Consider the following 57671-nt stretch of genomic DNA (forward strand, 5'->3'; position numbering starts at 1 on the left):
CGCCTACTGCCAACCATCCAAAACGAGCTCTGACCAGACATATCAGTTTCATACATCATTATCATCAACTATTAAAAAAAGGACGGGCATCTAAACCCGTCCTCAATTGAGTGCTCTTCTATCCTATGAAGATCCTTCCAATGAATTCGTCAACCCCCGCAGGGTTGACACATTGTATGTAATCTCTAAGTCATCTATTTCATCAGCACCATCTTCTTGGTGTCATGGAATTCACCTGCTGTCGCGCGGTAGAAGTAAATACCGGTCGCCAGATTGTCAGCCTTGAAGGTCACGGTAACCACACCGCCATCGGAGTAACCCTCGAAAGTCTCGACCAGCTGACCATTGACATTGAATATCTCAATCGTCCAGTCGGAAGGTTCCGGGAGTGAGAGCTTGATCTCGGTTTCCGGATTGAACGGGTTCGGGAAGTTCTGATGGAGTTCGTAGTTATCCGGAATCGCACGGGTAACCAGGTTTACATTGAGATCGTTGCCGAAATAATCGGCGATATCGGTTTTAATCAGGTCGATCTCACCATCGACTTCAATATTAGCCAGGTTGATCTCGCCGGCCGGTATACCTTCAGAACCCAGGCTGTATATAAAGACCCTCATCAGGTCACCATCGACACTGTAATCCAGCTTCATGTTGCTGATATCAGCCGACTTCTCGATGTACGGCACCGATTCAGCGCGTGAGAGATCGAAGACAAGCTGAGCCGCCCCTATATTGACTTCCGAGTTGGCGGTGATACCCAGCTCACCGTAACGCTGTTGCATGATCAGGTCGGTGCTGTTAGCAAAAGCGTTCAGCTTGGCCGGAGGCGCTAATTCACCGGTGATTACCCTGACCAGGAAGATCAGGTCACCGACAGTCAGCGCGCGACCATCGCCGTTGACGTCAGACGCCGCGACCTGTCCATCGTAATTGATATCGAACACCGCCGGGCCATAGATAAAATAGTTGGTATACAGCACAGCGTCGGCAATCTCATAAGGTACCGCGTTCATGTTCAGGTCACCGCGGTCATCGATCGAATCAGGATGAATGATACAGATCGAACCGTTATGCATGAGCAGACACCTGACCGGGTTGAGCTTATCACCAACCAGGCAGGAATCATCCGCGCCAACATTCGGGTAACGATCTTCATTCGGGTAATTGACATCATCGAGCTCATCCCAGAACACACCATACGGATTGTAAATGATTTTATCGATGAAGAGAGAATCTCCCTTCTTGTTCGAGAAGACGTTATCACCGCAATCGAACCAGTAGAAATCTACCGGGTATGTCATACCGCCGAAATTCTGATCCGAGGTGATATAGAAGTTCATGACCGCGATAGTGCCGTTGATATCAAAGGCTTCGGCCGGCGGATGAGGCGCGCCATTGTTCTGGTCGGCGATAGAGATGATCCTCACCAGACCATCAGGGCAGACACCGGTACAGCCACCGACATTGCCGGTAACGTAGGTGAAGTATTCCCAGTCTTCTGTGGCATCACCGCGTGTGACATCGATCAGGGAGAACGCAGTCGGATCGAATTTTATCAAGAGATCGAAACCGCCCATCGGAGTTTCAACAGCGGTTGTAATTTCGACATTGACATAATTATTGGTCGGGACACATTCGGTCTCTTCGATCCAGATTTCGGCACAGGAGCCGGTATCGCAGTTTTCGTTGATATGGACATAATACCAGGCCGTGTCGAGATCATAGGCTTCACAGCTATCGGAGACCTTGTAGACAAACATGATCGTGTCATTCAGAAGCGGCACGTTGAAACAGGTCTGCCATGACCCGGAATCAAAGCTTCCCGGACCCTCGACTTTTTCTACCGTGAGTTCATTGATTTCATCATCAGGATCGGAAATGGTGATACCGTCGAAACAGACCTCCACTTCACCGCCACCTGTACCGCAGTACTCATAATACATGCTGTCAGGGTCTACGGTAATAGTCGGAGGCTGGTTCAGGACAAGGTTGATATCGACAGTTTTTTCATCGTAATCACCGCAATGATCAGTCACACGCACCGTGATTGTAAAACTGCCGGCTCCTGAAGGTGTGTAGCATACCTGGCCATTTTGATCGATAGTAGCACCCTGGGGAGCGTTGGTCAGGCTGTATGTCAACGTATCTGCGGGCAGATCGATATCGGTCGCGGAGACATCGAAACAGATCTCTCCCGGTTCGCACATATTCATGGTGATATCATCCGGGACAGTAAGCTCCGGGGCGTGATTGCCGGCCAGTACCAGGCAGGCCTCGGCTTCACTGTAATCACCGCAGACATCAGTAGCGCGCAATTTGATACAGTAAATTCCAAATGAATCGATCGGTATACAAGCCTGTCCGTTCTGGATAGTTCCCGAGCCGATTACGAAAGTGACTTCGGGCTCACCACCATCCGGATCGGAGGTGGTGAAATCGAAACAGTACTGATCCGGAAGATCGCAGACTTTCATGCTGGTATCGGACGGAAGACTGATCGTCGGGGGCAGGTTATAATGTATATTGACATTGATAGTATCTTCAGCAGTCGCCTGGCAATCATCGGTTGCCCGCACTATCACCTGGAAGGTCGTATCCTCTGAGGCTTCGGCCGAGAAACAGACCTGGCCGTCATCATAACTGCCGTTCGGAAGCACTTCAACCGTGAACTGGTTGTCCGGATCGGAGATATCGGCCATGAAACAGACCTGTCCCCCTGAGACACACAACGTATCGAAAATATCATCCGGAAGCTCAACTTCAGGTGGCATATTGACCTGGACAGTAACCACGACATCAGCAGTATCAGCAAGCTCGCACTCATCGACAACCCTGAAGCTCAGGTCGTAATCGCCGGGCTGATCCGGAAGGAAGCAGAAGAGTCCGGTCTGTGGATCGTAATTGCCATCCATTCCGTCGATTTGCTCGAAAATAAGTTCTTCATCATCTGGATCGGAATAGCCGACCTCGATACAAACTGAATCGCCCAGCTCGCAGAAGGATGCGGTATCGAAAGGCTCGGCCGAAATAGTCGGCGGGCTGTTGAGTTCGATCGCGATCATGATAGTATCCTGATCGATTTTACCGCACAGGTCGCGAACCCTGATAATAAATTCATAATTACCAGCCTCGAGCGGGGTGAAGCAGACTTCACCGGTCTGCGGATCGACCGCGCCAAAACCGGCTACCTTGATAAAGGTCAGGGTATCGCCGGGAAGGTCGGGATCGCCGAAATCGGTCGGACTGAAACAGACTTCCTCGAGGTCGCACAGGCTGAGTGAGTAATCAGCGGGAAGCTCGATATATGGATCATGATTCAGGCTGATTGACATAACCACCGTATCGATATCAGCCACAACGCATTCATCTTCTACTTTGACCACGAACTGATAAGATCCTTCATCCTGCGGGAAGAAGCATACCTGGCCGGTTTCAGAATCGATCGTTCCGGGACCTTCCAGGAGCGTGAAGGTATGATTATCTGCAGAATCGGGATCATCGACTTCAGCTGTAAAACAGACAGTATCCGGATCAGAGCAGAAGTAGTAACTTGTATCCTGCGGAAGAGTCAGCTCCGGAGCGCTGTTCAGATCGACAGTAACGGAAACCGTATCGACCGCCTGCGATCCGCAGATCTGGTCAGTGGCAGTGATAACGATATCGTAAGTACCATCCTGGTCAGCCATCAGGCAGACTTCTCCGGTCTGCTCATCATACGTAGCCGGGGGCGTCACATCTATCGTGACATCATCGCCCTCGTTGGCGTCAGTGGCGGAAACCGGGAAGCAAATCTCGGTCGGCTCGCAAATCAATGTATCGAAATCAGGCACAGTCACCAGCTCGGGCGGGAAATTGACCGTCACGCCGATCGTGATCGAGTCACGCGGACAGGGTGGCGGAACCAAACCCGGACGCGCACCTTCGGTCAGAGCGCAACAGGAATCAGTCACCTTCAGGACAAAAGTGTAACTGCCGTTTTCAACATAATCCGGCAGGAAGCAGAATGACTGTGTGGCCGGATTGAAGGAACCGTCGCCCTGTAAAAATTCGATATCGAGAGGATCGCCGTCAGGATCGAATATATCTATCGGTACACAGATCGAGTCGTAATCGCACAGGAGCGTATCGAAATCATCTGGCAAATCGATCGTGGGACGATCATTAATTTCATAATTTATATATACTGTGTCTATGTCGAATGCGCCGGAAAGGTCAGTAGCTTTGAACACAAACATGTAAGTCGAATCAAGACCCCAGGGTAAGAAGCAGTGCTCGGTAAAGATATAGTTGTATTCATCGACCGGCTGGAAAACGCCTGTGCCCTCCAGCATTTCGACAGTAATCATCTCAGCATCACCATTGGGATCATAAGCTTCGATCGGGATGCAGACGGAGTCTTCGTAACAGACATTTATATTGATCTCACCGGGGACTAACAAAACAGGAGGCGCGTTTTCGAAACGTACCCTGATGATATGATCATTGAAGTCACCGTCACCGCCATCCTTTAGATCTTCAAACGCAATGATATATTCATGTAATTGAGCTGTCGCGAAAATTTTTGCATGGTCGTACTCATCGACATTGGCTGACAACTGCGTATACCATGACTCAGGACCTATCAGGTTGGGGGTTATATAGAACCCGATCGAATCGCTCGCGGTGATGGTAAAAGTGACCGAGTCGCCGGGAGCGCTCGAAGATGAAAACAACTCTGTTTTCATGGTCGTATCGGACGCGTCGTACCAGCCGGATACAGCCGAAGAAAACGAACCCGAAACCTTTTCCAGCACCATGGAAACATTGGTTCCGTTTACAGCCGGGAAAGATTCCCATCCCAGCTCATCAGTTGCTACATTAATAGTATAACCGAGACTGTCCAGAATTTCCTGCAGTGTCGGCTCGCCAGGGGCGAGAGAAATTAGCGAATCGCGAATATCGAGATCGCCGGGTCCTGCCATAGTAGAGGGAGCCAATAGAAGTAAACATGCAAGTGGCAGGAAAAATAGGGTAAGAAAACTACATTTCCGGCACATAGATTTGCCTCCTTAAAGTTACTGTTTCCCGGGTGGAATACAGCAATTCATATACCTGAAAAAATGAAAATCGTTTACAACATTAAAACAATTACGACAAGTACTTGATATCAGAAGAGTTAACGAGCTTCCCCCTCAGGATTGCTCTTAGGACACCCCTTCCAGACATAATAGGATATGTAAGTCAACTATATGTTTTTCTACACACACAAAAATATACCGCACCGCTTTAATATAAAGCCAAACTCGAGATTGTCAAGCAATATCACATACATATCAACGTCTTAACACAATTTTAACTCGCAGGATTTGCGCCTTTGAGAGCCGATTTGCAGCGCGATGTGCAGAATCTGAACAGATTTTAGTTTAGCTGTTTTAATGCAGTCTGTTTGACACTTCCTGCACGAGATTGCATACTTGTGCGGGACTTCTCAGTAGTCGTCGCGTGGTTTCAGCTTCGAGGGATAAAAACGGGGCTTGCCTTCTTCTAAAACTATATGTTCCAGCAGCTCATCTCTTATCTCAGGCGCGAGCTTATCCCCTTTCAGGAGGCTGTTGAGCTTTATGCCGTGGACTACCATAACTTCATCAGACAGACCGTGAGTTTTAATGTATTGCAGGAATTCCTCTTTCTCCTTCTCGTTTTTTGAAACCGTATAACGGGCCTTGTAAGTCGGTTCGCTCTTGATCCTGATTTTGTAGTCACTGCCCCGCAGGACGGTAGCATTCATCTGCAGGGCGTATAGTTCCAGTTCTTGTTGAAGATGGTCCTTCTCGATTTTCAGCTCTGAAAGAGCCTGCTTTACTTCGATATAGCGGTTGACCAGCCGGACACCATCCTCCTGTCTAAACTCCCGCGGAGGCAATTCCTCGGTCTTATGTAAATGGACTTTCGCCGGGCAGATCGGATAATAGTCACACCAGTCACAGAGCGCGGATTCATTGGGAGGAAGATCATCCCGGTCGACTGCTGATTCTATTTTTTTTATCAAATCCACGGTTTCGACCTTGAGCTCTTCGAGCTGATCCGGCTTTCTGCTGGAATGGATCTCTTTATCGAAAGTCAGGTAATGCCAGATCAGGTCGACAGACTCAACATCGGTATACATCTGGCTGATCCCGATCTGATACAACGCCAGCTGGCGATCCTGGTCAAAATACTTTTGCCCCATCAAAGTACCGGCGGTTTTGTAGTCATGGATCCTGTAATGGCCATCCTCGATTTCCGAAAGCCTGTCGATGTAACCCTGAAGCTTATAATCGCCGGACTTATCCAGATCGACTACAATCCGTAACTCAAGAGCCAGGGTTTTATCTAACTCGAAAGGAGCATAGCGCCGGTAATAATCCGTGAGTGATTTTTTACCGCGCTCGAAGTAATTTTCGTATGTTCGACCGGCTTTTACTATATATATATCATCGGTAAAGTTCTGTTCCCAGCGCCGGGCGAAATCATCCAGAAGTTCCTCTTCCGTCAAAAGCCTGCGATCGATCAAGAGCTTGTACAATTTCTCGAGAGATTCATGACAGCGCGATCCCAGAAAAGCCTCGATCGAGGTTCTCCTGACGATATCCGGTTTTTCGATATATTTGTACTTGAATTGAAGCGGGCAGTTTTCAAATGTAGATAAACGGGAATGTGAGTAAATCGTCATTTTCGTCCTGATCGCATTATATTAAAAATCAGCCAAACGGCCAGTCCGCCTGCCAGAAGATAACCAAGAAGTGACAGTACAGGCAAGCCAAAAAGTGAAACTCCCAGCCCGGTGCTGTTGATCAGCGAGGCCGAGATCAGAACCGCCGCGATAATTAAAGCCAGAGACAGCCGTTTAGATGACTGGTACAATTCCTCGGTCAGGTTCTCGAGCCCGCGATGCTGGAACTGCATCACGATCTTTCCCTGCCGAAGCTTTGTAGTAATCCGGCGTGCTTCAAATGGCAATGTCGTTAAAAGCTGGCGCAGGTCGCCCAATGCGGTCACCGCGTCCTTGCGAAGGGAACGGACACCCATCTGCTTTTTGGCCATGCTCTTGATAAACGGCTCAGCCTCAGTTATCAGGTTTATCTCCGGGTCGACCATACGACCGACCTCCTCGGCGGTAATCATAGCTTTGAGAAGCAACATGAACGAGGCCGGCAGGTGGATATTGTGTCGATAGAAGATGTCCATCGCGTCCATGCTCAAAGCTCGCATATCCATCTGCCAGAGAGGTATGCGGTGGTAGCGATAGATGAACTCGGTAATTTCGCTCTCCAAAGTCAGCCGGTCGACATCCTCCGGCACCAGGTTGAAATCCAGAAGCGTTTTAATGATTTTGCGGGCATCGTAATCTGAAATAGCTGATATCAAGTCAATCAAGAACTCCACCACCGATTCCGAAAGCTGACCGACCATACCGAAATCCAGAAGCGCGATCCGGTTTTTAGGCAGTACGAAAATATTTCCCGGATGAGGATCGCCGTGGAAAAAACGATCGATAAATATCATCTTGAGAATCGCGCGAAGCCCGTTACGAGCAACGATTTTATTGTCGAGACCAAGTTGCTTGAGCTTATCCAGCGATGAAATCTTCGTGCCGTCGATATATTCACAGGTCAATACGCGCGAAGTAGTGAACTTCCAGCTTATCTGTGGAATGATGATATCTTCACTGTCCTGGAAATTATACTGGAAGATTTCCATGTTGCGTCCCTCGTTGAGGAAATCGGTCTCCCGGCGCGAGACCTTGGCGAGTTCATCGACCTGACCGCTGGGATCGAACCGTCGTGATTCAGGCACGAACTCCTCGAACAGCCGGGCCATATCACGCAGGATATCCATGTCGACTTTCATGGTCTTGTTGACATTGGGGCGCTGTACTTTGACCGCTACCCGCTGGCCATCTTTTAAAGTGGCGACATGGACCTGTGACAGGGAGGCCGATGCTACCGGTTCGTGTTCGAAAGTTTCGAACACGCTGTCGAGGGAAGCCTTCAACTCGGTCTCTATGATATTTCGCACTTTGCGAAACTCGAAAGGCGGGACTTCATCCTGGAGCTTGGAAAGTTCGATCACGAGATCGAGCGGTATCAGAAACGGACGGGTCGAAAGTACCTGTCCAAACTTGATGAAGGTCGGTCCTAGTTCCTCAAGCGCCAGCCTGATCCGGACTGCATAGTTCATCTTGGTCAGCTTCTCGTCTTTTTCAGACAGTCTCCCCCGTCCGAGTTTAAGGCGAGCGGCGATATTCAATCGTCCCAGAACCTCCCCAAAACCGTATTTAGCCAGAACCTGCACGATCTGGCGATAGCGCTTGAAAAGTTCGAGGCGATGTTTGAGGCTGTACTGTTTGAACATAGACTGAGTCCCGGTTTATCTATTACTTCGGACGAAAACCGCAGGTTCATTACTGATACGCACAGAGATCATCATTGTTCTGTGAACAGTTTTAAAATGCGTCCTGCCGGATTGTAAAGCAAACAAAAAAAAGAGAGAGGCAAGCGCCTCTCTCTTTTTTATCGTTATGTCAACCAGATTACTTCATCAGGACCATTTTGTGGACCTTGGTATACTGACCCACAGTGGCTTTGTAGAAGTAGATACCGGAAGCCATACCCGTAGCATCCCAGGTCACAGTGACAGTACCAGCATCGTTGTGGCCGGAGAAGCTCTTGACCAGCTGACCACTGACATTGTAGATGTCAATCGACCAGTTGGCAGACTCGGGCAGATCGAGCTGTATGTCGGTAGACGGGTTGAACGGGTTCGGATAGTTCGGCTTGGCCGCGAATTCGGTCGGGAGAGCCTTCATGCTGGCGTTGACGTTCAGGTCGGAACCATTGTAGTCAACGATTTCAGCATGAGTAAGCTGGATGTCGCCATTGACGGCAACATTGAACAGCTTGTTCTCACCTGACGGAACGTAACCGCTACCGTAATCATAGACCAGCACACGGAGTTCGCCGTTTTCGTAGTTCGACATAATATCCATGCCGGAAGCCGAGAGAGTCGGCTCGCCAAGCACGTTATCAGCCTGGAACACGAACAGGGCGGCACCGATATCGGTACCGGAGCTGGTGTTGACGCTGACGCCATTGATGCTGTTAACAACTCTGACATCAACATTGTTGGCAAACGGAGCCAGCTTCGGAATCGCGATCTCATCGCCATTGATGACACGAATCAGGTAAACCAGGTCACCCACGGTCAGGACCTTGCCGTCGTTGTTGACGTCAGAGGCCGCAACCTGTCCGGCAGCATTGATATCGAAGACGGACGGGCCGAAGATGAAGTAGTTGGAATACAGAACCGCGTCGGCGATTTCATGGGCGATACCGTTAAGGTTCAAGTCGCCACGATCGTCGATGTCTTCGGCGCAAGCAATATCCACACCACCGGCATAGAAGTCGATGAACGACTCAGGGCCAGGTTTGCCAGGATCAGCCTGATTCTCACAATCGATTCCACCCGGAATCGACTGCCAGCCGGCTATAAACGGATTATCGGCAGGGTCAAGGAGAAGGAACTGATCGTCGGGCTCACTGAACCAGAAGACCTGTCTGCTCAGGAACAGGTCATAACCGGAAGCGTCAGAGATAGTATTGTCGGTACAATCCAGCCAATAGAAGTTGATCGGAACGTACTGGCATTCGTAAGTCCTGTCATCAGTCACGTAGAATGTGAGATTAGCAACAGTTACGGAATCGTAATCCCACTGTGAAGCACACGGATCAGGATGGTCCTGACCGTTGTTAACGTCATTTATACCAATAAGTCTCACCAATCCACTCGGACATTCACCGCCACAATTGCCGAAGGGGCCTTTACGGAAAGTAAAGTATTCCCAACCGCAGTTGTCCAGTGTCTCACCCAGAGAAGCCTCAGTAAATGTCAGCGCCGCGGCGTCGTACTGAATCAGAAGTTCAAAACCACCCACGGTAGTACCATCCGCAAAGACGGTAATCGGAACATTTACGTACTCACCCTGCAAGACAAAATCGAGACCATCAATGTCCTCAGGAACTTTACTGATCTTGACCTCAAGACCAAGTACTTGAATCTCGAAATCACAGTATACGGTGTCAGCCTGATCGGTCAGACCGATCGTGACCGGGTGTATACCAGTGAATTCGGGTTCGTCATCGGTATCCCATGACCAGAATGCGATAGCACCGGAATCCGGGACTTCGACGACCGAATCGATAACGAGCGCGCTACCCAGAATATCCGGGCCGTCGCTAACGAAATAGTCGAGAGGGCCGGGGCAGGTCGGATCATCTGGATCCCAACCCTGAACCTGGCCTTCAGCCGTCTCACCAAAGCTGACTGAAACTACGCTAATACCGTCGTAATCGGCGGTATATTCAGGCGGACAGTAAGTTACCTCCGGCTCCATGTTCAGGATCACCACGACAAAGTCGCACTGAGCTTCCTGACCATAGGTATCGGTCACTTTGACGGAAACGTTATGCGCGCCAACTTGACCAACGGAGTTCCAGGTCCACTCACCGGTTGTACCGTTGATAGAGCCCGGACCACTGACCATCGAGAAGGTAAGCTCCTCGTTACAATAACCGAGATCGATATCGTCAGCCTCAAAATCGTAGTTCGCAGGTTCGTTACACTGGAAGAGCAGATCTTCTGTGGGGCAGTTGGTGAACTCAGGCGGATTGTCAACGACTTCATAAGTACCCATGACACCGGTAACAGCTTCTTCAGCACAATCAGCCAGGAACATGGTAGTGGCAGAAGTATAGGCATCGATATCCCAAGTCAGACCAGTCGGTGTAATAGTGAAGATGCCCTCACGGCAATCCACATCAACCGTTAAAGTGACAGCAACTGTTTCACCCGCATTAAGGATCGGATCACAGGCGCCCAGGTTCATTCCCCAGAAACGGAACAGGTCATCGGTCGGACCATCGACCAGCGAAAGGTCGGAGCCGCCGCTACCAGCCGCGAGGTTGAAACTGACGTCCGTGACAGTAGCGAAGGAACCGCCATCGGCGACCTCGGCCACAACATCGAACATATTGATCGGGCTATCTGCAGTAACTTTCATCTCAATGGTCTGGTCGGTGCGGCCAACTGAAAAGGTGTTGTCAATAAACTCCACCGTAACGTCAGCCAACGCAGAGCCAGCAAAGATAAGAAGCATTAACGAGGTCAGCAAAGAAAGAATTGTAAGATTTTTTTGCTTCATTACAATGCTCCTTTAAGGTTTAATTCAAACTACCAACTTGATTCCTCGGATAATATCCTCGGCTTCCCCCCTCTGGGACGGAAGTTGGCAGCTCAATTTACAAGCACCAAATGTCTAAATATGTATGGGCAAATTTATACTGGGGATAAAGCAGATAATAATAAAGATATTATCGCAACATGTTTATTCTTATCACTTAGGTAGAAGCAATAAAAGGTTTTGTAGATAGCTTTAAAATACTTTTTTCCCTAGACACCCCTAAAATAGGACTATTCCCCGCTTTGTCAAGTAATTTTTAAGAAAAAAACAGGATTTTTTCACTTATTTAGCCACCTCCTTAAATACTTATACAAAGCCCGTACAAACCCCGCATCACATGCCTCATCCATTAATTATCAATCAGGCAACTGTGTCCGGACGCCAGCAGATCATTCTCGATCGTAAATAATAATCCCAAACGCGCCAATTATGTATATGCGCATATGCGCATTACTGTATCACCGACCAAAAAAGAACAGCCGGTCGAAACCGGCTGTCACAATTCCGCTTAAATCAAAACCACTGACTGACTACATCGATACCTGCTCGGTCGTGGCATAAGCATCGAAAATAAGCAGGACTTCATCATCCAAAGTAAGAAGATCTTCGGTCGGTATCACGATTCCGAAGGCGGAGAGCTTGATATTCAATTCGGCGTTGATATGCAGGACATCGCCGGTAAGCTCCAGGTTCTTCTCGGTCAACGGTTTGGCCGCGATATAAGTCATAAACATGCGGATATTGCCGACCGGAACGGTCTGACCATGAAGTGTTAACTGTCCTGAACCGACTAAACTGATCTCGGTATTGTCCTCAAGCTGGTAGGAAGACGGTGACTCGATCCTCGTAAGTTTAAATGTCGCCGTCGGATAGTTGGCGATATCGAGATAGCTTTCCGACATCAGAAGCGAATCGCGCTGAGCGTTGCCGGTATACAGCGTCGAAAGCGGGATTTCCAGGTTCATAGAAGGCATCTGGTATCCGGCCGGGGGCTCGATTACCGGAGTCGTATCAACCGCCTCAGGCTCTTCAGCTTCCTCTTCAGCACCGGGAAGAGTTTCGGTCAGCGTTTCATCCTGAGCCTCATCCAGGATTGAATCGACCGGAGTTTCCTGCGGTTCTTCCTCGACCTGTTCCGACTCGGTCTCAACCGGTTCCGGTTCCTCTTCCTCGACCTGTTCGACCAGCATGATCGAATCCAGCCAGACTTCAACCTCACCGGTTACTCCGCTTACAAATCCGCCCAGCATTCCCATCGGCGCACGGGTATCGAAACGGACCATCCCCTGAACCATCAGCATATCGCCCTCAAGGTTTTGGCCGAAATAGAATTTAGTAACTTCAGGATCGGCCGGAACCTGCTCTTCCTCCTGGGCAATCAAGAGCGGTGAAATCAGCAAGAGGATTGCCAGTATAGCCAGACAAGCTCTCATTACTTCTCCCTTCTGAAATATAAAAATACCTAATTTCTTACAATTTAATATAAACTTCATCTTAAGTCGCTCCAATTTATACAAATCGGGCGCTTTTGCCAAGCACAATTCTGCTATTTTTTCATTTATTTATAAGTGACTGCGCAACTCAAAAAATGTGCATAAAATACTGTAAAAACTTGCTCTATGAATACCGATTATATATATCAATATGCACATACAATAATATATGGAGGTTTTATGGCTTCACCTGACAGTATTCCGGTCGGTAAATTTAAGGCCCTGGCAGATCCGACCAGGCTTCAGATTTTACTATTATTAGACGGCAGTCCCCGTTCGGTGAGTGAGATAGTCGATTTCTTCAACCTGTCGCAACCGACTATTTCGCGCCATTTAGCAAGCCTGGCCGGTTCCGGCCTGGTTAAAACCACCCGGCGTGAACAGCAGAGGATTTACAGCCTCGACGAAAAGGGACTAAAATCGATTATGACGGATTATTTCGCGCGCTTTTCCTTGCTTAAAAAGCTGGTGAACATTTAGTATTACAGTATGCGCATTAATGTATATTGATTCAAGCGACTACGGATTCGGCCGGATGATTCCCTGGTCGGTGATTATGGCGCTGACCAGTTTATGGGGGGTGACATCAAAGGCCGGCGAATATGTTTTTACACCTTCCGGTGCGGTACGGATTCCGCCCCATTCGGTTATCTCTTTAGAATCTCTCATCTCGATCTCGATCTCTTTTCCACTTGGACAGTCCGAATCATAGGTAGACACAGGAATAGCGACATAAAATGGGACATTGTGGTAGCTGGCTGAAACAGCCAGGCCATAGGTTCCGATCTTGTTGGCCACATCGTAGTTTTTGGCGACCCTGTCGGCTCCGGTAATGACGCAGTCGATTTCACCCTGTTGCATCAAGTAGGCCGCCATGCTGTCGGTGTTCAAAGTCACATCGACACCCTCCTGGGCCAGTTCCCAGGCAGTCAGGCGCGCGCCCTGAAGAAGCGGCCTGGTTTCATCGGCATAGACTTTGATTCTTTTGCCCTGCTTATGAGCGGTGTAGATTACAGCCAGGGCGGTCCCGATCCCGGCTGTGGCCAGAGCACCGGCGTTGCAATGAGTCATGATCGTCATTCCGTCTTTTATCAGTTCGGCCCCGTTCTGTCCAATTCTTGCACACATGCGGACATCGTCCTCATGAATTTCCCGCGCCAGTTCGAGAAGCTTTGGCTTGAGTTCTGCCGGAGACAATTCCGGATTCGTATCTGCCAGAGCTTCCGCCTGACGAATCGCCCAGGCGAGGTTGACCGCGGTCGGACGCGCGTCTTTTATCTCGCCCAGCATTTTCAGCAGTTCCTGACGATTGCCGGCCTGGTTTGCGGCCAGAACCGAAGCGTAGGCGGCCGCCACACCGATCGCGGGGGCTCCGCGCACACTGAGACGCTTGATCGCCTCAATCACTTCAACATAATCAGTCAATTGGAGATATTTCGTTTCTCCCGGGAGCAGGGTCTGGTCCAGAAGCATCAAATTGTCGTCTTTGTAGTCCAGAGTATAGAAATTCATATCATTCCCCCATCACCGTAATGACCAGTTCACGATCGCGCGAGCGGTTATCGAAACACAAAAAAACAATCTGTTGCCAAGTGCCATGACGGGTTTTCCCGGCCACCACCGGCAGGGTCAGGGAGGGACCGATCATAGCCGAGCGCAGGTGAGAAAAGCCGTTACCGTCGCCCCAGGTTTTGTCATGTTCATATGATTTATTGGATGGTATCAGCTTTTCCATCAATTCAGGCAGGTCTTTCTGCAGGCCGGGTTCATATTCGAGAGTGGTCAGCCCGCCGGTTGAACCGGGGCAGAATATATTAACCATACCGTTGGAAACACCACTTTTCGAGACCGACTCCTCTACCGGACCGGTGATATCGTGGATATCACAAAAACCTTTGGTAGAGAGTTTTATGCTGTAATTTGAGACCATAAATCCTCCTCTGATTTTACCTGATCGCTACAGTATATACGATAACAGACAGGTGGCAAATTAAAAAGCCATCCCGAAGGATGGCTTTATACTGGAAAGACCGATAATTTGAGTTAGTTTAATCGGTAAGGTCGATTTTAACTTTCTTGGTGATGTAGATACCGCCGTAAGTATCATCCATATCTTTGATTGTCACGAAATCATTTCCGATTCCGGGGGGTGCTGTATACGTAAAAAACGCTTCGCCCCAGGCGTTGGTGTAGGCCGATGCCGGCTGGATCGTGCCGAGGTTGGCCTCGTGTTCGATCCTGTGACCACCCAGCGGATTACCGGAGCGGTCCCTGATGACCACATCAAGGGGAACCGTCGAGCCGGGCGAGACAGTACCTTCGATCTTGACATCGGATTGATCTGTGTTCGCAAGGCTGGTCAGGAGCGTAATCTGGATCAGAGACGACGGACCGTTGATACCACCGGCCTGAATCGAGCCAGTGACCACACGCCCGATACCGTTGTCAGGAACGCTGTATTCGTGGTCGCGGTTCAATGTTCCGGCCTTGTAGCGGAGGCGGACCTTGGAACCGTAACAGCCATCCTGAAGACTTCCATTAAGAGTGGTTCCATCACTGAAAAGCACTTCCACTTCAGTGCCTTCCACCACAAAATTATTGTTTATATCCCTGGCATCAATAAGGATATCAGAATAATCCTCACCATTGGCATAGAGCGTGTCTGCATAACTGAGAACATTTACATTGGTCGGCACGCCCGACACGGTCAATAAGGATGTATACGAGCTCAAGGTGCCGCCCTCAGTTTCAGCATTGATCAATACGATACCATCATCCCAGGGTGCGGTGGTATAATATGTCACGCCGGCAATACCATTTTTGGTAACACCGGTGGCCTCGATCATGCCCTCATCGACATAGAAATAGATCACTGTCGAATCCGCCACAGGGTTCGTGAAGGTGTCCGAGACAATCGCCACGACATCTGCTTCGCAGTTGATGATATGCCAGCAGGGCAGGTTGCACGGATCGACACCGACGTTCAGGTATTTAGGCGGGCCGGCATTTATGTTCACGAAGGTCTTGTTCGACCAGGTCGTATCTCCGCTGGAAGGATAATAAGCCTGGATCTTCGCGGTACCTGAAACTGTACCAGAGAAGAAATCGACTATCGCCTGACCGATTACATTGGTCGTAGCCGTCGCCACAATCGTTGTATCATAGGGATATTGTGATTCGATTATCGTGTCTAAAACCTTGCTGGAGAGGAACTCTCCGCCATCGGGAGATTCCAGAATTTTAAATTCAACCGGCAGGTCCTGCTGAACGAGGTTGCCGTAGATATCATAACCGGTCGCGATCAATTCGGTAAATTCTATACCGCCGGTATGGCGCACCTGAACTTCCGGCTGATTGGTATGCAGGGTTAGATTGGCAATTTCCGAGGACGGCCTCAGGGCCAGCGGAAACTCTCCGTAGACCGGCGATGACAATGAATCATCGATGACTGTGGCACGTACATAGAACAATCCCGCCATAGTACCGGCCTGGAAACTGATTGTCACACTCCCGCCGGAGGTCACAGCTGAATTTGTATAAGTACCGGCCTTATCCCAAATCTCATTTTCATTGATATCATTTGTGACTTCGTCGACGTTCTCGGTAAAGTAACCATCGTTGTTGATATCGGTGAAGCGTTCACCGACCTCGAAATGAATCTCTTTTCCATCGGCAACCGGTGATCCGGAAGCGTCGTTAATATTTACAGTTATATTGGAATTATCCGCGCCGTTGGCCAGAATCAGGCTCTGTGAAACCTCGAATTTGAAGTCCCAGTCTCCGGTTGTGAAACCACCTGATTGTGGAGCTACGGTCTTGCTGACACTTGTCGCTTGCGAGACGGAGGATATTTCCACCCTGATTGTGACCTCGCCTGTATCCAGGGGAATGAATGTGGTTGAAAATTCACCCGTGCCCGAGGTCGTGTCAACAGCCGGTGTAAAATAACCTGCTGAAATCGGATCGACCGAAAATATTATCTGAAGGCCTTCCACACCTGTATACGAGCTGTCATCGACAACCATACCGGAAACTGTTGTCTCAGTAGCCTTGGTTAATTCCGTCGGGTTGGTGGAAAAATTACTGAAGACGTAGGACGAAGTGCCCGAGCCTCCCGAGCCCCCGCTTCCTCCATCGATAACATCATCGCCACAGCCGACAAACAGCGCGGCAACGATCAGGAATACTGGTATTGCTAAGAATTGCTGTAACTTACGCTTAAACATCTTACTCCCCTTGCCATGCAAAACCGGCTGTTATTAATTTATTGTTCATGACCGAGACGACCGGGAACAGCCGCCAGGTCGGCGCCGACGACCGTCGGGGTGACGAAGATCACCAGGTCGCGGTTTTCAACTCTCTTTTTGGTGTATCCGAACAGGTGTCCCAGAAGCGGGATATCCTTTAACACCGGCACGCCGATATGATTTTTGACGACATCCTGCGTGGTCAGTCCGCCGATCACGACCGTCTGTCCGTTTTCGACCACGACATTTGTCTCGGCGTTATTGGTATTGATGATCACACCGTTAGGATCGAACTCGTATGTCGAACGTTCCGGCTTGAGATGGAGCAGGATCCTGTTTTCAGATGTTATATGTGGCGTAACCCGCAGAATCGTACCGACTTCTTCAAAAGTGATGACCACGTTTCCGGAGGGGTCGAAAGTTTTGATCGGGATTTTCTGACCGCTCTGGATCGTGGCTTCCTTGTTGTCGACCGTGATCACTTCCGGGTGGGCAACGATTTTACCGTTACCGTCAGAAACCAGCGCCCGCAGGGCGGCATCCAGCTCCCAGCCGGGCTGGGCTGTGCTGAAGATAAATTCGCCCACGGGATCGGAGACATCATCGGCATTGACACCGGTGGTGTGATCGTAGTCGGCTTCGTAACCCGAGGACTTGCGAACCTCCTTGGAACCGCGCACCGACCAGTCGATGCCGATTTCGCTTAAAGCCTGCGAGGAAACCTCTACCAGCTGGGCCGAGATCTTGATCTGCGCAGTCTCCTGGTCGAGTTCGCGCACGAACTCCTTTATCAGGTCGATATTCTCAGGTATCTCGTTGACAATTAGAGAATTGGAACGTTTGTCAACTTCCACCTTGCCACGTTCTGTCAAAATCGTCTGGATCGGGTCGACCAGATCATAAGCGGAAGCGTTGTCGACTGAAATGATTTCAGTTTCAAGAGCGACGATTTTGGCCTGCTCTGAACGATGGCGCTGGACCATGGAAGTCTCTTCGAGGTACTCCTTGGTCGGGACAACCCGGATATAACCGCGTTCCTGCACGGCGGTCAGGCCGTAGGTTTTCATCAGGATATCCAGGGCTAACTGCCAGGTGACATTCTTCAGTGTGATTGAGACATTGCCCTCGACCGTAGGAGATGTCACGATATTGACATCGCCGTACTCAGCCAGAAAATTCATGACTGAACGGATATCGGCATCCTGGAAATTTAGAACCTTAATAGGTTTGTTGGGATCTCCCTGTGCAAAGGTTGACGCCTGCATTATCAGAAGGGTCAGGACGATCCCGGCTAACAATCTGGTCAGCGGAAATTTTTTCATAATACCTGCCTCTTATTCTTCGCTATCAATGGACAGAGCCACCGAACGGCTCCAGCCGTACTCGTGGATCTGGAACAGAATTTTATTTTGATATATTTGTACAACGTATCCGTTTTTGACTTTGTCACCGTCCTGGACGATATATCCGTAACCTTCCATATCTTCCAGAAGCGCCAGCGAACCGCGATCGCCCTTCAGGATGCCTACAAGCCTCAAAGTTTCGACATCCGGCAGGCCTCCTGACTGGAAACCTGAGGCGGACTTTGAGACCAGTGGCATGAACGGGTCACGCCGGCCGAATGAGCGGTACTTGACGATCTCACGTGTCGGCAGGGCGGCCGCCAGAGTTCCCTTGGTCTTGGGCGGGCGGTCGGGATTTTTGCGCATATCCTTGCTGTCGGATTTCTGTTTGTCACCTTCTTCGGGCTGTTCCTCGCTCTCATTTTTTGCTGGGGGCTGTTTGACAGGCGAGGTTGGCTTCCGGAATTTATTTTTTCCCGGCAGTACGGGACTGACCGGCTGGCTGTCAGAGAGCTCCTGTTTTTCCAAAGCTTCGCTGTCGGTTTTCTTTTCATCGACCTTCTTCGAGGGTGAAGCCTGCCTGGCTTTCTCCTGTTTTTTCTGAACTGTTTTTTGGGTCTCGCTTTTAACTGTCGGAGCCTGTTTTTTATCAGCTTTTGCGGAAGCGTCAGCATATGTTTTTGGCTGAGTTTTCTTCTCGCTCACTGTTGTTTTCTCTGAATCCTGTTTGTCTTTCTCGTCGGAGTTTTTAAGCTGAGCCAGTTTTTCTTTCAGGCTGTTTCGCTCCTGAGCGGACAGACCGACTTCGGATGTCCGGCCGGATTTAGTTTCCGTGTCCGCGGTCACTTCTTTGACTTCACGAGGCTTGAACCCTTTGGCCTTGTCCTCAGTGGCCTTGATCTCACCTGTTTTCGGAGGCTTGAAACCTTTGGCCGGTGCCTGGCTGTCGTTATCCGCAAGCACCTCATCCGGATCCACTCCTGGTTCGATTTTCTCTTTGCCCTCCGGTTCGGCCAGGGCCAGTTTAATCTTTTCCGACTCCGTAAGAGGCTGGGCACACCAGAACTGAAATTCCTTTTCATCGGGGACGGCGAACACCAGTGTAACCCTTTTCTGCGACTGGCGAACCATATATGTTACCGGGCGGTTGACATCCGCCACGATCCTGACCACCTTTTCGGGGTTGACCTGGAACTGGCTGGTACGCACCGCGTCGATCGTCTCGGTCGGCAGTTCACGGTAGTTGAACTGCGGCAGTTTGTGGAGACAGTCCTTGAGGTCCAGAATAACCCTAAACGGTTTGCCCGCTTTGGCTTCTACGATTGAATGTGAATATACAAAGGGACCGTCGGTGTAAACGGTCAGCTCGACAAACTCGCCCTGTTTTTTGAGGCTTATATTCTCGACATGAGATTCAGCCTGGGCCGAGAAAGATAACGCGACAGTCAATGCCAGCGCGCATATAATAACTGAACCAATTCTCATAGCACCCTACCTATGGTTGTAACCCCACCAGCCTGTCACTCTCTTTGACGTAATATGTAGAGAGTTTGAAATCGGCTTCCAGGGTAAGCACATCGAAATCCGACATCTTATCATTTTTGAGAGAGCTGGGATCCAGCCCCCGCACCGAGATATCCGCGACATTGGTGATAAACGGGAAGTTTGCCACCGATGCCAGGAACTCTCCGAATTCATGAAAAGTCCCGGTGAACTTGATATCATAGTCGTCGATTTTGTAAAAGTCTTTGCTGCGGCTCGCTACCGGTCTGATCTCGACCACACGCGACTGAGTGCGGATCGAGGCTGTATGCAACTGCATCAGAAAACGGGCCACCTGCTTCTTATCCGGCAAGAGCATTTCGACTTTGTCATAGCGCGCCAGAAGTTCCTGGTACTCCTCCTGCAGTCCCTTGAGCGACTTGGCCTTCAACTCGACCTGTTTGAGTTCGGTCAGAATCCGTTCGTGCTCGTTTTGTTTTTGCGTGAGTTCTTCCTGGTAATTAGAATAGAACCGCGAGTGCCAGAACAAAACCAGTACAATCATGACCAGCGCGACTATTGCGATTTTATGCAGCCGGGGATCCTTAATGTCCATTCTTCCTCCGCATCCTTATTTGTCAGCCAGCGGACTGGTAAATGTCTTTTCCGGCTGATAGTTCTCCCTCAGCCAGGCATCCCGATTTATCTTACATTCTATCTTGAAGTTATAGGCGGATATCTCCCCGACATTCTCCTGTCTGGCATAGGCCAGGCTGACATCCTCGAGGTAATCCGATTTCATCATAGACACTATAAAAGAGGCTATGCTGTTGAGCGTGTAGGCGAAGCCCTCGATACGGGTGATCTTCTCAACAGGTTTGGCCGGCAGAGAATCCTGAGCGGTGTTGATTCCCCCGCGCGGTTTGCGCTTCTTGGATTTATCTTCCTTGGGCGCTTCCTCGGCAAACCCGGTCAGCCACATCATCTCCGGCACCCGTGAGGCCAAATCCTCCAGTATCGAGACCCACATACCGCGGTTGCCGTCGAGTTCCTCGATCGCGTTCATACGTGTCAGAAGCTTCTGCTTGAGTTCCGTCAAACCATCGATCAGCTTGATATCCTCATTGAGCGCCATGCGCTGTTTGCGTACCGAGGTGATCTTCTTGTCGAGTTCGGTAATCTGGTGCTTCTTCTGATAAGTCAGTCCTACGAGAATCAAAAAGACAATGCAGACAGCACCGCCGACATACATCCATTTGCGGTCCAGATGAAATGGTGTCGCCCGCTTGCGATATTCCCTTGGAAGTAGATTTACCTCTATCATCCTATTTCACCTTTCTGGCTGCCAGCCCTATAGCCACCGACAGAAGCGGTGCGATCTTTTCCGGCTGAATGGAGCTGAACATATCCGGATCGTATTCAATGTTCCGAAGCGGGTTAGCAATCTCGATCGGGATATTGAGCTTGGTTTGCACGAATTCCGGCAGATACGGAATCAGGGCACCTCCGCCGGAAAGGATGATCCAGTCGATATTGGGCACCTTTGTAACCGATTTAAAATACGAGAAACCGAGTTCGAGTCCGGTCAGAAGTTCTTCGGTGGATGTGATAATCGTAGCCTTGAGCATATCCTGGTCGATCGAGGCCTCCATCTCACCGCGAATAGCCTTGTGGGTTAGTTCCTGGTTGAGCCTGAATTCCTTCTGGATAGCATCGAAAACCAGTCGTCCGCCCGCGGCGATATCGCGGGTGCTGTGGTACTTGCCGTCCTTAATGAAAGTGATATTGGTAGTATCGTAGCCTATATTCACGAGTGCGGTAACACGGTCGGGATCGATTTCATAGTTGAGTTCGTAGGAGTTCAGAATCGCGAAGGCGTCGGTGTCAACAATAACCGGTTTAAGCCCGGCGTCATTGATGATCTCCAGGATGTTGTTCAGAAACTCGTTGCGGGCCGCCACCAAAAGGACATCCATCTTGTTGGTTTCCTCGTTGACGTCGATGACATAATAATCCAGGGTAACATCTTCGACATCAAACGGCGAACGCTGTTCGGCTTCGAACAGGATTGCCTGTTCCGCCTCGGCCCCGGTTTTGCGTTCGATGGTAATTCGATCCGTGATCACACCATGGCCCGAAATCGAGATCACCACATGCTTGGCCTTTGCATCGGTCTGTTCGATCAAAGACTGCAGATTGAAGACAATTGAATCACGATCCTTGATCTCTTCGGCGACCAGAGCTTCAACCGGCAGGTCACGCACACCCATGGCTTTCACGGCATAGTTTCCGGCCCGGGACTCAAGCTTTATCATCTTGATTGAAGAAGCTCCGATATCGAGGCCGGTGACTACGGCATTCTTGGATGGGAACAGCATAAATCCTATCCCATTTAAGTGTTTATTTCATTCTGTTAAGTCGTTATGGGGGGCTATCCCCATAGGTGTAAAACCATACTCTAAACTAACTCTTTCTCAGGCTACAGTTTTATTATCGTCTCACTTTTGAAAAAATTAATTTTTTTATTGAGCTTTTCGAAAAAAAACACCCCCCATGAAACGGGGGGCGTTTCTGCATCGAGAGCAAAGGAGGGAAAGCTGAATTGAAACTGAGCTAATACACTAATGAATCGAGCCTTACACGGCCTGTCGCGGCCAGAACCGAAATCTGCATGGAGGCCTGCAACCCGTCCCAGTAAGCCGAACCGGTGACATTGCCCGAGGACGACGCGCGTCCATCCGGGAAGAAAAAGATGTTGTCATCGGTAAAAGTCGTCATCAGAGACTGCATACCCTGCACCAATGTGTCCTGGAAAATGACGGAATCACCGGCATCGAATGTGAAATTGCCCGGTGAAACCTCATCCCGGAAGACGGTCATGACATTGCCGGTGGCATCTATATTGACGCCATGCTGAATCTTTTTGGCGACAGCGTTGGAACGGGCCATTCGAAGACCGGCTAAGACCGTATTAGAGGCCGATTTGAATCGCACCTTCTTGACCGCGTTATCGAAATTTGGCATCGCCAGAGCGGCGATTATGCCGATCATGACCATCACCGTCAGCATCTCGATTAATGTAAACCCGTTTTTTCGATGTACTTTCTTCATAGGCATCTGTCCGTTTTGAATTGTTTACCCGAGTTTATCGCAAAGTCTGTGCCAGAATTATAGCTTTCCACTAATTACATACCTCAAGATATTGCAGTTCATGCGATTATATGGTTAACCAGAAGTTTGACAGATATTCAAAACCTTGCCAAATCCGGCTGTTTTTTCGATTTTTCACAACAAGGTATGGGAGAAATCCCATAGCTGAAATCTATTGACAAATCAGTGTAAAATACTATTTTATGGCTATACTTACCGCTTCCCCTGAAAGGAGTTGAAGGGCATGAAAATTAATTCTTTTGTAATTATCGCGACAATTTTTATCACCTTTTGTGGCAATCTGGCTGGAGCTGATTACAGGCTTCCGGATAAATTCATTCTGGATAAAGAGACTCCGGTTCTGTCCGTTCGGGCCGAAAATTACCTGACCCGGAAAGCGGATGATGGTGAAGTCAAAATCTGGGTTTATTTTACCGATAAGGGAATTTTTAACGAAAACCAACTGGCACAAGCGGCGGATCGTCAGGTGCAGGCGATGACCGATAAAGCCCTCCAGCGCAGGGCCAAAAACGACGTTATGGAGATCCGCTTAAATGACCTTTCGGTGGAGCAGTCCTACATCGAGCAGGTCGAAGCGATAGGGCCGAAACTGCGCCGTGTTTCCAGATGGATCAACGCCGCCAGCTTCACCACCACGCCCGACAAACTGGAACAGGTGGCTGAACTTCCGTTCGTGCGCAAGATCGATCCGGTGGCTACTTATGTGCGCCCCAATCCGGTCGAACAGCCTGTACCATCACAGGATATGAGCGGTTCGGAACAGGGCCAGAGAAGCTACAATTACGGCGATTCTTACGATCAACTCGAACAGATCAACACGATTGAAGCCCATGACAGCGGTTACACCGGTCTCCAGGTCTGGGTGGCGATGTTCGATACGGGATTCCGCAAGAGCCACAATGTCTTCAGTTTCATCATGCTGACCGGCAGGCTGGAGGCAGAATGGGATTTCGTCTTCGATGACGGCGAAACCTCCAATGAACCGGAAGACAATTCCTCGGCCTGGGATCATGGTACCTACACCTGGTCGACTCTCGGTGGCGGCCTGAGCAACAACCATTACGGCCCGGCGTTTAATGCCCGCTTCGTGCTCTGCAAAACCGAGGATGTGCGTTCGGAGACAGAGGTCGAAGAGGATAACTGGGTTGCGGCAATCGAATGGGTGGACTCGATCGGTGTCGATATTGTCTCTTCCTCTTTGGGCTACACCGACTGGTACCAGCAGTCCGATTTCGACGGCAACACCTGTGTGACGACTATTGCAGCTGACTACGCCGCCTCGGTGGGGATCCTGGTGGTCAATGCCGCCGGCAACGAGGGATCCGGCAGTTCGACCTTGATCGCTCCTGCTGATGCCGACAGCATCCTGACTGTCGGGGCGGTCAATTCCTCGGGCAGTATAGCCTATTTCTCATCACGCGGACCGACCGCCGATGGCCGGATTAAACCGGAAGTTTGCGCCCGGGGGGTCTCGACCCATTGTGCCGGAAGTTACAGTGATTCATATTTCACATCTGTCAACGGCACCTCGCTGTCGACACCTCTGGTAGGCGGAGCGGCGGCCCAGGTGATGCAGGCTCATCCGGACTGGACTGTGATGCAGGTGCGGGAGGCCTTGATGATGACTGCAGATAATGCCGATACCCCGAACAACACTTATGGCTGGGGCATCATTGATGTCACCGCGGCGATCGAGTACACATTCGAACCACCGCCGGATTATATGCAGGGAGACGCCAACTACGACTCGTTATTCAATGTCACTGATGCTGTCTATATTATCAACTATACTTTAGCGAGCGGTCCCGCGCCGGAACCTGTGGTTGACGCAGGTGATGCCAACGATGACGGTGCAGTGGATATATCCGACGCGGCTTACCTGATTAACTGGATTTTCGTGCCCGGTTCTCCCCCGCCTCCGGGTTATGTAGAATAGCTTGGTACGTAATTAAAAACTTAAGGCGGCTTTTCAGCCGCCTTTTTTCTGCCAATAAAAAAATCAGGCGGATTTCACAATCGACCTGATTCTACTCATAGCCTGAAAACTTCTTTAGTTGGGAAGTTAATCCCTATATTTCCTTATTCGGATCGATCTTGTATTTCTTTATCTTTTCGAATAAAGTTGTGTAATCAATCTTTAACGCTTCCGATGCTTTGCGCTTGTTTCCACGGGTTTGCGAAAGCACCCTGATTATAAGCGCGCGTTCAGCTTGCATTTGCGCATGCTGCCCCACCTCGCGCAGACCGGCACCTTCTCTGAGACGAATTTCCTCAGGTGTCTGGATCCTGATTGCCAGATGTTCCGGCTTGATCCGCTTGCCTTCGCAGAGGATGATAGCCCGTTCGACAGTATTCTCGAGCTCGCGCACATTGCCCGGCCAGTGATAGCGTTGCATCAGGTTCAAAGCGTCACGGGAAACCTTTTTAGCCGGTTTCTTCATCTCCTTGCAGAATCGGTCGACGAAGTACTCCGCCAGTGGCTGGATATCCTCGTAACGTTCCCGCAGGGGTGGAATAGTGATCGGAAATACCGACAGGCGGTAGTACAAATCCTCGCGGAACTTCTTCTTCTCGATTGCATCCTGGAGGTCCATGTTGGTAGCCGCGACTACCCTGACATTGACTGAAACGGTCTGGGTTCCACCCAGTCTCTCGAACTGCTTTTCCTGCAGAACCCTGAGAATTTTAGCCTGAAGCGATATATGCAGATCCCCGATTTCATCCAGGAAAATAGTACCGCCGTCGGCAACCTCGAACTTACCCACGTGACGGGCGTGCGAGGATGTAAACGCGCCTTTTTCCGATCCAAACAGCTCGTTTTCCAGGAGCTCGCTCGGGATCGCGGCTGAATTTATAGCCACAAACGGTTTTTCCGCCCGATGAGAAACCTGGTGGATCGCCCGCGCAAAGAGTTCCTTGCCGGTGCCAGATTCCCCGATCAGGAGCACCGAGGTGTCCGAACCTGCGACTTTCTGGATCAGCTTGAGAACATCTTTGATCTTGGGCGAGGTGCCGATGATCTTTCCCTCTCCGAGATTCATCTTGAGAGCTTCCTTGAGAAGCAGGTTCTCGTTGCGTAGTTCCTGGTTCTCCACCGCCCGATTGATCATAACATTGAGATGATCGGTGTCGAACGGTTTGGTAAGAAAATCGAACGCGCCCCGCTTCATCGCCTCCACCGCAGTTTCGATCGTGCCATAGGCAGTCATGACGATCACCGAAGCATCCGGATTCTCCTCCTTGACCGCCGACAGTACCGAGATACCGTCCATATCAGGCATCTTGAGGTCGGTCAGGACAACATCGTAACGCTGTTTTTTCGAGAGCTCGATTCCCTCCAGACCATTGGCCGCCGCGTTGACTTCATGCCCTTCGGCAGAAAGGGTCTGCAACAGCATTTTACGGATCGAGTCTTTGTCGTCGATTACAAGTACTGACGGCATACTCACCCTCTGGATGATTGTTTCAGGGACTATTGACTCATGTTTATTATCGACAAAAACAGGATATCTTGAACCTAAATTATTTATTAAACCGCCCGGCAAGCTTCTACGCAGTTTCGACCGGCTGGGCTGATACTCGAGAATAATTTATATTTTTGCCCCGATCTGTTGCTTGATTTATTAAGAAATAGGACTATCTTTACAGGTAAATAATATTCAATTTTCGGGAGGAAAGATGTATTTCAAGCTTATCACTATATGCCTTTCATTGCTGTTAGTATTCAGCGCCTGCCAGGGAGGTGACAACGAGGCCACTGCTGAAAGCAAGACCGAGGATCAGCAGTCTGACTCTGAAATGATCCGTTATACAATCCTCAAGAAAGGTTTCAATTCGGAGATCAAGGAAGGCGGGGACCTGGTAATCAAAAATGAAGCAGAGTTTGACACCCTCTGGAGAGACCTGCACGCCAATATCAGTATTATGCCCGAGAGACCGGAGATCGATTTCGAGCAGGAGATGCTGGTCGCGGTTTTCATGGGCGAGATGCCCTCGACCGGTTACTGGGTTCACCTCGATACAATCTATGCCACCGACAAAAACCTGATTGTACAGGCAACGACCAACACCTCTCCGGATTCCACCTCAGAGATTTTCGATATCCCGACCCAGCCATTTTTCATCGCGGTCGTGGATAAAACCGATCTCCCGGTCCAGTTCGATTTCCGATCGGCTGAAGACGGGCCTCGTTAAGGAAAATATTAAACTGGGCAAGCACAAACCCCGGTCAAAGCCGGGGTTTTTTATGGCTGGCAGTTTCGGCAGGGAGAGAAGCCGATATCGAGGAAGTCTTCACGGGTCGCTTTAATAATCCTGTTTTCAGTTTCAATATTTTCTGCGGACCGGCAACCGGGCCTGTGAAAGCGCCAGGTAGCGGTATTGCCGATATAGTGATCCGCAGGCGCCGGAGCCGGCAGTGACCAGATCCCGAACTTGTTGTGACGGGCATGGAACTGATCCTCGATATACAACTGGCGGTATTCACGCTTCCTCATATCTTCAGGGAAGATATACACTCTCGCCAGCCCGGCCTTGAGCAGTTCACGGTTGACGAAGGCACCATCGGCAAAAACATAGGCCAGCAGGCGACCGTAACGATCCCGCTTGCGATGGTCGAACTCATAGCGCAACTCACTGCCGTACAACAGACTGTCTAAAAATACGGTGGCCGAGGAGTAGAACGGCTGACCTCGTTCGGGGGTATCGATTCCGAGCAGACGGATGGTCTCATCATTTGAATCCCGGAATGTGTCGCCGTCAATGATCTCGACCGCGACTACTCCAGGCGACGGATCGACGCCCGTAGCCGGGCGATCATCGTTAAACTGCAGGTAAAAATAGACTGCCAGGACAGCCAGTACTAATAGTGCGAGCGCGATCGACCTGCGATTTTTTCGGGCTGAATTCATCAGAAAATCCTCATTCTATCCGGCCAGAACTGGACCCGTCCGGGTTTTCATCGATGGTGATCAAAGTCGAAACCGACTGTTTGATGTCTTCCACATGAGTCACGATCAGGATCTGCTGGAAGAAATCCTGCAGGCCGGCGATCGCGTTCAATATATTTTCCTGCCGGAAAACATCCTGGCTTCCGAAGACCTCGTCCAGTATTAAAAAACCTGATTCCAAGCGCGATGACTCCGCCAGCATCCGTGAAATCGCCATCCGCAGGCTGAGATTGCCGAGATCCTGTTCCCCCCCCGAAAACCGTTTCAGCTCCCGCATTTCTCCGAAGTCGCGGATCTGGATATCGTAGTTCTCATCCAGTTCGAGATCGGTAAACTTGCCATCCGACATGACTTCAAGAAGATCGCTGGCGATATTGCGCAGGGTCGGCCGGATCCGTTTGGCCAGCTCGATTTTTAATTCGCCCAGCAGCTGTTTAAGGGTGTCCAGGTAGATTTTGTCGGTTATAATCTGTTTTGAACGGACGCGGGCCTGCTCAATCTCCTCCAGTTTGATATTTAACTGCTCGAGTCTGGATTCAGAAGCCCTGAGGTTACCAAGCGCGTCGGCAAGCTCACGGTCACAGGCCCTCAGCCTGTCGGATTGCTTTTCAAGACTGTTTTTAAGCTCGAGATATGCTTTTTCGGAGAACCCGGTCAGATCGATTGCCTGCTGGATATCCTCTATGTTATTATTAATAGTATCGATCTCAGATGACAAATATTCAGCGGTTTTTTTGATCGGCTCGAGTTTTTCGATTCTGCCCGCGAGCCTGTCAGCTTCCTGGCGCTTTTCGACCATGGACTTGACGGTTTGTTTGATATTTTTGTGCTTTTCGGGGTCGTAGTCGACCGCGGAAGCCTCCGCCAGCTTACTGTCCAGCTCCGCTTTTTCGGCTTTAAGGCGTAAAAACTCCTGCCTCATCTGGTTGATTTCTCCCTGGCGCGCAGAGAGTTCCCGGCGAAGCGGTTCAAGCTTGTGGCGCCTCTCCTCACTGGATTTCAAATCCCCTGTAAATTTTCTGTACTCTTTTTGGTGCTCTTGCAGTTCTGTCCGGCCGGATTGCTCATTTTTCTGCAGGATTTTCATTTCGCGTTCGAAATGTGCTTCTATCTCATCTTTTTCACCCGCAAAAGGCCTCAGGCAGAAACTGCAGACCGCCTCAGGGCCGAGCCTCTCTATCTCCGACAACTGCTTGCGGAGACGTTTCAACTCAGTTTCAGTCCGGCTATAAGCCACTTTCCGCTCAGTGATCAGGTCAGCCAGCTCATCTCTTTGCCCTGATAATGATTTTATATTATTAATAATAGTATCATAATCACTGGTCTGCTGTTCGAGTCTTTCGATTTTTGTGCCCAGAATCTTACCGTCGGCTTCGATCTGCTCCAGACGCCCTTCGAGAGCTTTCTGTCGCTCTTTTTGGGAGGACAGCTTTTGGAAGGCAACTCTTTGTTCTTCAAGATTTTCCAGCTTTTGCGAGAGATTGTCGAGAGATTCTGTCTGACTACGGAGCAATTCATAACGTTTACGGCTTTTCTCGATCTGTTCGATCTCCTCTTTGATTTCAGCCAGTCTCTTTTTATCGCTTTCAACCTGCCGGGTGGAGATCTCAAGTTTAGTTTTCAGGTTGCGGAACTCATCGCGCTTTTTATCCAGTTCGGAAAATTCTGCCTGCAACTCTTTGAGACGTTTCTCTCCGCTCGTTGATTTTTCTTGTAAGCCGTTGACCTGTAACGACAGACTCTCCCTTTCCTGAGAGCATTCGACCAGTTTTTGACGGATGTTTTCGTGACCTTCCAAAAACCTGTCGAGGGCTTCTTTTTCTCCGGCCAACTGCCGCAGATCCCCCTTAATATTATTATTAATAATATGGTTGATTTTATCCAGCCGGAGCATCTCCTCCAGGCGCTGTCCCCGTTCGGCCGGACGGAGTTCGGTCAGGAGGTTGAGTTCGCTCTGGCGGGTGTAAAACGAGGTCTGGAAGGCCTTAAAATCCAGGCCGGTCAGCTTCTGGACCTGTTCGCTGACTTCACGGGGGCCTTCGGAGAGCAACTTATCACCCAGATAAAGCTTTGCCTCGCTTTTGTTTGGCGGTTTGAAACCACGTTCAATGCGAAAATCGCCTGAGTTTAAGCTGAAATCGAGCCGTGCTCGGGTTTCGAGGCCGGATTCGAGAAAATCGGGGTAGATCTCTTCATTTTTGGTTTTCAGGGCCGTGCTACCGTAGAATAGCCAGGCGATGATCTCCAGCAGGGTGGATTTGCCGACTCCGTTGCGTCCCACCACGCCGATTATTCCGGGCGGGAAACTGATTTCGAGTTCAGCGAACTTTCTGAAATTGCCCACAGACAGTTTATTCAGGATCATAGGTTTAAAGAAAGCACAAAATCGCCTTTCGGGCAATCATTTTTCATTACTTTAGGTGTCACAGAAAGTGCGAAAATATGCGATTTTTTCCGATTTTAATCTTGACAAAATTCAATAAAGTGTTAATATAAAGGCGGCTTGATAAAACAGATTGACTGCGACTTGATGGCTTGGGTTGCGGTTAGTCGAACAATGCTTCTTCTTTTGCTTGAATTAATTGTTACGGAAATGCCCTAATAATGTAATGGGTTGGCTGGTACAATTACATCCAGGCGTTTTTCTTTTCTTTACCTCAATTCTTTTTCATACATACTAACTAAATGTATACGTGGCATTTACCTCAATTAAACCGTTTAACGGAGGTACTCATATAGGGGATTACGAGGCGATAAAAGAATTACAGAAAAGCTTTGAAATACTTGCCAAATGGGAAGAGCACGGGATTGCAGCGAGTGCAAGCCAGGTGCGAATCCCGACTCCGTAAATTAGGAAAGTCAAGTTGTCGACTCAGGATATCGATTCCGCTCCCTAGACAAGAACAGAATCGATGTCACGGCCTAAAAGAACTATGGCGCTTGAAGAGTTGCGTCAGAACGCTTTCTGGTTGAAAGCTGACAGCTTGGAGTTGACGACGAGAATATCTTCCTAGTCTTTAAGGAGGAATCTAAATGATTAAAAAACTCTTAATGGCATTAGTTGTCTTTAGTTTTCTAATTGGTAGCATGGCCTTTGCTGGACCGGACTTCAAGGACGGATCCATGGTAGGCGGTGTGTTCAAACTTGACGAAGTGCCATCTGTGCCTGTTACTCCCCTGAAACCTGCTGCGGATACCTGCGATTGGCAGGATTGGCAGTGCAGCGCCCCGTTTAGCATTTATGTCAATGCTTACGGTGGTCAATTTACTTCTGCCTGCGTCCGTTTCAGTCCGACTACTGCTGAACAGTGCACGCTGGATGAAGCCGCGTTTTACATCTATGATGGTACCGGCTTTGGCTACCCGTTGACTGGTGATGTGGTTGTTACCGTCTGGGGTGAGGACCCGGCTTTCCCGGATTATCCGGATGAATTCAATACTCCTCTGTACCAGACTGTAATTGACAGCGCTGACCTGGTCTACTATCCGAACGCCAACTACGTTACCATTCCGGGAGTTACTTTCCAGGGCGAAGATGTCTTTGTCGATGTTGAACCGGTTGATGTCAATTCACCGCTTCTCATCATGGGTGAAGAAAACCTGACCACCTGTGGAAGTTCTCCGGGTTCATGTACTTCTGAAGTTACCGGTCGCAGTTTGTCATACTACACCGCTTATGGCTACCGCGTATTCCTGTCCGCTTGCGGTGGCACCGAAGCTGTTAACTACAGCATCCTTGCCCATATCTGCTGTGAAATCCCGACCTATTCCTGCCCTGGTAATCAGGAATGGCCGACTTTCCAGAAGGATTATGCCAGAAGTGGTTATACCACCAATACCCTTGGTGACCTGACCAACTTTAGAAAACTGTGGGAGTTCCAGGGTGATTTCTATATTACCTGGGGCCACCCGATTATCGCTGATGAGCTGGTTTATGTAGCTTTCTACGATCAGCTTGTCTGCCTTGACCTGTATACCGGCTCCCTGGTCTGGAGCACTCTTACTAATACTGATTACGCTGCATTCATGCAGTCCCCGGCTCAGAGCATCAGAGTTACACCGACTTTCGAAGACGGCAAACTCTATTTCGGTACCGGTGCGGCATCATTCCAGCAGGGTTTTGTCTGCGCTGATGCTTTCACTGGTGACACCATCTGGGTACGTCATCCGGCTACCGGTAATCCGCTCGAAGGTGGTGCGTATAGTGGTGAGACCAAGTACAGCACATCGGTTATCGTCGGTGATTATGTGTACTTTGGTACCACATTTGGTTTTGCCTATGGCCTGAACAAGCTCGATGGTAGTACTTACTGGTATGGCACTCTGCCTCTGGGTATGTTCTACTCACCGAGCACTGACGGCACAGATATCTTTGTGGCCACATCCGATGGCGGCGCCGGAACCGGCGACGCTATGGTCTACAAGCTCGACGGCGCTGGCGATGGTGCCGGCGGTATGAGCGTTCTGGCAACCTGGGGTGGTTACGATGATGCGGCCGGTACTGCCGAGTACTGGTTCACCTGTCCGGTTTACAGTGCCGATGAAGATGCTCTCTATGTCAACGGCGCTCTGCCGGAAGGCATGGGTCTGGGCACCAATGGCGTCAATGAAGGTCTTTTGATGAAGCTGAACGCTTCAGATCTGACCCCGATTTGGCCCAGCTGGAACCTGACAATGGATCCGCAGTACGTCACCCCGACCCTGATGCCCTATCCGTGGGAGACCATCAACGTCGGTGGCGGTCCTGCCGGAACCTCGATCTATTATTTCAATACCAACGCCTCGCTCGCTTCCACCCGTCAGTTTACTTTCGGTGGCAGCCTGACCTGGTCTGGTATGTATGATGCTTACTATGATCCTTTCGGATTCTTCTGGGATATCCAGGATAACTCCATGGCCGCTACCTGTGACCCGTATCTGTTTGCCGGTTACACCCTGGACGGCTGGTGGAGAATTATCAATCCGAATACCGGTGATGTAGCACTTAAGTATCACTTCTCCGATTACGTTCTCGGTAACGCTATTGCTGAATACGCAGACAAAGACTATGTTATTACCACGACTTTCGCTTCCGCTTATGGCAACGGCTATGGTAAGGTATTCTGCTTCGACATCGGTCCCGATCGTCCGCGTCTGAATGTACCTGAACTGACTGTTACTCTGCCTTCAGTTTCATTCCTCGATCCCGATCCTCAGTACAGGTCCACCGATCTGTTCGAGAACATCGGTAGTGCTGACATGAACTACACCATCGCTCTCGATGATGGTGCCAAGATGGTTGATGTTGCCGGTAACGGCGGCCTCACCAAGTATGCTCAGGACCTCAAGAACAGCATGGTTAACAGAGAAGCCACTCTCGACGAGGGCCTCGCTCTGAATCTGGACAAGTCCAGAGACAGTTATGTTTCCCAGGGCGCTCCGGACTTCGTCACCATTCCGGCTGGCGATGAAACCGGCATTCTGGCTCCGGGTGCTATGCTGAATCAGGAATTCACCCTTACCCCGAGCATGATGACTCGTGGTAACAACCCGTTCTACGTGCTGGTTGACACTGATGATCCTGATTACAATCCTGAAGACGATTCTCCGTATCCGCATGCCGACCCGCAGGAAATCATCACTGTGGTTGCGGTCAAGGGTTATGATTTCTGCGACGGTTATGTGAACTTCGGTACCGGCACCAACACCTCTTATTTCACCAACGCTGGTTGGCAGAATAATGCTGGTAGCCCGTCCGACGCTTTCATGATCGATGATTACGAGGCTTTCCTGTATCACCACTCCTTCTTCTATGCTTATGAAGAAGCTCATATCGCGTGGCAGGAAGAAGCCGGTAACGGTATCAATCACTTCGAGCCGAACAGCGCTTGCACTGCCGGCTCCTGGACTGAAGACCTGTACGCTTCTGACGGCAGTTCCGTTGTCGTCAACGGTGATGTCTTCTCCGCCACCTGGATCGACTCCCTCAAGGACAAGACCACTGGCGAATTTGATCCGTTCGCAACCATCGGCATGGAAATGACCATCAACGCTTACGGTGGCTTTGACGATGCCTTCGCCAACTTCACCTACACCTATTTCGAACTGCAGAATCGTGGCAACGATCCTCTGCCGGCCGACCTCTACTGGGGTGCCTGGGCTGACTGGGATGTCGCTTCATATCTGGCAAACATCGGTGTGGGTATGGTCGAAGACGGCCTGAGTGCCTATCGTATCTATGACAATACCGCTCCTAACTTCCAGTATGGTATCGGTACTGTTCCGCTGGCCGGTAATATCTACCCGGCTGGTGATCCTACGACCGGCGCTTACAACTCCGTCCAGATCGCCAACGATCCGTATGTGTATGATAACATCTGCGTCGACTCCCTGTGGAACACCGTGGATGAATGCGCGGCCTTCACAGACTGCTACTATCCTGGCACCGAACTGGGTGTCAACCCGGGTCAGGATATGAGCGCCATCATTACCGGTGGCAAGATTCCGAATACTATCACCGGTAACCAGGCGACCTTCAAGGGCGGTTTCGTGATGTTCGGCTTCACCGACGCTGCCTCCCCGCAGGCTGATATTGCTGAAGTGATGAACTTCGCTAACAAGTTCGCCGGCTTCGGTCGTGGCGATGTCAATAACGACAATGTCGTTAACATCGTTGACCTCTGCCTGCTGAACTCCTATGTGAACTGCGGTGGCAACCCGCCGTATCCGTTCGTCTACCTCGGCGATGTCGACGGCGTCGCTGGTATCGATCAGGCTGATGTTGACTACCTGTTTAACTACCTGTTTATGGGTGGCGACATGCCTATCGGTGACTGGATCGTAAGGTAATAGCATACCTTCGATAGATCTGGGGAAAGCAATTTACTTGCTTTCCCCTTTTTTTTATGTAGATTTGCCCCTGTTTCAACCGTAGTATTAAAAAATGGAAGAAGACAAGCAGAAATTAATGGCATCGGGCCGTATGCTGGTTCCGATATTCGCCGGTTACGCGGCAATCGAGGCAATCTATCATTCCGGTGACGACCTGATATTCAAAACGACTCCCCGGCTTCCCCCGCCGATCTGGCAGGATAAAGCCTCCGAGCAGGCACTCAGCCTGGGTTTTAAGCTGAGTTTTCACGATGACAGTGGTTCATTATTAATAGTCGCGAAGGAAGTTAAAGCTCCCTCACACAGGATACCATGGTTGAATATCCTGTTATTCGCGGCTACTGTAGTTTCGATGGTGATCGCTTACAGCTTCATGAGCCACGGCAGTGGTATCTTCAAAGATTTCAGCCTGATGGTGGAAGGTGTTTATTTTGCCTTGTCATTAACACCGATACTGTTATTCCATGAGTTCGGTCACTACCTGGCGGCGAAAAAACATAAGGCTAATGTCAGCCTGCCATATTTTATTCCCGCCCCGACTATCATCGGCACGCTGGGTGCGGTTATCAAATCACGTTCACCATTCCGCAACCGCAGGCAATTGTTCGATGTCGGTGTTGCCGGCCCGCTGGCTGGAATGATACCGACCCTTGTTATTCTTATCATCGGATTTTCCACGGCAAGAGTCGAAAAGATACCGGAAATGACGATGGACGGATCGTTTATCTTTATTGGCGAATCTTTGGCTTTCAAGCTTTTATTTTTGATCTTCGGGCCGACTGCTCCGGAAGGTTACCAGGTTGTATTATCACCTCTGATTTTTGCCGGCTGGGTGGGTATGCTGGTTACGATGCTGAACATGATGCCGATCGGCCAGCTGGACGGCGGTCATGTCCTTTATGCCATGTTCGGACGCAAATGGCAGTTCCGGCTGGCGCTGGTCATGTTCGTGGCCATGCTGATCATGGGATTCTGGTGGTACGGCTGGTTTTTGTGGGCATTTCTGGCGGCTGTTATTATTAAACTGCGCCATCCGGCCACCCTCGATGATTCCATTATGCTGGATCGCAGGCGACTGATATTTGGATGGCTCGCGATCGTGATTTTTGTTGTTATCTTTATGCCTGTACCTATTGGATTCGTGGAAGGATAATCGCCTAAGCTTTCGTGGTTTTACCTCGGGGCTCTTCAATCAAGGTTTCATCATCATCGCCTTCATCAACGAGGGAACTGTACACCTCATTCAATTCCTCGAGCTGTTCATCGATAATTTTCAAAAACAGTTCTGCAAGCTCGGGATCAAACTGGGTGTTGCTACATTCTTTTAGTTCATTGATGACTTTATCTATTGACGCTCCCAGACGGTAGGGTCGGTTGGTCAGGATGGCATCGACTGTGTCGGCGATGGCCATGATACGTCCCTCGATCGGGATATCCGGCCCTTTCAGGCCGAATGGATACCCGGAACCATCGTAGCATTCATGGTGATAGAGTATATACGGCAGTGCCGGTTCGAGCATCGGAACCCCTTCCAGCATCTTTGCGCCGGTTTCCGGGTGGCGGCACATAATCTCGTATTCCTCCTTGGTAAACCTGCCCGGTTTATTGAGAACATAGTCAGGCACACCGATCTTGCCGATATCATGGAGAATACTGCCCATGTGAAGATACTTCATCTGCTCCGTCTTCCAGTTCAGCCGGCGAGCCATCATACGGGCGATTTTATAAACTCTTTCTGTATGACCGCGGGTATAGTGGTCGCGTGCTTCGACAGCATTGGCAAAAGCACGGACGGTCCCGAAATAAGCGTTTTCGAGCTGGCAGTATAGGCGTGACTGCTCAATAGCTATTGCCGCCTTGGAGGCCAGGATCCAGAGCATGTGGACATCGCCCAGGTCGAACAGGTGGAATTGTCCCCAACGCACCAGATTAAGTGTACCAATCACCTTTCCATGCGCCAGAAGCGGATGACACACCATGGAGCGATAGGTTGTGCCCTGCTCCAAAGAATCAGTCCCGTGGTTTGACTCCAGTTCGTTTATGACCTCCGGCTTGGATTCGCGTACAACCTTGTAATTGATTTCGGATTTGCCGGAGAGCAATTGATTGGCCTGAATCTCTTTGTCATCACCGTAGCTGGCTTCTAAAGTCAGGCTGTCATGCTGAGGATCCCAGAGAGAAATCGAAACCAGGCCCGCCTGGAACTCCTTCACGATCGTTTCCAGGACCAGCTCGAGAAGCGAATCGAGATGCATGGTCGATCCCATAGCCTCTGAAATCTGGTAAAGCGATACAAGGCTCTTGAGGTGCAAATTCTCGCGTGAGAGTCGCTGGGTCTTGATTCCGCGTTCTATCGTGAGCTTGAGGGTATCCAGCTTGAATGGTTTGACCAGGTAGTCATAGGCTCCCAGTTTCAATACTGATATCACGTTCTCGATCGTCGGATGGCCGGTCATCATGATAATGATCGCCTCCGGGTGGTATTTTTGAGTCGCCTCGAGGATGTCCATACCGCTGTAACGGCCCATGAAGAAATCGGTCAGGACTAAATCGACGGGATGGGTCCGAATGTATTCCAGCGCTCGGACCGGTGAGTTGAAAAAGACCGGATTATATTTTTTCTCGGTGGCCAGGATTTCCTTGATGATCTCGCAGATAAATTTCTCATCGTCGACTACGACGATGTTATATTTATCCACGTACTCATCGATTTTTTCAATGACTGATTCCATGAAGTCCCGCTATAAATGATTTTATTCAAGACATTTTCATGACTCGATAAAACGCGCTGTTGTAGCTATTTTCGGCATTCGGAAAGTGTTTATTATGTGTTAATTTTGCACAAGCCAGGCCCCAAAAAAGATTCTTGACAGCCGGTTTTAATTAAACTTATTGCTTGTATGAAATTGACTCCCACAGATTATCTGCTTTTGGCTCATTTGAGAGCCGAACCTACTTACACTTATAATCTGGCAGATAAATTGCATTCCGAAGGAGTCGATCTCTGGTGCCGTTTTTCGGATTCTCATTTATATTATACATTGCGTAAACTGCTAAAGAATAATCTGGTTGAAGTTGAGGTCAAACCGATCAAAGGCCGTCCCCCGCAGAAGATCTATTCCATCACAAAAGAAGGCGAAGACGTTTTGGATCAACTGGTTAACTCCGATGAACTGGTTCAGAGCGACCAGTATTTCGAGTTCGATCTGCTACTGGGTCTGGCCAACCGCCTTGGTCTCGACGATACTCGGCTGGTCAATATGATAACCGAGCGGATTGACTTTTTACGCGAACTGCTTGATCAGATCCAGGACAAATTCCGCGAGAAGGAGTTACAATCGGGCGGTATATCATCGGGTGAAAAAATCGCCTACCAGCACCGCATCAGGTTTTTTAAAAACGAAATTGATTTCTACCGCAAGAGCCTCAAGGGGTTGAAGTGAGTACTCCTGTTTAACCGGGTTCACGACTGCTTACGGAACATCGAATGAGCGCGATATGATGAACGGATCAGTGGCCCGGACACCACCCCCATAAAACCGATTTGATAAGCCATTTTTTCAAGTTCACCAAATTCTTCAGGTGTATAGAATTTTATAACCGGGTGATGATTTTCTGAGGGCGCCAGGTACTGGCCGACCGTCAATAACCTGCAACCGGAATGATAAAGGTCGGCCATAGCTTCTGCGATTTCTGAGAGTTTCTCACCCAGCCCGACCATCAATCCCGACTTGATAAGCAGTCGCGAATCGTAACTACTGGCACGCTTGAAGACCTGCAGAGAGCGATGATAATCCGCTCCCTCGCGGACTTCAGGATACAGTCTGGCGACTGTTTCGACATTATGATTGAGCACATCCGGGCGGGCATCGAGAACTTTTTTGAGCGCTTCCTGACTACCCATAAAATCAGGAATCAGCACCTCGACTTTACAGCCAGGTTTAATTTCGCGAATGGATTCGATAACATCCGCGAATACCCGCGCCCCGCCGTCGGCTAAATCATCGCGGGTAACGGAAGTAATTACGGCATATTCAAGGCCCAGTTTCATAACCGCCTCGGCCACTCTACGGGCTTCGCCTTCATCGACGGCCGACGGTTCCCCCCGGCTGACATTACAGAAACTGCATCCCCGGGTGCAGTTTTCACCCAGGATTAGAAATGTCGCGGTCCGTTCGCCATAACACTCGGCCCGGTTGGGGCAGTTGGCTTCCTGGCAGACAGTATGTAAATTGAGCGATGTGACCAGTTTTTTCACCTCGCTGTAATTCTGTCCCAGCGGAGTCCTGATTTTGAACCAGGCGGGTTTTCTTTGTTTTTTCTGCAATGTATTTTCTGTCATAAAGTTTTATGCCAGTTCCTTGTCGTGCAGGGCTTCGATATATTTCTCGGCCGCTACTGCCGCCGTGGTGGCATCACCGACAGCATTTGTGATCTGTTTGACCAGTTGTTCGCGCACATCACCGCAGGCATAGATTCCCGGAATCGAGGTTTCCATGTGGCTGTTGGTGATAATATAACCGCCTTCATTGCGCTCGAGACCTTCGCGCACGAGATCACTGTTGGGCACAAATCCGATGAAAATAAAGACAGCACCACATTCGAGTTCAGATGTTTCACCGGTCTTGACATTGCGCAGTGAAACAGAGGAGACTTTTTTGTCCCCGTTGATATTCGTGATCACAGAATCCCAGACAAATTCCATTTTGGGATTATTGAAGGCTCTTTTCTGGATAACCTTGGCGGCACGGAGTTCATCGCGACGATGAATCACGGTCACCTTCGAACCGAATTTGGTCAGGAAAATCCCTTCTTCGACAGCGGCATCCCCCCCGCCGACAACAACGATGTGCTGATCTTTGAAAAAAGCACCGTCACAGATCGCGCAATAGGACACTCCCATTCCGGAAAGTTCTTTTTCTCCGGGAACGTTAAGCAGGTTGGGTGAGCCACCGGTGGCAAGAATAACGGCCCTGGTACGATATTCAGCATCATCATCGGTAACCACAACTCGATCATCGCCTTCACAATAAACTTCTTTGACTGCCCCGTTTTGAACTTCGAGACCGAATTTTTTAGCATGCTGTTCCATCTTGGCGGCCAGCTCCGGTCCTGAGATCAATTCGAATCCCGGGTAATCCTCGACCTCATGGGTGTTGGCGATTTGTCCGCCGGGAAGAGCTTTCTCCAGAAGCAGTACTTTCAGATTGGCACGAGCGCCGTAGAGGCCGGCAGTCAGCCCGCCCGGACCACCACCTACTATTATGATGTCATAGTCAGTATTCATCAGTCCAACTCCTTTGTTTCATTGCCGGGAAATATAGTCAATTGTGACAGAGAATCAATAGTCAACCGCCTGCTGGGCCAGGATTCCCTTCTGGAAGGGATGTTTGACCTCGCGCATCTCAGTCACCAGGTCGGCCCGGTCGATCAATTCCCCGGGGGCATTGCGCCCGGTCAGCATCAGGTGAAGTTTGGGCGGTTTCTGGTCGACAAGCTCCATCAAATCCTGCACACTTATCAAATTCAGATTGACAGCGACATTGATCTCGTCCAGAATAACTATATCGTACTTTCCGGACAGCATCTCTTCACGGGCGTAATCGAGGGCCTCTTTGGCGGCCCGGATATGGGTTGAGATATCTTCTTTGTCGTCGACTATACCGACGAACCCTTTCCCTTTCTGGACCATATCTACATAAGGAGCCAGAAGCTTGATCCCCTCCAGTTCGCCATATTTCCAGGTACCTTTTATGAACTGTACGATTTTGACTTTCTTCTGGTACCCCGCGGCCCGGACACACAATCCCAGGGCGGCCGTGGTTTTGCCCTTACCGTCCCCGGTATTGACCAGCACCAGCCCGTGAGTTTCCTGTTTCTCCTCGCTCATCACTCCTCCTTTTTAGACATCTAAACCGCATAAATCGGCGATCAGTTCCACCGAGTGGCAGGCGATTCCGGGAGATTTCATGGCATCCACGTACTGCAGGATACAGGTGGGACAATTAGTCAGCACAAGATCGGGATCAGCTCTCTTAAGAGCTTTCTTTTTTGGCTCGAAGATATTCATGGAGTCTTTGTAATGAAAAACATTGAAAGTACCGGCAGAACCGCAACATTTATCAGAGTGCTCCATAGGGATATAGTTTACCAGCGGAAGGTTCCTGATCAGCTCGAGAGCGGAATCTACCCGCCCGGCTTCGCGCAAATGGCAGGGCTGATGGAAACTGATTTTTACCGGCATCTGTCCATGCTGGTCGAATTTCAGATCCACATGCCTGAGGATAAACTCAGAAATGTCATAGCATTTTGAAGCCACACTTCGCGCAATATCATAATGACGTTCACCTTTTTTGAACAGGCGCGGATATGACAACACCTCGCCCAGGCAGGTGGCGCATGAAAAAACGATATGTTTAAAGCGGTCGAGTGACTCGAGGTTGTAGATCGCGTGTTCGCGTTCATATTCGGAATATCCGTAGGTCTGCTGAGGCATCCCGCAACATTTTTGCTCCGGCAATGCCAGGTCGTACCCGTATTCCTCCAGTAGAGCTATCAGGGCGGATCCGGTGCGGGACTGAAGCAGGTTATCTGCACAGCCGTAGAAGTAAGCTACTTCATTACCGCTGGTTTCGGTCAAACGGGAGTACCTCTCGCGCAGGGACTTCTTTGCGATCCTGGGCAGATAACGCTTCGTATCGAGCTTGACCAGGGGCGAAGAAGCCAAGGACAACAGCGGTCTCATCAAGCGGTTATCCATCATGCGCAAGAACAGACCATTTAATTTTACCATATTCTCAAATTTTATCGGGTCGCGCATGCGGTTGAAGATACGATTGCCCCAGAAAGTACGGGTCTCTCCACGCCTGAAGGTAACATATTCAGAAACATCCACCCCCGCCGGGCATACCATGGCGCAGTTTTTGCAGTTCAGGCACCCGTCCAGTTCGCGCGCGCTTTTTGCGGCATTGAAATCTCCAGCGAGCATCACCCGCACCCAGCCCCGGGCCGACATATTCTCACAACCATTGACAGCGTAGCTGGGACAATACGCGTTGCATTTACCACAGGCGGCACATTCGCGCACAACTTTTTCGACGTCGATGTGGTCGATGAAGCTTTTCTTCGATACCAGCACATCCGGATTGGCGAGATGTTCCGGATCCAGAAGCTCTTTTATCCTGCCGAACAAGTTGTAGACCCTGTGGCCATACTGTTGTTCGATAACTTCTGCCCGCAGACGACCGTCACCATGCTCAGCGGTTGCCGACCCGCCCAATTCGAAAATTTTTTCATAGGTTTGATCGTAGATGTTCCGTGCCAGCTTCTGACCCTCCAGGGTGGAGAGGTTGATGGCCGGACGGACATGCAGGTTGCCGTCGCCGATATGACCAAAGATCCCGCAAGTCAGGTTGTTCCTTCGGAAGAGATCATTAAGAAACATAATAAATTCCGGCATATTCTCCGACGGTACAGCGGCATCCTCGATGAATCCCCAGGGGCGGGCTTCGCTGTCGAGACGATAGAGGGTCGGGACTATCGCCTTGCGGGCATCCCACAGGCTGGCCTGCCGCTTGGGATCGGTTTCGAACACAGGCTCACCGGAAAGTTCGTATTTACACAGGAAGCTTTTCAGGTTCTCCACGGTTTCATCAAAGGGCGGATCGTCAAACTCCACAATCAGCATCGCCTCGGCCGATGGTGGCAGATCGAAACGTTCACGGCCAATCAGGTCAAGCGTGTTACCATCGATCAATTCCAGGCCGGCCGGCTTGAGTTCGAGGAAATCGAGGGTAGCATGACCGACATCGGCCAGGTGCTTAAACAGAATCAGGCAGGTCATCTTCGATTTTGGTAACGGCAATAGCCTCAGCCTGGCGGAGATAAACAGCCCCAGGCTCCCCTCCGAGCCGACGAAAAGTTGCGGCAGGGCAAAGATCCCCTGCTCGAGTTTTTCCACCATCGTCTTGAGGTCATAACCACAAACATTTTTTTTGACGCGTGGGTATGATGCCAGGATTTCCTCCCGGTTGCCATCGATCAGTTTATAAATCTTCTCGAATTCAGGGTAGTTGTTAAACAAATCTTTGATCTCAGATGAGTCGAGTTTATAATCGCGGGCAGTAAACGGCCTTCCGTCAGGTAAAATCAGGTTTATCTCTTCAACGTATTCCCGCGTAGTGCCATATTTAACGGAGCGAGCACCGGAAGAATTATTGCCCAGCATTCCACCGATTTCGCAGGTATCGCCGGAGGAGGGATCTGGTGGAAAAAAGAGCTTTAACGGCGCCAGGTATCTATTTAACTTTTCGTAGACAATCCCGGATTGAACCTCGACGGTCTGCTTAAGGGTATCGCATCGAATGACACGGTTAAGACGGGATAAATCGATGATGACATCATCACCGACAGCACCACCGGCCAGTCCCGTTCCGGCCCCGCGGGGAGTTATGGAGTGACCGTTGGCAAGCAGTACCTTGACAGCTTCCTTCAGGCGTCTTTCCTCTTTGGGTATCAGTACCACCCGAGGATTCCCCCGATAGATCGAAGCGTCGGAAGCGTAAGCCTCAAGTACAGGTTGAGACGTGAGCACGTTATTCGTACCCAATAGACTCTTTAATCGGTTTATAACAGAAGTTTTCATATCAGATTATACGCACACCTACAGCGACATGATAAGCCGTAAACCTTCCAATTACAATATAATACGTTAACAAGTTTGTGAATGAAAGCTCAAACAATAGCTTGACACTAAACAGGTCAAAATATATATTATTTCCTTTGAGTCGCAGAGAACAGGAAGTCAAGAGACGGGATATCGCGAGTGGACGGCAGGTTTCCACAAATATATGCCGCACAACAAAATACAGGAGTGAAGGGTAAGTTGACATGAGATTTACCAAAGCTGAAGACTATGGATTGTATGGAGTTTTGTACCTTGCCGAGCAGGAGGACAACCGGATAGTACCTCTCTCGGAGATTTCACAATCACAGAATGTACCGGAAAAATTTCTTGCTAAAATCTTTCAGTCTCTTTCCCGGGCGGGAATAATAAAATCACACCGCGGCGTCAAAGGTGGTTTTACACTTGCTCGTTCACCTGAGGAGATTTCGGTCAGGGAACTGGTGGAAACAATCCAGGGACCATACTTTCTCTCGAAATGTGTCCATGATCATCGTGAATGTGATAAGAGCGATCATTGTCCGGTGCGGTATCTATTGCACCTGACTTTGAAATGTATCCACGACCAGTTTGACAAATACACGTTGGCTGACATGTTGAAATGGAAATCCGATCCTAATATAACTTCAGAGATTAATTCCAATTAAATCAATTTGCAGGGAAAGCAAGGTTAACAATTATGCCGATAAAATCCGACCGCTGGATACGCCGCATGGCTCGTGACGCCGAGATGATCAAACCGTTTTCATCCAAGCAGATACGCAGCAAAAAGATATCCTACGGGCTATCGTCATACGGCTATGATATTCGAGTATCCGACGAATTCATGATTTTCACGAATGTCAATTCCGACATAGTTGATCCCAAGAAATTTTCTGCCTCGATGCTCATGGAGGTCAAGGCCAAGTCTATTTTGATACCGCCCAACAGTTTCGCGCTGGCAAGGACGGTGGAATACTTCAAGATTCCGCGCAATGTGCTGACGCTTTGCCTGGGAAAATCGACATACGCGCGATGCGGTATCATCGTCAATGTGACCCCCTTCGAACCGGAATGGGAAGGTCATGCCACGCTGGAGATATCCAACACCACTCCCCTTCCGGCGAAAGTCTACGCCAATGAAGGAATTGCTCAAATTCTGTTTTTAGAGGCCGATGAAGTCTGTGAGGTCTCATACGGCGATAAAAAGGGGAAATATCAAAAACAGAGAAATATTACTCTTCCGCGAATATAATCTGCGTATATATTAGAAGTCTTAAAACGAACAATCAATTAATTAAAGGGAGATAAATAGATATGGCAGAAACAAAATTCCAGGAGACTGAAGAGGTTTCAAAGTCGAGTGCCAAGCGCAGAACGGTTACGATCGATGGTAACACAGCGGCCGCTTATGTCGCTCACGCTACCAACGAAGTCATAGCGATTTATCCTATCACACCGTCATCCAATATGGGTGAGATGGCCGATGCAAAATCAGCCGCGGGTGAGACCAATATCTGGGGCACAATTCCAAACGTGGTGGAGATGCAGTCAGAAGGCGGCGCTTCAGGCGCAGTCCACGGCGCGATCACCACCGGTTCATTGACAACGACTTTCACAGCTTCCCAGGGTCTGCTTCTGATGATTCCGAACATGTTTAAAATCGCCGGCGAATTGACCCCGACGGTATTTCATGTTTCGGCCCGCGCAGTTGCGACTCACGCGCTTTCGATTTTCGGCGATCACTCGGACGTCATGGCTACCCGTTCGACCGGATTCGGTCTGATGGCTTCCGGTTCGGTGCAGGAAGTTATGGACCTGGCACTGGTGGCACAGGCTTCCGCCCTCAAGAGCCAGGTGCCGTTTGTACATTTCTTTGACGGCTTCAGGACTTCTCATGAGGTTTCCAAGGTAGAGGAAATTTCGTTTAACGATATGCGCGCGCTTCTTCCCTATGAACTGATCAAGCGCCATAAGGACCGCGCTCTCAGCCCGGAACATCCTACTATCAAGGGCACTTCACAGAATCCGGATGTTTTCTTCGCGTCTCGTGAAACCGTTAACAAATATTACGCCGCCACTCCGGATATCGTCCAGGAACAGATGGACAAATTCAAGCAGGTCGTCGGCCGCGAATACAAACTTTTCCAGTACTATGGCGACCCTGAGGCTGAGCATGTAGTCATAATGATGGGTACCGGCTCTGAAACAACTCATGAAGTGGTCAATCATCTCAATCAGCAGGGCGAAAAAGTCGGCTTGATCAAAGTCAGGCTCTATCGCCCCTTCTCGATCAAGCATCTGGCTGAAGCTCTGCCATCTACTGTCAAAAAGATTGCCGTACTGGATCGCACCAAGGAGCCCGGTTCACTGGGCGAACCTCTCTATACCGATGTGCAGGCGGCTATTGACGAAGCTATGCTGGCCGGCTGGACCAAGTTCAAGAAACGCCCGCTGGTAGTCGGCGGCCGCTACGGCCTCGGCTCGGCGGAATACAATGCCGGTATGGCAAAGTCGGTCTTTGACAATCTCAAAAAAGACGAAACGTTGAATCATTTCTCGGTCGGTATCAAAGACGATGTCACCTTCCACAGCCTCGATTGGGACAACGATTTTGATATCGAGGGGGACGATGTCTTCCGGGGCTTGTTCTATGGTCTCGGTTCGGACGGCACTGTCGGTGCCAACAAGAACTCGATCAAGATCATCGGCGAGAACACCGACAATTACGCCCAGGGTTATTTCGTCTACGACTCCAAGAAGGCTGGTGCTGTCACGGTCTCTCATGTCCGTTTCGGACCTAACCCTATCCAGAGACCGTACCTGATTACGAAAGCTAAATTCGTCGCCTGTCACAACTTCTCATTTCTGGAAAAATACGACATGCTTTCCAACCTTGTTGAAGGCGGAACGTTCCTGTTAAACAGCCCGTATAGCGCCAACGAAGTCTGGGACAAGATGCCGAAGGAAGTCCAGAAGCAGATCATAGATAAAAAGTTAGACTTCTATGTCATTGATGGTATCCACCTGGCCAAGGAACTCGGCCTCGGGTCCCGTATCAACATGATCATGCAGACCGCTTTCTTCGCGATTTCTGAAATCCTCCCGAAAGACAGGGCGGTCGAAGAGATCAAGAAAGCAATCAAGAAGACATACGGTCGCAAGGGCGAAAAGATCGTGCAGATGAACTACGACGCGGTCGATACGGCCTTGAAGAATTATCATAAAGTCGATTATCCAAACAAGGTCACCAGCGAAATCAGCATGCCCCCGATCGTTCCGGATCACGCTCCGGAGTTTGTCAAGAATGTCACTGCTGAAATCATTGCAGGCCGTGGAGATAAGCTTCCGGTCTCGGCGTTTCCCGATGACGGCTCTTATCCGACCGCGACCACGCAGTACGAGAAGCGCAATATCGCGGTCGATATTCCGGTCTGGGAACCGGATATCTGCACCCAGTGTGGATTCTGTTCATTTGTCTGTCCGCATGCTACGATTCGTCCGAAGATCTATGATCCAAAATATCTGGATGACGCACCCGAGGGCTGGAAATCAGTCGATGCCAAAGGCGGTAAAAACGTCAAGGGCATGAAGTACACGCTCCAGGTCGCCCCGGAAGATTGCACTGGATGCCAGCTCTGTGTCGAGGTCTGCCCCGCGCATGAGAAAGATGCCGACGGTAACAAGACCGGCCGCAGGGCGGTCAATATGGAATTCCAGCCCCCGCTTCGTGAACGTGAACGCGAGAACTGGGAGTACTTCCTGACGATTCCTGAAACCGATCCGGAGAGGTACAAAATTACTACGGTAAAAGGCAGTCAGTTCGTGCGACCCTTGTTCGAATTCTCCGGGGCATGTGCCGGATGCGGTGAGACGCCGTATGTCAAGCTGGTCTCCCAGCTGTTCGGAGATCGTGCATTGATGGGTAACGCCACCGGATGTTCCTCGATTTACGGCGGTAACCTTCCGACCACGCCTTTTGCTCAGCGCGATGACGGCCGTGGACCGGCCTGGTCGAATTCTTTGTTCGAAGACAACGCTGAGTTCGCGTTCGGTATGCGCCTGACTGTCGACAAGATGACTGAGTTCGCTCTTGAACTCTTACGCAAGGTTGTCCCCGAAGCTTATGATGAGATCGCGAACGCAGACCAGTCGACTCCGATGGGTATCGAGCTCCAGCGTGAGAGAGTGGAAAACCTCAAGAAGAAACTAAAAGGCATGGATACCGACAGCGCTCAGTCACTGCATACCGTGGCCGACTACCTGGTCAAGAAGTCTGTCTGGGCGATCGGTGGAGACGGATGGGCGTACGATATCGGCTATGGCGGTCTCGATCATGTGATGGCCTCCGGCCGTGATGTCAACGTCCTGGTACTGGATACGGAAGTTTATTCCAACACCGGCGGTCAGATGTCAAAGGCGACACCGCGTGGGGCTACCGCACAGTTCGCCGCGGCGGGTCGTCCCTCGATGAAAAAGGATCTGGGGATGATGATGATGGCTTACGGCGATGTCTATGTCGCTCAGGTAGCGATGGGAGCCAGTCTCAACCAGACAATCAAGGCATTTGTGGAAGCCGAGTCCTACAATGGACCGTCGATCATCATCGCCTACTCTCACTGTATCGCGCACGGGTTCAACATGATCAAAGGGCTCGATGAACAGCAGAAGGCTGTCGATTCGGGACACTGGATTCTCTATCGATACAATCCAGCCCTTGCCCATGAAGGTAAAAATCCGCTTCAGCTCGATTCCAAAGAGCCGAAGATTCCGTACGAAGAATACGCTTATTCCGAAAACCGCTGGCGTTCGCTGAAGGCGATCAATCCGGATCGCGCGGCCGCACTTATGAAGCTGGCTCAGCAGGATGCCAAGCGTCGCTGGAATATCTACAAACAGATGTCGGAAATGGATTACACTTTCGCAAAAGTGAGTGAATAAGAATATATTAATTCAAAAAAGGCAGTCTCGACGAGACTGCCTTTTTTGTTGTCTGCCAACAGGTTAAAATCAGATTGACTTCGGCCGAAAAATGTTATATAGTCAAAAAATCGGCAACTCGAGAGGGTTCGATTGTATAAATGAAAAACGAAAGGACTGCAGATGAAGAACAAGAGACTGGTAAGATTTTCAGGACTGATTTTACTTTCAGCTTTTATTCTAACGACCTTCATGTTCACCACAGCTGATTCGCAATCGAAATCCGATGGCAAGATAGCATTTATCAGAAATGATGACGTCTGGTTGATGAATGCCGACGGCACCGGGCAACGCCCCTGGGTGGCCGGCATTGCTAATGCTAAAGGCCGTTTGACATGGTCGCCAGATGGCGAGAAGCTCGCCTTTGCCAGGCAGGGTAAAGTCGACATTAAATATCCGGGCGGAGGTGGCGGTTACCATTACCTGTATGATCTCTTCTATGCCTACACAGACAGCATTGGCACAAGCGATAATTTTTACATGGGTTTTACCAACAATCTCGGTTCACAATCTCCGGACTGGTCCGCGAATGGTGATTTGATCTGCTTCATCTTTGATTACATGGCAAATAATGTGGATGCTACCATGATGGATTACGCGGTAGGCTTGTACAATACCAGTACACTGGAAAGCCATTACCTCGAGCTACCCGAGGACACACTTGATTTCATGCCCTTGATGCCCTGTATATCTCCTGATGGAGGCGAGGTCTGTTTCGTGCTCGCCGTACTCGACAATATGCAGTTGAAGAAAAAAGGTTTGGTGATAACTCCCAGCGATGAAATTGCGATGACATCCGGAGAACTGCTCGAAATGGCCCAAAAGACCGGCGATGCGAGTTCGCCGGCGTGGTCTCCCGATGGAAAGAAGATCGCTTTTCTGAAAACTGATGGAGTATATGTCTGCGACAACAAACTCGAAAATACTCGTCTGGTCACAAAACCTGAGGAGGGTTTGTGGCTGACCGGCAATCCGACCTGGTCACCCGACTCCAAAAAGCTGGCGTTTTCGACCTCCAACGGCTCGATCTACACGGTTAACCTGGATGGTTCCGGGATGAAGCGCATCTCCGGACCGGGATCGGATATCAATCCAGCCTGGTCGCATTAGATAAATTTGACTGTATTTGAAGCCGCTCAAAATCGGGTGGCTTTTTTTATTTCCAGTTGCGCAAGAACTCCAGAATCAGCCTGACACCGTAGCCGGAAGAGCCTTTCGGTTTATATGCTCCCCCCTTGTATTCGACATCGAGAGCGGCCATGTCGATATGAGCCCAGGGGAAATCACCGGTGAAGTTATTAAGAAAAGCGGCGGCGGTACAGGTTCCGGCCGGTCGTCCGCCTGTATTTTTAATATCCGCGATAGAAGACTTAATCTGCTCCTGGTAATCCTTCCAGAGAGGCATCTCCCAGATCCTCTCCCCCGAATTATCGGCAGCCTGGTTAAACTGTTTGCGCAGTTTATCGTTATTGACAAAAAACGCGGCGGCGGCAAATCCGAGAGCGATTTTGGCCGCTCCGGTCAAAGTCGCCACGTCAATGATGGCGGCCGGTTTCAGCCTGTGCGAATACGCCAGCGCGTCAGCAAGTATCAAGCGACCCTCGGCATCAGTATTGAGCACTTCCACAGTGACACCATTTAACGCAGTCAATACATCGCCCGGCTTGTATGCAGACCCCGAGGGCAGATTCTCGGTAGTCGGAACCAGCGCCACCAGGTTGACCGGAAGCTTCAGCTGGGCGGCAGAAGCGATCGAGGCTATCACGCAGGCGGCACCGCCCATGTCACCTTTCATCTCGTCCATGTTAGCTGCAGGTTTGATCGAGATTCCACCTGAATCAAAAGTTATCCCCTTACCTACCAGGCAAACCGGTTTCTGGGGAGCCCGCGGACCCTTGTAGCTCATGATGATGAAATGCACCGGTTTATCAGACCCGGCATTGACCGCCAGCAGGCAGTTCATCTTGAGACGAGCGATCTGCGCCTCCGATAACACCTTGCACTGGAACTTATACTGTTTGGCGAGGTTGCGACAAACCCGCGCCATCTCCTGCGGGGTAAGATAGTTTGATGGATGCCCGATCAGTTCGCGCGAGAGATTCTGGCCCCAGCCTGCTATCCTGCCGGTTTTTATGCCATCTTCAAACGAAGGTTTGTTGGTCTTTTGCGGAGCAATCAAAACGATCCGTTCAGGCCATTTGCTCCTCTGCTTAGCATCCTTGTAACGCGTATATTCATAAGAGCCGAGAACTATACCCTCGACAATCGACTGTGACATGGCCGAATGATCTTTATCCATATTGAACTTATCCGGGATCAGCAAACTGACAGTTTTGAACTTGCGGTTTTTTAGAGCGGTAATCATGTTACCGCCGAAAACACGCAGGCTTTCACGATCGATTTGCTTAACAGAACCTGCTCCGCAAATCAACAGCATATCGGTGTTTTTGATGGAATCATCCTGAAGGTACACCGTCTCGCCCGCTTTGCCACTCAAGACTCCCCTTGAGACCATAGACTTTACGCGATTTTCAATATTTTTGGGCAGGGCCTTGAGATGTTGATTGCTTCTGGCATCATCGGAAAACAGCGGGATTACCATGCAGTCCGACTTCAGCCTGGCAGGTGCCTGGGTATGTGATTTAAATTGCATCATTCCTCCGACTATATCTTTATTGTTATTTTCAAATCCTGAATACCAGACATTTAAGATAATCGAAAAGAACGTGATTACAATATTAAATTGCGGGGGAGTAAATCAGAATGAATCGAGAATAAAAATGATCAACTCATCTGGCGTTGCTTCATGGTCTTCATACGCCGTTCGATGTTATCATCGATATTGATAGCACTGGAATGCACGTAGAAGTTGGCATCTTCCAGATCCGTCAGAGACTTCAGCTCTTCCAGCACAGCCAGAATCTTAGTCAGTGAGGAATCGATTACGTCGAGGGCCGGTCCGAGCTTATTTTGAGTATCCGAGACCATTCCCTCCTGCATCAGGCGCGCAATTAGCTGGATCCTCCCGGAGATCACCGTAGCGGCGTTATTGAGATAGTGAGAAAGCGTTGCCACGGCGATGTTTTTGGATTTCATTGCACCCAGCTTGCGTTCTTCCTCGATTATCCGGCGTGAGAGATCCTGGCGCTGTCTGAATAGATTCTCGATGGTTACATAGGTTTGCATCAACTGCTTATTGGCTTTTTCCAGAAGTTTAATCGGATCGCCGCACTCTATACCGAGATGCTCCGCGGCCTGGAAAGTCTCCTGGAAAATCTTTTCATTTACTTCCGACAGCATCTCCTGGGTCACCTCAAGAGATTGAGCCAGGGCGTTAATGTCCTGAATCGACTGCTCCAGAATCCTGCCGGAAGCCGAAAAGAAATGACGATTGAGCAGATTTGCTAAAGCGACGATACGATCCAGTCCGTCGTAATTATCATATTGCTTGTAATTGATGATTCTATGATGATTGCCAATCGCATTCTGCAAAGTGGAGGGCAGTTGCCAGCGCCTGCTTATCAGGTAACCTATTTCAGCATGATCGGTATCAAACGCCTCGCGCTCCATCTCTACCAGCGGCAACCCGGAATCATGTTTGTCGAGAATCTCGAGATACTCCTTCGGTGCGGCCTTGAGCATAAATATCATACCGATATCGTGAAGCAGACCGGCGGTAAAGGCTTCCTCCGATTTGGTAGCACCGGTCATCTCGGCCAGATACTTGGCAGAGATCGCGGTACTCAAAAAATGTGTATACAGACCTTGTATATCAAAGGTGAACTTTTCTTTAGATTGTTTGGGTGGAGTAAAGATGGCGATTGACAATGCCAGGCATTTGACCATAGATGCCCCGAGAACAACAACAGCCCGATTGACTGTCGAGATCTCCGCGCTCTGGCGATAATATGTCGAGTTTGCCATCCGCAGAATGTGAGCAGTCAGGCCGGGATCCTTGGAGATCACCGAAGCTATCGCCTTGGCTGACCAGTCATCACCCTCAACTGCCTGGAGAACCTCCAGAAGAGTCTGCGGGAGACTAAAAACTTCATCGACTTTTTCCAGGCGGGAAAGCAGATCTAATTTAGGCATAAGCTACCTTGTTTCCAGTGTTCAGTATTTCTATCGGTAGAAAAACAGCATTGTTTATCAGGGAAACCGATAATAGGGGACAAATGATTAGAATTTCAGAAATAGTGTCATCAGATGATTCAAGATGCCGGCAGGTGTTTTTTTACGGCCGCCTTGATCATCTCGCCCAGCTGTTCCATTCTGAAAGGCTTGGACAGGATGTAGTCAGCGAGATCGTCGGGAGCTTTGCGCTGGGCTTCTTCAATCCCCCATCCGGAGATAATTATAACCGGGATTTCCGGGTTTTTACGGCGTATACGACGGGCGACCTCCCAGCCGTCGAGATCGGGAAGTCCCAGATCGGTAATCAACAGGTCATAGTGATTACGTTCATAAGCTTGAAGACCGCTGGTACCATCAGGGAAAATATCATAAGCATAGCCTAATTCACTCAGCATACTCGACAGCAGGTCACGGATCATTTCCTGGTCGTCGATAGCCAGCACCGACATTTTATCCGGTCTCACGGTGCGACGTTTACGAACTGCCGGCAGTCGGGGAAATCTCAAAACCAGTACTCGACCACGACCATCCAAATCGTCAAAACAATAGCTGATATCGTCATCTCGTGCGACTTCGCGGTCAGGGAACTCTTTCAACGGCAGGTACCTGTAACTCTCGATGTCGATAGCCACATCGCCCAAAACGGTTTCACTGACGACGAAAAATATCCCCCGATCAGTATCTAAAAGCCTGATGGACAATTCTTCTTCGGGTTGCCATTTCTTTCTGACATAGTTAAACAAACTGCTGAACAAGGAACGTACTTTGTTGTCATCGAGCGGGGTAATCGCCTCGCTTTCGGGCAGGCAATCGAAATAGAGATCTGGATGGTCCCTGAGACCGATACGGTTGCGATGATTATCTGACATGTTTTGGGTCATCGACTTGAGTACGGAATCGATCGATGACCTGGGTGGCGCGGCCTCTTCGATTATCTCGGTGCGTTCCTGCAGTTTCTGGATCAGCCGGCCGGCACGGAAAGCTTCATCGGCGATCTTGTCGAGGTTTAAAAGCACCTGGTGTTTGTTCTCGAGATCTTCGTTTTTCATACCGAAAGCCAGCAACTGGGCATTACCCAAAATTCCGGTCAGGATATTGTTGACATAGTTCAACTCCTCCATCTCTTCAGTTTTGAGCTTAACTCCCGGCAGTTTTTTGAGTTCGTAATGCTCCATTCTGTTCAGGGCAAGTTTGAGCGCCTGGTCGATAACCGGCCAGACTGACTTGAGCCCGACTTTACCGAGTGGATTTTCAGGCACCGTCAAAAAGAGGTTATAGCGACTGGCAGATATATTCAATGGCAGAAGATACAACCTCTGGTTTTCAGCCTGCCTGAATTCAGCTATCAGGCTCTTGAGCTCGGTACTCCTTGAGTCGGCCACGAGGCTGTCGAATAGATTCGTGTCTTCCAAAAGCATCAGGTCGTCTGACATGAACAAGCGCACCATCCGGCGCGAATCGAAATTGTAGGTACGCCCGGTCAGCGGACAGTTTTTGCTGTCGAGTACAGCCTTGAATGAATAATTCCCGGCCTCCAGGTTGACTTTTGCCAAAAGCCCGTTTTTTACGTCTATGCCGAACCAGGTCATGCACTTCTGGAGGACCTCGAGCAGTTTATCATGGGAACGTATATCCTCGAACTCCGCCGGTACACGAGTCAGGCGGGACAGTTGCGTACCGTGTTCGTTCGTTTTGACCAAAAGATCGAAAATGCGCAGGTAGATTTTAATCGCCTCTATATCAGCAGACTCGAAATCCGGATAATCGACACCACAGTACATTACTGTCACGAAAGCATTGGCTGAACCCGGCGCCGACGGCAATACCATAGTCTTGAATGCCCCTTCCGGAGTGTCGGAGCGGATAATCAGCGATTTTTTATTGCGTATCGACTTGTAATAATGATCCGTGAGATCATGGGGAAGGTCAGGCTGTGTTCCCATGGTAACAAGCGTATGAAGACCGTTGCTTTCGATCTTAAAAATCCGTGCCGCCTCGGCATTAAAGCGATTCGCGAAAATGCGTAAAAGTGATTGCATCGATTTACCCAGATCACGGGTATTATTGAGCGCACCCAGGGCTTTACGCGCAAACTCTCCGCTCTTTCTAAATTCCTCATATCTGCCCTGGTAATCTCGAAGGTCACGCTCCATCCGAAACGAGGCTACAGCCGGACCGATAATGTTAGCGGCTGAAACCGCCAGTTGCATCCTGCGACGGTCGAAGAAATATTCGCGTTCCGAGAATAAAGCGATCACTCCGGTCACACCTCCACGCGAAATCAAGGGGATTGCAATCAAGGACTTGCAGGATGAACCCGCAAGCATCTGAGAGGTTGTCCGATCTGCATCGGAAACATTCCCGATCGACTGCGGTCTCCCGGATGACTGCGCGCGATAGAACAGGCTGGATGGACTGTCGATGAGTTCTAAACTTTTCTCAAGCTCTCGGGGAAGATCCTGATGAACCGCAAGAATCAATTTTTGCTGGTTGGGATTGTGGATAAACACCGCGCCATAATCAGCTGAGGTCTCCTCGACGATCTGCCTGACGGAGAAATTAAGGAGCTCGATAAGGGTAACCGCCTGGTTAGCGCTGTCATGGATCGAGTCGAGAAATTCGAGACGGTCCTTTTTTTCAAGATCCCGTGCCCGGTTATTTATCAGTTTTTTAAACGAGAAAAATACCGCTATCAAAACAACAAGCCACCCGCTAATCCTGAGGGCTATGGAGGTAATTGAAATAATCTCGACTGCACGCGGGACAATCATTGTGGAGATAACCTCGTAACTCATTAATGCCGAGACTATATCAACCACGAAGACGACCAGAAAACCAGCCATCATCCAGCCGGTATGTCTTATGCCCGCTTCATGCAGACGGCCTGAAATCGAGACTGTCACAATCGCGAAAACCATCGCGATAAAAGCCTCTATGAAATAATACGCCGTATCCATACAGCTACCCCCGAATTCTCTCACCGATTAACGTCGTATATGTTGAATCTACTATCTTTGCTTTAACCAGATTTCCGATAGAACCGGCAGTTTGTCTGACAACGCAATTCAACCCACCTTCGTTTTTACCCAGGCCGTCAGCTTCGTCATGACGCGCGCTCTTTTCGATCAGCACCTCCTGGACCGAACCGACCCGGGAAGCCATGCGCTTCTCGGAAATGCTTTTCTGCGTATCGATCAATTCCTCCAGTCGGGACAGCTTCTCCGTTTCGGGGACATCGTCTTTGAAACCGGCCGCTTTCGTTGTCTCCCGCACCGAATAACGAAACATGAATGCGGAATCATACTCGAGCTTGCGGACAGCTTCGAGAGTGCGCTCAAAATCAACGCGAGTTTCGCCGGGAAAGCCGACAATGATATCAGTTGTCAGGACCACATCGGGAATCATTTTCTTCAAAAGCTCAACTTTTCCGGCGTAATCTTCGATTGTGTACCTGCGGTTCATGCGTTTTAAAACCGGATTGGATCCGGACTGAAGCGGAAGGTGAATCCCGGAACAAATACGATCAGATGAAGCCATGATCTCGATCAACTCTTCCGAGAAGTCCCTGGGATGAGAGGTCAAGAACCTGATCCTGGGAACTTCGGTATTTTGCAGAATCATTTTCAGCAACGCTACGAAATCGAGCTGTTCATGACGGTACGAATTGACGTTCTGCCCCAGAAGCCAGATCTCACGTACCCCGGATTGTTCCAGTTGATTGACTTCCGCGATTATATTTTCGGGAGCTCGACAGCGTTCACGTCCGCGTACATGAGGCACGATACAGTAAGTACAGAAGTTGTTACAGCCCCTCATTATCGTGACATACTCCGACAGACTGCTTCGGCCTTCCAGCGCCGGGAATTCGATTTGATCGTCGATTCCAGAGGTATCGACTACCGGTGAATCGAGTTCTTCTGCCACCAGTTCGGCCAGCTGAGTAAAGCGTGTGGTTCCCAGCACAAAACGAACATTCGGGTTGGCATCAAGCAACCGATCTCCCATCCTCTGAGCCATACATCCAATTACAGCGACCTGCCTGGGATGGCCGTTGGAGGTTATACTGCGAATCCTTCCGAGGGCACGCTCCTCCGCCTTATGGCGTACCGAGCATGTGTTCAGTATCACCAGATCAGCATCCTCTTCCCTGTCGGCTCTGACAAGCCCGCGGGAATTCAGCAATCGCTCAACCAGATGCGAATCATACTCGTTCATCTGACATCCATATGTCTCGAGATAGTACTTTTTCATATCCGTTACTCACCCGGGAAGTAAAATGCGAGATTCAGATTCCGAAAACGGACCTGAATGAACAGCCGTTAGCCCTTTTTATCCTGTTTCAAGATAATGTAAACACCGATAATAATTAACACCAGCGGCCAGAACCATTTCCAGAAACCGCCCTCGAGCACTCCAAGATTATTCAGTAATATCAGTGCACCAATCAGTATAAGTAAAAGCCCGGGAAACATAAAGAAAAGATAAGGCTTTTTATACCGGCGGCAAATACTTTTTACACCATAGAAATATAAAAAGCGCGACCGAGTAAGCCGCGCTTACATATAGTCCAGGCATTAATTGTACATTCTAACAATCTCCCGGAGCCAGTCCGCCGGCGAAAGCGAAGTTGATGATGTAAACAGCGTCGGACACGTCAACACTCGCGTCACAATTGGCATCACCGACCTCGAGCACAGGAACAGGATCCGGTCCGCCCACGAATGCGTAGTTGATAATGTAAACAGCGTCAGATACATCGATATTGCCGTCGTTATTGGCATCGCCGATCAGCAGTGTGCCGGTCTCGACAAAAATCTCGAAATTCATATCATCGGAAAGCTGGGGATCACTGTCGTCGGTGGCAGAAACAGTAAATGTAAACATCCCGCTTTCGAGCGCATTTCCGGTAAGCTGACCTTCATTGTCGATTTCCAGTCCATCGGGCAAGCTTCCAGCCACAATCTGGACATCATACGGCGGAGTACCACCCTTGATCAGCACCGTATCGACATAGTTCTGGTACTGAACCGCGCTGTCGACCGGAATATCGAGCACCCGCAGGCCGTAGTTTTCAACAAGCGCG

Annotated in this window: 37 protein-coding genes (1 of these 37 running past the window's edge); 10 read left to right on the top strand and 27 right to left on the bottom strand. The window is 49.8% G+C overall.

Annotated elements, in window-relative coordinates; genetic code table 11:
- Nucleotides 1–194 precede the first annotated feature (194 nt).
- The 5 genes from GF404_03585 to GF404_03605 form a co-directional block, all read right to left on the bottom strand.
- Nucleotides 195–5036, bottom strand: a complete 4842-nt coding sequence (locus tag GF404_03585; GenBank protein MBD3381261.1) for a T9SS type A sorting domain-containing protein — start codon at nucleotides 5034–5036, stop codon at nucleotides 195–197.
- 431 nt (nucleotides 5037–5467) lie between these two features.
- Nucleotides 5468–6691: a hypothetical protein gene (locus GF404_03590; GenBank protein ID MBD3381262.1), complete on the bottom strand. Its 1224-nt coding sequence runs from the start codon at nucleotides 6689–6691 to the stop codon at nucleotides 5468–5470.
- Nucleotides 6688–8373, bottom strand: a complete 1686-nt coding sequence (locus tag GF404_03595) for a ubiquinone biosynthesis protein UbiB (GenBank protein ID MBD3381263.1) — start codon at nucleotides 8371–8373, stop codon at nucleotides 6688–6690. Before GF404_03595 ends, GF404_03590 begins: the two co-directional genes overlap by 4 nt.
- A gap of 178 nt (nucleotides 8374–8551) precedes the next feature.
- Entirely contained in the window at nucleotides 8552–11218 is a 2667-nt protein-coding gene (locus GF404_03600; protein ID MBD3381264.1) for a T9SS type A sorting domain-containing protein, read from the bottom strand.
- Nucleotides 11219–11787: 569 nt separating this feature from the next.
- On the bottom strand, nucleotides 11788–12750 hold the full coding sequence (locus tag GF404_03605) for a hypothetical protein (protein ID MBD3381265.1): 963 nt from the start codon (nucleotides 12748–12750) through the stop codon (nucleotides 11788–11790).
- A 126-nt stretch (nucleotides 12751–12876) separates the two neighbouring features.
- On the opposite strand from GF404_03605, the gene GF404_03610 reads away from it, so the two are divergent.
- On the top strand, nucleotides 12877–13230 hold the full coding sequence (locus tag GF404_03610; protein MBD3381266.1) for a metalloregulator ArsR/SmtB family transcription factor: 354 nt from the start codon (nucleotides 12877–12879) through the stop codon (nucleotides 13228–13230).
- Nucleotides 13231–13269: 39 nt separating this feature from the next.
- Here GF404_03610 and mtnA read toward each other — a convergent pair whose 3' ends face one another.
- The 9 genes from mtnA to GF404_03655 form a co-directional block, all read right to left on the bottom strand.
- Complete coding sequence (gene mtnA / locus GF404_03615; GenBank protein MBD3381267.1) at nucleotides 13270–14262, bottom strand: S-methyl-5-thioribose-1-phosphate isomerase; 993 nt, start codon at nucleotides 14260–14262, stop codon at nucleotides 13270–13272.
- A gap of 1 nt (nucleotide 14263) precedes the next feature.
- On the bottom strand, nucleotides 14264–14680 hold the full coding sequence (locus GF404_03620) for a YjbQ family protein (GenBank protein ID MBD3381268.1): 417 nt from the start codon (nucleotides 14678–14680) through the stop codon (nucleotides 14264–14266).
- Nucleotides 14681–14798: 118 nt separating this feature from the next.
- The gene (locus GF404_03625) at nucleotides 14799–16976 is read right to left on the bottom strand and encodes a hypothetical protein (protein ID MBD3381269.1); all 2178 of its coding nucleotides are present in this window, start codon (nucleotides 16974–16976) and stop codon (nucleotides 14799–14801) included.
- 38 nt (nucleotides 16977–17014) lie between these two features.
- On the bottom strand, nucleotides 17015–18319 hold the full coding sequence (gene pilQ, locus GF404_03630; protein MBD3381270.1) for a type IV pilus secretin PilQ: 1305 nt from the start codon (nucleotides 18317–18319) through the stop codon (nucleotides 17015–17017).
- A gap of 12 nt (nucleotides 18320–18331) precedes the next feature.
- Nucleotides 18332–19825, bottom strand: coding sequence for a hypothetical protein (locus tag GF404_03635; GenBank protein MBD3381271.1), 1494 nt, complete (start codon nucleotides 19823–19825; stop codon nucleotides 18332–18334).
- A gap of 10 nt (nucleotides 19826–19835) precedes the next feature.
- The gene (gene pilO / locus GF404_03640; protein MBD3381272.1) at nucleotides 19836–20438 is read right to left on the bottom strand and encodes a type 4a pilus biogenesis protein PilO; all 603 of its coding nucleotides are present in this window, start codon (nucleotides 20436–20438) and stop codon (nucleotides 19836–19838) included.
- A 15-nt stretch (nucleotides 20439–20453) separates the two neighbouring features.
- Nucleotides 20454–21146 (bottom strand): hypothetical protein, encoded by a 693-nt coding sequence (locus GF404_03645; protein MBD3381273.1) that lies wholly within the window; start codon nucleotides 21144–21146, stop codon nucleotides 20454–20456.
- 1 nt (nucleotide 21147) lies between these two features.
- Nucleotides 21148–22200, bottom strand: coding sequence for a type IV pilus assembly protein PilM (gene pilM, locus GF404_03650; GenBank protein ID MBD3381274.1), 1053 nt, complete (start codon nucleotides 22198–22200; stop codon nucleotides 21148–21150).
- A gap of 235 nt (nucleotides 22201–22435) precedes the next feature.
- Complete coding sequence (locus tag GF404_03655) at nucleotides 22436–22939, bottom strand: prepilin-type N-terminal cleavage/methylation domain-containing protein (GenBank protein MBD3381275.1); 504 nt, start codon at nucleotides 22937–22939, stop codon at nucleotides 22436–22438.
- Nucleotides 22940–23216: 277 nt separating this feature from the next.
- On the opposite strand from GF404_03655, the gene GF404_03660 reads away from it, so the two are divergent.
- Nucleotides 23217–24929, top strand: a complete 1713-nt coding sequence (locus tag GF404_03660) for a S8 family serine peptidase (GenBank protein ID MBD3381276.1) — start codon at nucleotides 23217–23219, stop codon at nucleotides 24927–24929.
- 133 nt (nucleotides 24930–25062) lie between these two features.
- Here the strand turns inward: GF404_03660 and GF404_03665 are convergent, their stop codons facing one another.
- Nucleotides 25063–26442 carry a response regulator gene (locus tag GF404_03665; protein MBD3381277.1) on the bottom strand — a complete coding sequence of 460 codons (1380 nt, stop codon included), beginning with the start codon at nucleotides 26440–26442 and terminating at the stop codon, nucleotides 25063–25065.
- A 229-nt stretch (nucleotides 26443–26671) separates the two neighbouring features.
- Between GF404_03665 and GF404_03670 the strand changes: the two genes are divergently transcribed.
- Nucleotides 26672–27187, top strand: coding sequence for a protease complex subunit PrcB family protein (locus GF404_03670; GenBank protein MBD3381278.1), 516 nt, complete (start codon nucleotides 26672–26674; stop codon nucleotides 27185–27187).
- A gap of 50 nt (nucleotides 27188–27237) precedes the next feature.
- On the opposite strand, the gene GF404_03675 is transcribed toward GF404_03670, so the two are convergent.
- Both GF404_03675 and GF404_03680 read right to left on the bottom strand, forming a co-directional pair.
- On the bottom strand, nucleotides 27238–27903 hold the full coding sequence (locus GF404_03675; protein ID MBD3381279.1) for a hypothetical protein: 666 nt from the start codon (nucleotides 27901–27903) through the stop codon (nucleotides 27238–27240).
- A 10-nt stretch (nucleotides 27904–27913) separates the two neighbouring features.
- Complete coding sequence (locus GF404_03680; protein ID MBD3381280.1) at nucleotides 27914–30307, bottom strand: AAA family ATPase; 2394 nt, start codon at nucleotides 30305–30307, stop codon at nucleotides 27914–27916.
- Nucleotides 30308–30975: 668 nt separating this feature from the next.
- Here GF404_03680 and GF404_03685 point away from each other — a divergent pair.
- Together GF404_03685 and GF404_03690 are read left to right on the top strand one after the other, a co-directional pair.
- The gene (locus GF404_03685; GenBank protein ID MBD3381281.1) at nucleotides 30976–34770 is read left to right on the top strand and encodes a PQQ-binding-like beta-propeller repeat protein; all 3795 of its coding nucleotides are present in this window, start codon (nucleotides 30976–30978) and stop codon (nucleotides 34768–34770) included.
- Nucleotides 34771–34864: 94 nt separating this feature from the next.
- Nucleotides 34865–35965, top strand: coding sequence for a site-2 protease family protein (locus GF404_03690; GenBank protein MBD3381282.1), 1101 nt, complete (start codon nucleotides 34865–34867; stop codon nucleotides 35963–35965).
- A gap of 4 nt (nucleotides 35966–35969) precedes the next feature.
- On the opposite strand, the gene GF404_03695 is transcribed toward GF404_03690, so the two are convergent.
- Nucleotides 35970–37544, bottom strand: a complete 1575-nt coding sequence (locus GF404_03695; protein ID MBD3381283.1) for a response regulator — start codon at nucleotides 37542–37544, stop codon at nucleotides 35970–35972.
- A 168-nt stretch (nucleotides 37545–37712) separates the two neighbouring features.
- Between GF404_03695 and GF404_03700 the strand changes: the two genes are divergently transcribed.
- Complete coding sequence (locus tag GF404_03700) at nucleotides 37713–38255, top strand: hypothetical protein (GenBank protein MBD3381284.1); 543 nt, start codon at nucleotides 37713–37715, stop codon at nucleotides 38253–38255.
- Between the two features lie 20 nt (nucleotides 38256–38275).
- Here GF404_03700 and lipA read toward each other — a convergent pair whose 3' ends face one another.
- The 4 genes from lipA to GF404_03720 are packed head-to-tail and all read right to left on the bottom strand — an operon-like array spanning nucleotide 38276 to nucleotide 43456.
- Nucleotides 38276–39154, bottom strand: coding sequence for a lipoyl synthase (gene lipA, locus GF404_03705; GenBank protein ID MBD3381285.1), 879 nt, complete (start codon nucleotides 39152–39154; stop codon nucleotides 38276–38278).
- 6 nt (nucleotides 39155–39160) lie between these two features.
- On the bottom strand, nucleotides 39161–40099 hold the full coding sequence (gene trxB, locus GF404_03710) for a thioredoxin-disulfide reductase (GenBank protein MBD3381286.1): 939 nt from the start codon (nucleotides 40097–40099) through the stop codon (nucleotides 39161–39163).
- Nucleotides 40100–40153: 54 nt separating this feature from the next.
- A complete protein-coding gene (gene cobO, locus GF404_03715) occupies nucleotides 40154–40702 on the bottom strand; it encodes a cob(I)yrinic acid a,c-diamide adenosyltransferase (protein MBD3381287.1) in 549 nt (182 codons plus the stop codon).
- 12 nt (nucleotides 40703–40714) lie between these two features.
- Entirely contained in the window at nucleotides 40715–43456 is a 2742-nt protein-coding gene (locus tag GF404_03720; protein MBD3381288.1) for an FAD-binding protein, read from the bottom strand.
- A 245-nt stretch (nucleotides 43457–43701) separates the two neighbouring features.
- Between GF404_03720 and GF404_03725 the strand changes: the two genes are divergently transcribed.
- The 4 genes from GF404_03725 to GF404_03740 all read left to right on the top strand — a co-directional run bounded on the left by GF404_03725 (nucleotide 43702) and on the right by GF404_03740 (nucleotide 49564).
- Complete coding sequence (locus GF404_03725; protein MBD3381289.1) at nucleotides 43702–44142, top strand: Rrf2 family transcriptional regulator; 441 nt, start codon at nucleotides 43702–43704, stop codon at nucleotides 44140–44142.
- Between the two features lie 32 nt (nucleotides 44143–44174).
- Nucleotides 44175–44729 carry a dCTP deaminase gene (locus GF404_03730; protein ID MBD3381290.1) on the top strand — a complete coding sequence of 185 codons (555 nt, stop codon included), beginning with the start codon at nucleotides 44175–44177 and terminating at the stop codon, nucleotides 44727–44729.
- Between the two features lie 62 nt (nucleotides 44730–44791).
- Nucleotides 44792–48415, top strand: coding sequence for a pyruvate:ferredoxin (flavodoxin) oxidoreductase (gene nifJ / locus GF404_03735; GenBank protein MBD3381291.1), 3624 nt, complete (start codon nucleotides 44792–44794; stop codon nucleotides 48413–48415).
- Between the two features lie 162 nt (nucleotides 48416–48577).
- Nucleotides 48578–49564: a hypothetical protein gene (locus GF404_03740; protein MBD3381292.1), complete on the top strand. Its 987-nt coding sequence runs from the start codon at nucleotides 48578–48580 to the stop codon at nucleotides 49562–49564.
- 46 nt (nucleotides 49565–49610) lie between these two features.
- Here the strand turns inward: GF404_03740 and GF404_03745 are convergent, their stop codons facing one another.
- The 5 genes from GF404_03745 to GF404_03765 all read right to left on the bottom strand — a co-directional run.
- Nucleotides 49611–51110 (bottom strand): leucyl aminopeptidase, encoded by a 1500-nt coding sequence (locus GF404_03745; GenBank protein ID MBD3381293.1) that lies wholly within the window; start codon nucleotides 51108–51110, stop codon nucleotides 49611–49613.
- Between the two features lie 128 nt (nucleotides 51111–51238).
- Nucleotides 51239–52546 carry an HDOD domain-containing protein gene (locus GF404_03750; protein MBD3381294.1) on the bottom strand — a complete coding sequence of 436 codons (1308 nt, stop codon included), beginning with the start codon at nucleotides 52544–52546 and terminating at the stop codon, nucleotides 51239–51241.
- Between the two features lie 119 nt (nucleotides 52547–52665).
- Complete coding sequence (locus GF404_03755) at nucleotides 52666–55545, bottom strand: response regulator (GenBank protein MBD3381295.1); 2880 nt, start codon at nucleotides 55543–55545, stop codon at nucleotides 52666–52668.
- A 4-nt stretch (nucleotides 55546–55549) separates the two neighbouring features.
- Nucleotides 55550–56839: a tRNA (N6-isopentenyl adenosine(37)-C2)-methylthiotransferase MiaB gene (gene miaB / locus GF404_03760; GenBank protein ID MBD3381296.1), complete on the bottom strand. Its 1290-nt coding sequence runs from the start codon at nucleotides 56837–56839 to the stop codon at nucleotides 55550–55552.
- 336 nt (nucleotides 56840–57175) lie between these two features.
- Nucleotides 57176–57671, bottom strand: the 3' end of a protein-coding gene (locus GF404_03765; protein ID MBD3381297.1) for a hypothetical protein. 1793 nt of this gene lie beyond the right edge of the window; the window shows 496 of its 2289 coding nt (coding positions 1794–2289); its start codon lies beyond the right edge, outside the window — the gene reads right to left on this strand; its stop codon occupies nucleotides 57176–57178.

Source organism: Candidatus Zixiibacteriota bacterium (genome assembly GCA_014728145.1).
Lineage (GTDB): Bacteria > Zixibacteria > MSB-5A5 > JAABVY01 > JAABVY01 > WJMC01.

Coding starts and splice junctions, on each gene's coding strand:
- miaB (MBD3381296.1), bottom strand. CDS start 56,839: ATGAAAAAGTACTATCTCGAGACATATGGATGTCAGATGAACGAGTAT.
- GF404_03670 (MBD3381278.1), top strand. CDS start 26,672: ATGTATTTCAAGCTTATCACTATATGCCTTTCATTGCTGTTAGTATTC.
- GF404_03730 (MBD3381290.1), top strand. CDS start 44,175: ATGCCGATAAAATCCGACCGCTGGATACGCCGCATGGCTCGTGACGCC.
- nifJ (MBD3381291.1), top strand. CDS start 44,792: ATGGCAGAAACAAAATTCCAGGAGACTGAAGAGGTTTCAAAGTCGAGT.
- mtnA (MBD3381267.1), bottom strand. CDS start 14,262: ATGAATTTCTATACTCTGGACTACAAAGACGACAATTTGATGCTTCTG.
- GF404_03585 (MBD3381261.1), bottom strand. CDS start 5,036: ATGTGCCGGAAATGTAGTTTTCTTACCCTATTTTTCCTGCCACTTGCA.
- lipA (MBD3381285.1), bottom strand. CDS start 39,154: ATGACAGAAAATACATTGCAGAAAAAACAAAGAAAACCCGCCTGGTTC.
- GF404_03590 (MBD3381262.1), bottom strand. CDS start 6,691: ATGACGATTTACTCACATTCCCGTTTATCTACATTTGAAAACTGCCCG.
- GF404_03720 (MBD3381288.1), bottom strand. CDS start 43,456: ATGAAAACTTCTGTTATAAACCGATTAAAGAGTCTATTGGGTACGAAT.
- GF404_03620 (MBD3381268.1), bottom strand. CDS start 14,680: ATGGTCTCAAATTACAGCATAAAACTCTCTACCAAAGGTTTTTGTGAT.
- GF404_03695 (MBD3381283.1), bottom strand. CDS start 37,544: ATGGAATCAGTCATTGAAAAAATCGATGAGTACGTGGATAAATATAAC.
- GF404_03725 (MBD3381289.1), top strand. CDS start 43,702: ATGAGATTTACCAAAGCTGAAGACTATGGATTGTATGGAGTTTTGTAC.
- GF404_03655 (MBD3381275.1), bottom strand. CDS start 22,939: ATGCCTATGAAGAAAGTACATCGAAAAAACGGGTTTACATTAATCGAG.
- GF404_03740 (MBD3381292.1), top strand. CDS start 48,578: ATGAAGAACAAGAGACTGGTAAGATTTTCAGGACTGATTTTACTTTCA.
- GF404_03595 (MBD3381263.1), bottom strand. CDS start 8,373: ATGTTCAAACAGTACAGCCTCAAACATCGCCTCGAACTTTTCAAGCGC.
- GF404_03660 (MBD3381276.1), top strand. CDS start 23,217: ATGAAAATTAATTCTTTTGTAATTATCGCGACAATTTTTATCACCTTT.
- GF404_03625 (MBD3381269.1), bottom strand. CDS start 16,976: ATGTTTAAGCGTAAGTTACAGCAATTCTTAGCAATACCAGTATTCCTG.
- GF404_03680 (MBD3381280.1), bottom strand. CDS start 30,307: ATGATCCTGAATAAACTGTCTGTGGGCAATTTCAGAAAGTTCGCTGAA.
- GF404_03610 (MBD3381266.1), top strand. CDS start 12,877: ATGAATACCGATTATATATATCAATATGCACATACAATAATATATGGA.
- pilO (MBD3381272.1), bottom strand. CDS start 20,438: ATGGACATTAAGGATCCCCGGCTGCATAAAATCGCAATAGTCGCGCTG.
- GF404_03755 (MBD3381295.1), bottom strand. CDS start 55,545: ATGGATACGGCGTATTATTTCATAGAGGCTTTTATCGCGATGGTTTTC.
- GF404_03745 (MBD3381293.1), bottom strand. CDS start 51,110: ATGATGCAATTTAAATCACATACCCAGGCACCTGCCAGGCTGAAGTCG.
- GF404_03675 (MBD3381279.1), bottom strand. CDS start 27,903: ATGAATTCAGCCCGAAAAAATCGCAGGTCGATCGCGCTCGCACTATTA.
- GF404_03685 (MBD3381281.1), top strand. CDS start 30,976: ATGATTAAAAAACTCTTAATGGCATTAGTTGTCTTTAGTTTTCTAATT.
- GF404_03605 (MBD3381265.1), bottom strand. CDS start 12,750: ATGAAGTTTATATTAAATTGTAAGAAATTAGGTATTTTTATATTTCAG.
- GF404_03645 (MBD3381273.1), bottom strand. CDS start 21,146: ATGATAGAGGTAAATCTACTTCCAAGGGAATATCGCAAGCGGGCGACA.
- GF404_03635 (MBD3381271.1), bottom strand. CDS start 19,825: ATGAGAATTGGTTCAGTTATTATATGCGCGCTGGCATTGACTGTCGCG.
- GF404_03750 (MBD3381294.1), bottom strand. CDS start 52,546: ATGCCTAAATTAGATCTGCTTTCCCGCCTGGAAAAAGTCGATGAAGTT.
- trxB (MBD3381286.1), bottom strand. CDS start 40,099: ATGAATACTGACTATGACATCATAATAGTAGGTGGTGGTCCGGGCGGG.
- pilM (MBD3381274.1), bottom strand. CDS start 22,200: ATGCTGTTCCCATCCAAGAATGCCGTAGTCACCGGCCTCGATATCGGA.
- pilQ (MBD3381270.1), bottom strand. CDS start 18,319: ATGAAAAAATTTCCGCTGACCAGATTGTTAGCCGGGATCGTCCTGACC.
- GF404_03690 (MBD3381282.1), top strand. CDS start 34,865: ATGGAAGAAGACAAGCAGAAATTAATGGCATCGGGCCGTATGCTGGTT.
- GF404_03700 (MBD3381284.1), top strand. CDS start 37,713: ATGAAATTGACTCCCACAGATTATCTGCTTTTGGCTCATTTGAGAGCC.
- GF404_03600 (MBD3381264.1), bottom strand. CDS start 11,218: ATGAAGCAAAAAAATCTTACAATTCTTTCTTTGCTGACCTCGTTAATG.
- cobO (MBD3381287.1), bottom strand. CDS start 40,702: ATGAGCGAGGAGAAACAGGAAACTCACGGGCTGGTGCTGGTCAATACC.